This window comes from Pseudomonas abyssi, from assembly GCF_002307495.1.
Taxonomy (GTDB): Bacteria; Pseudomonadota; Gammaproteobacteria; order Pseudomonadales; family Pseudomonadaceae; genus Halopseudomonas; species Halopseudomonas abyssi.
The window spans coordinates 54,521-107,696 of record NZ_NTMR01000024.1 but is presented as its reverse complement, the minus strand read 5'-3'; the positions used below and the strand labels follow the sequence as shown (position 1 = coordinate 107,696).

General features: G+C 62.9%; 44 protein-coding genes (1 of these 44 only partly in view). 24 read left to right on the top strand and 20 right to left on the bottom strand.

The window, feature by feature from the left end; genetic code table 11:
- The 16 genes from CNQ84_RS16625 to CNQ84_RS16545 form a co-directional block, all read left to right on the top strand.
- On the top strand, nt 1–3,747 hold a 3,747-nt coding region (locus CNQ84_RS16625), incomplete at its 5' end, for a YDG domain-containing protein (RefSeq protein ID WP_245841448.1).
- A 172-nt stretch (nt 3,748–3,919) separates the two neighbouring features.
- Nucleotides 3,920–5,455: a ShlB/FhaC/HecB family hemolysin secretion/activation protein gene (locus tag CNQ84_RS16620; protein WP_165771314.1), complete on the top strand. Its 1,536-nt coding sequence runs from the start codon at nt 3,920–3,922 to the stop codon at nt 5,453–5,455.
- A 330-nt stretch (nt 5,456–5,785) separates the two neighbouring features.
- Nucleotides 5,786–6,328 carry a DMT family transporter gene (locus CNQ84_RS16615; RefSeq protein ID WP_245841447.1) on the top strand — a complete coding sequence of 181 codons (543 nt, stop codon included), beginning with the start codon at nt 5,786–5,788 and terminating at the stop codon, nt 6,326–6,328.
- A gap of 729 nt (nt 6,329–7,057) precedes the next feature.
- Nucleotides 7,058–7,576 carry an SMI1/KNR4 family protein gene (locus CNQ84_RS16610; RefSeq protein ID WP_096005957.1) on the top strand — a complete coding sequence of 173 codons (519 nt, stop codon included), beginning with the start codon at nt 7,058–7,060 and terminating at the stop codon, nt 7,574–7,576.
- Between the two features lie 110 nt (nt 7,577–7,686).
- Nucleotides 7,687–8,034 (top strand): DUF3024 domain-containing protein, encoded by a 348-nt coding sequence (locus CNQ84_RS16605; protein WP_096005956.1) that lies wholly within the window; start codon nt 7,687–7,689, stop codon nt 8,032–8,034.
- Between the two features lie 97 nt (nt 8,035–8,131).
- Entirely contained in the window at nt 8,132–8,659 is a 528-nt protein-coding gene (locus CNQ84_RS20420; RefSeq protein WP_133065913.1) for a hypothetical protein, read from the top strand.
- Nucleotides 8,660–9,265: 606 nt separating this feature from the next.
- Complete coding sequence (locus CNQ84_RS16595; RefSeq protein ID WP_096005954.1) at nt 9,266–9,601, top strand: hypothetical protein; 336 nt, start codon at nt 9,266–9,268, stop codon at nt 9,599–9,601.
- Nucleotides 9,602–9,614: 13 nt separating this feature from the next.
- Nucleotides 9,615–10,274: a uracil-DNA glycosylase family protein gene (locus CNQ84_RS16590; RefSeq protein WP_096005953.1), complete on the top strand. Its 660-nt coding sequence runs from the start codon at nt 9,615–9,617 to the stop codon at nt 10,272–10,274.
- Between the two features lie 402 nt (nt 10,275–10,676).
- Nucleotides 10,677–11,054, top strand: a complete 378-nt coding sequence (locus CNQ84_RS16585; RefSeq protein ID WP_096005952.1) for a MerR family transcriptional regulator — start codon at nt 10,677–10,679, stop codon at nt 11,052–11,054.
- 34 nt (nt 11,055–11,088) lie between these two features.
- Entirely contained in the window at nt 11,089–11,529 is a 441-nt protein-coding gene (locus CNQ84_RS16580) for an acetyltransferase (protein ID WP_096005951.1), read from the top strand.
- A 69-nt stretch (nt 11,530–11,598) separates the two neighbouring features.
- Nucleotides 11,599–12,762 (top strand): isovaleryl-CoA dehydrogenase, encoded by a 1,164-nt coding sequence (locus tag CNQ84_RS16575; protein WP_096005950.1) that lies wholly within the window; start codon nt 11,599–11,601, stop codon nt 12,760–12,762.
- 171 nt (nt 12,763–12,933) lie between these two features.
- On the top strand, nt 12,934–14,541 hold the full coding sequence (locus CNQ84_RS16565) for a carboxyl transferase domain-containing protein (RefSeq protein ID WP_096005948.1): 1,608 nt from the start codon (nt 12,934–12,936) through the stop codon (nt 14,539–14,541).
- A 201-nt stretch (nt 14,542–14,742) separates the two neighbouring features.
- Nucleotides 14,743–15,543, top strand: a complete 801-nt coding sequence (locus CNQ84_RS16560; RefSeq protein ID WP_096005947.1) for a gamma-carboxygeranoyl-CoA hydratase — start codon at nt 14,743–14,745, stop codon at nt 15,541–15,543.
- Nucleotides 15,536–17,473, top strand: coding sequence for an acetyl/propionyl/methylcrotonyl-CoA carboxylase subunit alpha (locus tag CNQ84_RS16555; RefSeq protein ID WP_096005946.1), 1,938 nt, complete (start codon nt 15,536–15,538; stop codon nt 17,471–17,473). Before CNQ84_RS16560 ends, CNQ84_RS16555 begins: the two co-directional genes overlap by 8 nt.
- Nucleotides 17,470–18,378 (top strand): hydroxymethylglutaryl-CoA lyase, encoded by a 909-nt coding sequence (locus CNQ84_RS16550; protein ID WP_096005945.1) that lies wholly within the window; start codon nt 17,470–17,472, stop codon nt 18,376–18,378. Before CNQ84_RS16555 ends, CNQ84_RS16550 begins: the two co-directional genes overlap by 4 nt.
- Complete coding sequence (locus tag CNQ84_RS16545) at nt 18,375–20,327, top strand: acetoacetate--CoA ligase (RefSeq protein WP_096005944.1); 1,953 nt, start codon at nt 18,375–18,377, stop codon at nt 20,325–20,327. The genes CNQ84_RS16550 and CNQ84_RS16545 overlap by 4 nt, the downstream gene beginning before the upstream one ends.
- 41 nt (nt 20,328–20,368) lie before the next feature.
- On the opposite strand, the gene CNQ84_RS16540 is transcribed toward CNQ84_RS16545, so the two are convergent.
- From CNQ84_RS16540 to CNQ84_RS16510, 7 genes are all read right to left on the bottom strand, one after another.
- A complete protein-coding gene (locus tag CNQ84_RS16540) occupies nt 20,369–21,319 on the bottom strand; it encodes an isopenicillin N synthase family dioxygenase (RefSeq protein ID WP_096005943.1) in 951 nt (316 codons plus the stop codon).
- Nucleotides 21,320–21,351: 32 nt separating this feature from the next.
- Nucleotides 21,352–22,698 (bottom strand): amidohydrolase family protein, encoded by a 1,347-nt coding sequence (locus tag CNQ84_RS16535; RefSeq protein ID WP_096005942.1) that lies wholly within the window; start codon nt 22,696–22,698, stop codon nt 21,352–21,354.
- A 216-nt stretch (nt 22,699–22,914) separates the two neighbouring features.
- A complete protein-coding gene (locus CNQ84_RS16530) occupies nt 22,915–23,589 on the bottom strand; it encodes a TetR/AcrR family transcriptional regulator (protein ID WP_096005962.1) in 675 nt (224 codons plus the stop codon).
- Between the two features lie 57 nt (nt 23,590–23,646).
- The gene (locus tag CNQ84_RS16525; protein WP_096005941.1) at nt 23,647–24,402 is read right to left on the bottom strand and encodes a hypothetical protein; all 756 of its coding nucleotides are present in this window, start codon (nt 24,400–24,402) and stop codon (nt 23,647–23,649) included.
- Nucleotides 24,403–24,459: 57 nt separating this feature from the next.
- Nucleotides 24,460–25,386 (bottom strand): ABC transporter permease, encoded by a 927-nt coding sequence (locus CNQ84_RS16520; RefSeq protein WP_096005940.1) that lies wholly within the window; start codon nt 25,384–25,386, stop codon nt 24,460–24,462.
- Nucleotide 25,387: 1 nt separating this feature from the next.
- On the bottom strand, nt 25,388–26,470 hold the full coding sequence (locus tag CNQ84_RS16515) for an ABC transporter permease (protein WP_096005939.1): 1,083 nt from the start codon (nt 26,468–26,470) through the stop codon (nt 25,388–25,390).
- Nucleotides 26,457–28,001: an ABC transporter ATP-binding protein gene (locus CNQ84_RS16510; protein WP_096005938.1), complete on the bottom strand. Its 1,545-nt coding sequence runs from the start codon at nt 27,999–28,001 to the stop codon at nt 26,457–26,459. The genes CNQ84_RS16515 and CNQ84_RS16510 overlap by 14 nt, the downstream gene beginning before the upstream one ends.
- Before the next feature lie 262 nt (nt 28,002–28,263).
- On the opposite strand from CNQ84_RS16510, the gene xdhA reads away from it, so the two are divergent.
- From xdhA to CNQ84_RS16470, 8 genes are all read left to right on the top strand, one after another.
- The gene (gene xdhA, locus CNQ84_RS16505; protein ID WP_281254837.1) at nt 28,264–29,730 is read left to right on the top strand and encodes a xanthine dehydrogenase small subunit; all 1,467 of its coding nucleotides are present in this window, start codon (nt 28,264–28,266) and stop codon (nt 29,728–29,730) included.
- Nucleotides 29,723–32,080 carry a xanthine dehydrogenase molybdopterin binding subunit gene (gene xdhB / locus CNQ84_RS16500; RefSeq protein WP_096005936.1) on the top strand — a complete coding sequence of 786 codons (2,358 nt, stop codon included), beginning with the start codon at nt 29,723–29,725 and terminating at the stop codon, nt 32,078–32,080. The genes xdhA and xdhB overlap by 8 nt, the downstream gene beginning before the upstream one ends.
- On the top strand, nt 32,077–32,955 hold the full coding sequence (gene xdhC / locus CNQ84_RS16495; RefSeq protein ID WP_096005935.1) for a xanthine dehydrogenase accessory protein XdhC: 879 nt from the start codon (nt 32,077–32,079) through the stop codon (nt 32,953–32,955). Before xdhB ends, xdhC begins: the two co-directional genes overlap by 4 nt.
- Complete coding sequence (gene uraD, locus CNQ84_RS16490; protein WP_096005934.1) at nt 32,952–33,452, top strand: 2-oxo-4-hydroxy-4-carboxy-5-ureidoimidazoline decarboxylase; 501 nt, start codon at nt 32,952–32,954, stop codon at nt 33,450–33,452. The genes xdhC and uraD overlap by 4 nt, the downstream gene beginning before the upstream one ends.
- The gene (gene uraH, locus CNQ84_RS16485; RefSeq protein ID WP_096005933.1) at nt 33,449–33,790 is read left to right on the top strand and encodes a hydroxyisourate hydrolase; all 342 of its coding nucleotides are present in this window, start codon (nt 33,449–33,451) and stop codon (nt 33,788–33,790) included. Before uraD ends, uraH begins: the two co-directional genes overlap by 4 nt.
- A gap of 1 nt (nt 33,791) precedes the next feature.
- Nucleotides 33,792–35,153 carry a guanine deaminase gene (gene guaD, locus CNQ84_RS16480; protein ID WP_174704270.1) on the top strand — a complete coding sequence of 454 codons (1,362 nt, stop codon included), beginning with the start codon at nt 33,792–33,794 and terminating at the stop codon, nt 35,151–35,153.
- On the top strand, nt 35,134–36,375 hold the full coding sequence (locus tag CNQ84_RS16475; protein ID WP_096005932.1) for a urate hydroxylase PuuD: 1,242 nt from the start codon (nt 35,134–35,136) through the stop codon (nt 36,373–36,375). Before guaD ends, CNQ84_RS16475 begins: the two co-directional genes overlap by 20 nt.
- A 124-nt stretch (nt 36,376–36,499) precedes the next feature.
- Nucleotides 36,500–37,147: a glycine-rich domain-containing protein gene (locus tag CNQ84_RS16470; protein WP_096005931.1), complete on the top strand. Its 648-nt coding sequence runs from the start codon at nt 36,500–36,502 to the stop codon at nt 37,145–37,147.
- Nucleotides 37,148–37,188: 41 nt separating this feature from the next.
- Here the strand turns inward: CNQ84_RS16470 and dkgB are convergent, their stop codons facing one another.
- The 13 genes from dkgB to CNQ84_RS16405 all read right to left on the bottom strand — a co-directional run.
- Nucleotides 37,189–38,007 carry a 2,5-didehydrogluconate reductase DkgB gene (gene dkgB / locus CNQ84_RS16465; RefSeq protein WP_096005930.1) on the bottom strand — a complete coding sequence of 273 codons (819 nt, stop codon included), beginning with the start codon at nt 38,005–38,007 and terminating at the stop codon, nt 37,189–37,191.
- Between the two features lie 165 nt (nt 38,008–38,172).
- Nucleotides 38,173–39,336, bottom strand: a complete 1,164-nt coding sequence (locus CNQ84_RS16460) for a response regulator (protein ID WP_096005929.1) — start codon at nt 39,334–39,336, stop codon at nt 38,173–38,175.
- Nucleotides 39,333–40,958 (bottom strand): diguanylate cyclase, encoded by a 1,626-nt coding sequence (locus CNQ84_RS16455; protein WP_096005928.1) that lies wholly within the window; start codon nt 40,956–40,958, stop codon nt 39,333–39,335. Before CNQ84_RS16455 ends, CNQ84_RS16460 begins: the two co-directional genes overlap by 4 nt.
- Complete coding sequence (locus tag CNQ84_RS16450; RefSeq protein ID WP_096005927.1) at nt 40,951–41,337, bottom strand: response regulator; 387 nt, start codon at nt 41,335–41,337, stop codon at nt 40,951–40,953. Before CNQ84_RS16450 ends, CNQ84_RS16455 begins: the two co-directional genes overlap by 8 nt.
- Before the next feature lie 52 nt (nt 41,338–41,389).
- Nucleotides 41,390–43,000 carry a GAF domain-containing sensor histidine kinase gene (locus CNQ84_RS16445; protein WP_096005926.1) on the bottom strand — a complete coding sequence of 537 codons (1,611 nt, stop codon included), beginning with the start codon at nt 42,998–43,000 and terminating at the stop codon, nt 41,390–41,392.
- 21 nt (nt 43,001–43,021) lie between these two features.
- Nucleotides 43,022–47,401, bottom strand: coding sequence for a PAS domain-containing protein (locus tag CNQ84_RS16440; protein WP_096005925.1), 4,380 nt, complete (start codon nt 47,399–47,401; stop codon nt 43,022–43,024).
- Between the two features lie 76 nt (nt 47,402–47,477).
- Nucleotides 47,478–48,251 carry an SDR family NAD(P)-dependent oxidoreductase gene (locus CNQ84_RS16435; protein ID WP_096005924.1) on the bottom strand — a complete coding sequence of 258 codons (774 nt, stop codon included), beginning with the start codon at nt 48,249–48,251 and terminating at the stop codon, nt 47,478–47,480.
- A 104-nt stretch (nt 48,252–48,355) separates the two neighbouring features.
- Nucleotides 48,356–49,729 carry an ATP-binding protein gene (locus CNQ84_RS16430; RefSeq protein WP_096005923.1) on the bottom strand — a complete coding sequence of 458 codons (1,374 nt, stop codon included), beginning with the start codon at nt 49,727–49,729 and terminating at the stop codon, nt 48,356–48,358.
- Entirely contained in the window at nt 49,726–50,388 is a 663-nt protein-coding gene (locus CNQ84_RS16425; RefSeq protein ID WP_096005922.1) for a response regulator, read from the bottom strand. The genes CNQ84_RS16430 and CNQ84_RS16425 overlap by 4 nt, the downstream gene beginning before the upstream one ends.
- Nucleotides 50,389–50,391: 3 nt before the next feature.
- The gene (locus CNQ84_RS16420) at nt 50,392–51,021 is read right to left on the bottom strand and encodes a tetratricopeptide repeat protein (RefSeq protein ID WP_096005921.1); all 630 of its coding nucleotides are present in this window, start codon (nt 51,019–51,021) and stop codon (nt 50,392–50,394) included.
- Between the two features lie 2 nt (nt 51,022–51,023).
- The gene (locus CNQ84_RS16415; protein ID WP_096005920.1) at nt 51,024–51,830 is read right to left on the bottom strand and encodes an SDR family oxidoreductase; all 807 of its coding nucleotides are present in this window, start codon (nt 51,828–51,830) and stop codon (nt 51,024–51,026) included.
- Nucleotides 51,814–52,497 carry an iron-containing redox enzyme family protein gene (locus CNQ84_RS16410; protein WP_096005919.1) on the bottom strand — a complete coding sequence of 228 codons (684 nt, stop codon included), beginning with the start codon at nt 52,495–52,497 and terminating at the stop codon, nt 51,814–51,816. The genes CNQ84_RS16415 and CNQ84_RS16410 overlap by 17 nt, the downstream gene beginning before the upstream one ends.
- On the bottom strand, nt 52,494–53,176 hold the 3' portion of the coding sequence (locus CNQ84_RS16405; protein ID WP_096005918.1) for an AMP-binding protein. The gene runs 778 nt beyond the window's last position; only the last 683 of its 1,461 coding nucleotides appear in the window; its start codon lies off the right edge, out of view; its stop codon occupies nt 52,494–52,496. Before CNQ84_RS16405 ends, CNQ84_RS16410 begins: the two co-directional genes overlap by 4 nt.

The following is a 53,176-nucleotide window of genomic DNA, read 5'->3' as shown; positions in this document are numbered from 1 at the left end:
GAGGTTGGCGGTCTGGTCGGGCATCAGTTTGATGGCAGCATCAGCCAGTCCTATGCCACAGGTGCGGTAACGGGGAGTGGTGAGGTTGGCGGTCTGGTCGGGCGTCAGAACGGTGGCAACATCAGCCAGTCCTATGCCACCGGTGCGGTAATGGGGAGTGGTCTGGTTGGCGGTCTGGTCGCGTATCAGGCCCCTAGTTACACCTCCATCACCAACAGCTACTGGAACACCGAAACAACCGGCCAGGCAACGAGCGCTGGCGGTGGCACGGGCCTGACCACCGCCCAAATGTTCTCCGCCGACAGCTTCACCGGTTTCGAGTTTGGCGAGGTGTGGGGCAATGCCGGTGACCAGATTACGCCTTATCTGCTGGGGCTGTCGGGCAATCAGGTCTTTAACCGCCATGATTTGCCCAGCGGCACCATCACTGCAACCAACCGCCCTGATGCCTATAACGTCATCCTCACTCTGCAACAGCTGCAAGCCATCAACAGCGGACTTACCGGCAACTACGTGCTGGGGGCGGATATTGATGCCAGTGCCACAGCAGGCTGGAACAGCGGTGCGGGGTTTGATCCGATTGGTAGCAGTTACAGCAATAGCTTCCGTGGCGTATTTGATGGCTTGGGGCATGTGATCAGTGATCTGTTTATTGATCGGGGAGCCACAGAGAGTGTCGGCCTGTTTGGCTTCGCCGATGGCGCAACGCTGCGTCAGGTGGGGCTGGAAAACGTCGATATTACGGGCCAGAATCTCGTCGGCGGTCTGGTGGGTGGGCAGTGGTATAGCAGTATCAGCCACTCCTATGCCACCGGTGCGGTGACGGGGAGTAATAATGTTGGCGGTCTGGTGGGTGCGCAGACTGGTAGCAGCATCAGCCAGTCTTATGCCACCGGTGCGGTGACGGGGAGTAATGATGTTGGCGGTCTGGTGGGTGCGCAGACTGGTAGCAGCATCAGCCAGTCCTATGCCATCGGTGAAGTGCAAGGGGGCGTCGATGTCGGAGGTCTGGTCGGCTATCTTGACAATGGTTCTATCAGCCAGTCCTACGCCTCCGCAAGCGTTGACGGGAACAATAGAGTTGGCGGCCTGGTTGGTACTCAAGCTTCGGGTGATATCAGCGAATCCTATGCCACGGGTGAGGTGCGAGGGAATAACATTGTTGGAACTCTGATCGGAAACTCATCGGGCACCATTTCTAATAGCTATTACCTGCTGACCGATAATCGAACCATCGAGTCCACAGACTTTGGCGTAAACACGCGTGGTGGCGTCAGGGTGGCAAGCGGTCTGACAGGTAAAACCCTGACGCTTAAAGGCGGTTTGGGTATTAGTTTGCTGGACAGCGTTGAACTGGGCGATAACGCACTGCTGGTGCAGACGGACGGAAGAATCTTCCTGCGCAGCGGCAGTACAGTGACCTCCAGCGCGGCTGGCGATGCGCTGGTTCTGGCGGGTGTAACCTTTATTAATCAGGCGGACAGATCTGCGTTGTCCGCCACAAATGCCGATGGCCGCTGGCTGATCTACAGCGATAACCCGGATGACAACACCTTTGGTGGTCTGGCCAGCGGCAATCAGGCGCTGTGGAATACCAGTTGGACTGGTTCGCCAAGTGTGACAGCCGCGGGCAACCGCTATGTGTTTGCCATGCAACCCACGCTGACGGTCACCGGCACGGTTGATGGCAGCAAGACCTACGGTGATCTGTACGCCATTACCACGCCGGTTGCCGGCACCGATTACACGCTGAGCGGGTTTGTGGACGCAGCAGCTTACGGCGATGTGTTCACCCAGGACGACGCCAGCAACATCGGTGCGCCCACGCTTGCATCGGCAGGCGCGGCCGCAAGCGCGAATGCGGGTAGCTACGGGCTGACCTGGCAGGTCGGCGATCTGGACGCCACGGGTTACAACGTCGACCTGACCGCTACCGGTGGTACGCTCACGGTGACACCGAAAATCATTGACCTGATTAACGCCATTGCGCAGAACAAGGTCTACGACGGCACCACCGATGCGGATGTGACGGCTGACCTGGATGGTGTGATCAGCGGCGATGATCTGGCTGTTGCGCTGAATGGCGCGTTCGACAACAAGCACGCTGGCACCGGCAAAGACGTCACCGTTACGGGTTCACTGAGCGGTTTGGATGCAGGCAACTACACCCTGAACGGCCCCCTTACCACCACCGCCGATATTAGCGCCAAAGTGATTGACCTGATCAACGCGGTAGCCGCCAGCAAAACCTACGACGGCACGAGCGATGCGGATGTGGCGGCAGATCTGAGTGGTGTACTCAGCGGCGACGATCTGCAATTGGCGGTTAGCGGCGAGTTTGACGACAAGAACGCGGGCACTGGCAAAACCGTCACCGTCAACGGCGCACTGTCGGGTGCCGATGCGGGTAACTACGCCCTGTCCTCAAGCAGCATCACCACCACCGCCGACATCACCGCCAAGGTGATCGATCTGATCAACGCGGCAGCCGCGAGCAAAACCTACGACGGCACGACCGATGCGGATGTGACGGCTGATCTGGCTGGCGTGATCAGCGGTGATGACCTGGCTGCTGCCTTGAATGGCGCGTTTGATAACAAGCACGCTGGCACCGGTAAAGAGGTCACCGTTACGGGTTCACTGAGCGGTTTGGATGCAGGCAACTACACCCTGAACGGCACGGTTACCACCACCGCCAACATCAGCGCCAAGGTGATCGATCTGATCAACGCAGTAGCCGCCAGCAAAACCTACGACGGCACGAGCGATGCGGATGTGGCGGCAGATCTGAGTGGTGTACTCAGCGGCGACGACCTGCAACTGGCAGTAAGCGGCGCGTTTGACGACAAGAACGCGGGCACTGGCAAAACCGTCACTGTCAGCGGTGCGCTGTCCGGCGCGGATGCCGGCAACTATGCCCTGTCGGCGAGCAGCATCACCACCACCGCCGATATCAGCGCCAAGATGATTGATCTGATCAATGTGCTGGTGCAACACAAAGTCTATGACGGTACTGCCGATGCGCAGGTGACGGCGGCGCTGGGCGGGGTACTCAGTGGTGACGATCTGCGGGTGAATCTGGACGCCTGGTTTGCTGATGCCGAGATTGGCGAGGCCAAGACCGTGACCGTCAGCGGGGTGCTTGATGGTGCGGATAGCCAAAACTACCAGCTCAATAGTCCGATTCAGGTTTTGGCCAGCATATTGGCTTATCTGCCGCCTCAGGGATATCAGGAAGCGATCAACTATCGCCCTCCACAACAGCCCTTAGAGCAGTCGCTGCCGACGCCGGAGCAACAGGCGCTGCAGCTTGAGGTTCTGGGCGACGGTCTCAATCTGTCGGGGTTGGGCGGAGCGGTAACGCTGACGGTTCCCACCGCTCCGGAGCGCCCGCTCGCGTTGCGGCTGAACTCGTCGCAGCTGCAAACGGTGGGCCTGTCAGGTAGTGAAATCGGCAGGACGGATGCTGCCACACCGAGCTTGTTCGTGGCGCTGGCGGCCTTCCTGAAAGCCAATCCCGAGGCGCGGGTTCAGCTGATGGTACAGACAGGCGACGCTGGCGCGAACCTGATCGATCCGCAACGTTTTATCGCTCACGCGCAGTCTGTTGCCGAGCTGCTGCAACGTCTTGGGGTGCCAGACGGGCAGCTACAGACCGTCGCAACGCGTAACCCGCGACCGTTCAGTGCGGGCTCTCTGCCCTTGGCGATGATGGTCAATAGCCGCGCTGACGTTCAAGCCGAATAGATAAGACCGACCAGAGGAGTGACGCCAGGTCCCGCGTGACCTGGCGGTTGTTGTCATGGAACAAATCGAGGGATTCGCAGTGAGTACAAAAGGGTTGGGGTTGTTGGCCATCTGTTGTTGGCTGCCGTCCACTGCCGCGATGGCGCAACAGCCGCCACAGGCTGGTGACAGTTTGCGCATACTTGAAGATCATGCACCGGCGTTGCCAGCCCCTGCAGACCCTGTGTTGCAGGCGCCCACAGAGGTGCCTGTAACGGCGCCGCAATCCGATGTGCGCATTCCGGTGCAGCAGTTCCGGATTCAAGGCAATCGCGCGTTGCCAACGGATGTGCTGCTGGAGCAGTTGGCTGACCTGGAGGGGCGGACGCTGACGTTGGCCGAGCTGTATCAGGCCGCCGAACGCCTTACGCTCTACTACCGTCAGCAAGGCTACCTGGTGAGTCGCGCCTATGTGCCTGCACAGGAAATTGGCGAAGACGGTGTGATTACCCTGGCGATAGCTGAAGGGGAGTATGGCCGGGTAACGCTGGATAACGGGAGTCGCCTGCGCGACGCGCTGCCTGCCGCGACGCTGAGCGGGCTGGAGGCTGGCGATGCGGTAAAGCTCAAACCGTTGGAGCGGCGTCTGCTGTTGCTCAATGATGTGCCGGGTGTACGGGCGAGATCATCGCTGGCGGCAGGGGCCGAGTCCGGCCAGTCTGATCTGACGGTCGTGTTGGAAGATGAACCGCTTGTCAGCGGTGCGCTGACGCTCGACAACTACGGTAATCGTCACACGGGGGCGTATCGCCTGGGCGGGGAGCTGTACCTGGCCAATCCCCTAGGCGTTGGTGATGCCCTGGCGCTGTCTTTGTTGGGCTCTGATGAACGGCAACTCTACTACCACGCACGCTACGATGTGCCGGTCAGCCCCTGGGGGACGCGGGCGGGTATTGTGGCCTCAAGAATGGATTATGAGCTGGGCGGCGACTTTGACGATCTGGACGCGACCGGAACCGCGGATACCGTGGGCGTATTCGTCAGCCACCCCTGGGTTCGCAGCCGCACGATGAACCTGCGCAGCACGGTGCAGGTGGATCGCAAGGACCTGACTGACGAACTGCTGGATGGCTTGATTGTTACCGACAAGACGTCTGAAAGCGTCTCGCTGGGACTCTCAGGTGATTGGCGCGACAGTCTCGGTGGCGGCGGGGTAAACGCCTTCAGTCTGAACTGGGTGCATGGGCATCTGCGTGGCGACAGTGCTGACCTTGGCAGCTATGACAAGCTGCAGTACTCGCTGCTGCGTCTGCAGCAGTTGGCGGGGCCATTCAGTCTGTACACGGCGGTGCAGGGGCAGGTGACCGATGGCAACCTTGATAGCTCAGAGCATATGTCGCTTGGCGGGCCCTATGCCGTTCGCGGTTATCCCGCGGGTGAGGCCAGCGCGGACGAGGGGGTTATCGGAACTGTTGAGCTGCGTTATCGGTGGCGGCCGCAGTGGCAGTTCACGGCGTTTGTGGATGGCGGCTATGCTCGCCTGGAACGTCACCCTCAGCAAGACGGCGACTACCATCGTAATCTGAGCAGTGCTGGGGTGGGGGCGCAGTGGCAACCCCACCCGCAACTGACGCTCAGTGCTACCAGCGCATGGCGCAGCGGCGAGCATCCCACCAGTGACACCGAGCGTACTCCGCAGGTGTGGGGGCGCATGCAGTGGTCGTTCTGACCTGATGTGTGGCCGGTTGATGCGCATGGGCAACCTGGCCATCGCTACCTGTCTGTTCTGCGGGATGCTGTGCCGGGAAGCTCTGTGTCCCGCTGGTCAATTCAGCGCTGTCTGATACTCCGCCTTTCGTCTTTCTGCTGCTGCGCTCCGTGCCGGCCTGCGCTGCCCTCGGGCTGCTGGCGCTCACCCGGCGGCGCTGGCTGCCGGCGCGCGGTACCCGCAAGCAGGTAGCGCTGGTCGGGGGTACTGCTGACCGGCGGCTACACCATCTTCTACCTGCTCTCGCTGGACGCCGGGCTCACGCCGGGGGTGCTGGCAACGGTGCTGGGCGTGCAGCCGATCCTCACCCTGATGCTGGTCGAACGCCGCGCCAACCTGCTGCGGGTATTGGGCTTGCTGTTGGCGCTCGGTGGCCTGACGCTGGTCGTGCTCGACAGCCTGCTGGCGGCGCGCTTCTCGTTGCTGGGCATCGGCCTGTCGCTGGCAGCACTGCTGTGCATCACCCTGGGTTCGATCTTCCAGAAGGGGATTCAGCAATCACCCATGGACGTGCTGCCGCTGCAATACGCCATCGGCCTGCTGATGTGCGCGGTGGTCGTACCCTTTCAGCCGTTTGACGTGGAATGGAGCGTCGGCTTTATCGTGCCGCTGCTTTACATGGGCGTGCTGATTTCGGTCGGCGCGACCCTGTTGCTGTATCGGCTGATTCGGATGGGCAATCTGGTCAACGTCACCAGTCTGTTTTATCTGATGCCCGGTTGTACCGCGCTGTTGGATTATCTGTTTTTGGGTAATCGGATGGCGGCGTTGAGTTTGGTGGGGATGGGGGCGATTGTGCTGGGGTTGGTGTTGGTGTTTAGGCCGCGTGGTTAATCCAGCGCCCGCGCTTGGATAGCCCCGGCTCGCTGCCCCTATCACCGCGTCATCCTCGCGAAGGCGAGGATCCATGGGGTTGGCGGTCATGCCGGTCACTTCGGCGCTGTCTGATAACCCGCCTTTCGCCTTCACGGCGAGCCAAAGGGGGCCGCTTGCCCGGCCCCCCTTGGCGATCCCCCCGGGCACCCGACTACGCGGCCCTTCGGGTTCGCTGCGTTGCTCGATTTATCGGGGAAGCCTCGCCGGCCACGCGAAAACTCGTCGCTTCGCTCCTCAGACACCCTACGCTTCTTTTTCCCGATAAATCTGCGCTACTCGCCCGCGTAAACGGGACTTGGGTCCGTGCATTCGCCACGTCCGTATTTGCGCGCCAAGGCCTCGCTATTTCACCTAATCTTTAGCCTAATTCAGGGTTGGCAAACGACGCGTGTAGTAGCACTATCAAATCACCGCACTTCTCGCGGCCCCGTCAGGAGGCATGGATGCTACATAGACCCGACTCATTTCACCTCGAATACCCGACAGCACCCTCACCTGCGTGCAAGCCACTGCCGTCGATCAGTGGAGCGTTAAGCCTCGTTCGGTTTAACGTTCAGCACTCGTGCGCGATGGCCGCTAATCCATTGAAATATAAGAAAATATTAGATCGCCTCGTCCGGCGTTATGCCGCGTATTAAAGTTAGTGCGATCTAATCACTGTTATGCGCTCACTTAACCAGAGGCCATATGCAAGTTACCGGACAAGCATTCCCCGATGTATTAAAAAAGCTCCATGAATTGGAGTTCAATTATCTTGATGGCGAAGGCATTGATTTTGAGCCCTACACCGAGTTTCTTTCCGAAGAAGAAACCAATGAGTGGCTCAGTGCCTGGACGGGAAACCCTCAGGCAAATACAGACGCCTATCTTGTGTTCGGGCAAGACGGAACTGGAGGTTATGCAGCTATTTGGTGCATCCGCAATAACGCGGATCTTCTCTCTCAGCCAATCGTATTCTTCGGATCGGAGGGCGAACTTGGCATAATAGCCTCAAATTTCTCTGACTATCTGTGGGTTCTTGCTAGCGGCTATGGCCCATACGAGGCAGTTAGCTATCTCAATGACGGAAGGCCGAAAAACCCAGAGTTTGCATATTTTGCTGAGCAGAACTCTACAACACCCTCCAGGAGCGCAAGCGCAATCGTTGCATCTGCAAAGGCTGAGTTCCCTGGCTTTGAGAGCAGCATTAATGCCATGTGTCAGTAACTACCAGCGCATAACAAGTCGCTCTTGTCGGACAATTTCTCCACCGCTTCGCGGCTACAAAATTGCCGCAAAGCTCTGCGTTATGTGAGGGCAATCATCGAGTTTAAATCATGGCCATAAGTGAATTTGAAATAAAGCGCTGCGAGAGGGAGCTTGAGAAATTTCTGGAGAAAAATCGACCTCCGGCTCATGTTCGGGCGCAAGTTGACCTGGGATATCGCATCACGGGCCAAAGCGTGGAGATATTCGAAGTCAGGCCAGGCTTTCGAGACCCTAGCAAAAAGACAGAAATATCCATTGCTAAGACCACCTACGTTAAATCCAAGAAAGTCTGGAAGGTGTACTGGATGCGACAAGACCTGAAGTGGCATAGCTATCCTCCAGTACCACAGGTGAGGCATCTTGAAGAATTTCTAGCATTGGTGAAGGAGGATGAAAACGCATGCTTTTTCGGCTAGTAAAGTCACATAACAATCACATTAAGTCCGCTCACTTCGTTCGCCCGACACTCGTACCTCGCGCGGCTTATGTGTGGCGTTATCTATGGGGAGTAGCATGAGAATACTTCGATTTTTTCCTTTTCTGGCGCTGATTTTTCTCCAGGCTTGTGCGAATCCATCTATCGTGAATGTGCGAGAGGGATTGGCCTCTGAGATTCCGTCAAATGCTGTAATCTTCGTTCCTAGATTTGAAGGCAATCCAGATTTTGTTGAAGAGAGCACTGATTATTTTGTGTCCATTCTTGAGGGCTCCGTGGATAACCGAATTGTGCAAGGTAGTGTGCTGAGACAAGAGTCCACTGACATCGCATCTGGCGGAAATTTGGCTCCTGTGGAAATGGCACTGAACCTTTCCCGCGAGCGTGGATATGACGTTTTAGTGATGGGGAAGGTTACAAGTCATAAAACGGCAGGAAGTCTAAACGGATTTTCCACAGTCAGAGTTTACAATGTTGAGACTGGTACCCGTATAGCGAACTTTCATCGTCCAAGCGGTTTGTTAATCGCCCATAGTGAACATCAATGTGTCATGGCGGCCGTTGAGAGAACTGCGGGTGACGCCGCAAAAGTCTTCGTCCAGTAGTCAAAGATAACAAGGCCAGGCACGGCGACGCCTTTTCCGTTGCGGCTTCGCCTTCACTACAAAGCCGCGCATGCTGGCAGCGTTATGTGGGCAGTTCATGAAGGGATTAGAATGCCGAAAAATTTGACCGAAGCGAAGGACAAGCTTTTAAGCACAGAGTACCCGCGTTGGCGCAATTTTTTATCGTGCGCGATTCTCGTGCTTGTCGTCACGGGCGCAGTATCAGCTTGGTGGTATGTCTATTACACGACCCCCGACACTGAGTGCCACAAAGGCTTTTTGTATTTCTCTGTCATATGGTTGGCTGTGCAGTGGGTAGTCATTGGTTATCTATATCGCTACCAAAACATTCCGGCATTTGCTCGGGATGCGATCAAGCTGCAGATATTGTTAGGTAATATTTGGTTTGGGCTATTTCTTTTTTCGCTGCAGCCTTGTGCTCAGTAGTCCACCCACATAACCAGTAGTTGTAGTTTGTTCCGGCCTACGGCCTCCACCGGACGCCCCCGTCGGGGCGCCGCTAAACAAAAGCGTTATGCGGCCCTACGACGCAACCTGTCACCCATATGGCGCAAGCTGAAAGAATAACGAGCCAAAGGAAAAAACATGCCAAATTTTGATCAAGACTTCGAAGCTACTCGCCTTGCCATGCTTGCCAAGCAATACCCTGAGGTTGTAAAAGAAAATGGCAAAGTGGTTTTCTGTGCGGAAGATAATGAGGCTCGCTTGAGCGGCACTCGTTGGACGGTTGAAGACGAAATTTTTGAGAAGGCTACTGAGTCAGGGTTCAAAGTGCACCTAATTGAATTGCTTGATAATTTTATTCAATATCGGAATCAATGCAGTGAACTACCGAAAAAGGAAGGTGTAGTTGGTTTTAGTGATGGTGGCTTAAATATCGAATGGCTGCCTGACGGGTCTACTGACTTATCCAATAGTTAATTTGAGTTTACTCATGGATAATAAAGAAATTTCCGAAATAATTTGTATTGATGAGTTGATGGCTGCTTGGAAAGAGGCATTCCCGGAGGGCTGGCACTTCAACCACGACGGAGTGATCTCAAAAGAGAATTGGGATAGTAGTGGAAAAAGAGTTTTGTTTGTTTTAAAGGAAACAAATAAAGCCAAGCAGAATGTTGTTACTGCAATCAATAGAGCTATTGACGTTAAGAAAAGCGGATGGTGGCGAGGAAAGGTTCTTCGGCGTGTGGGACGATGGGCTTACGGGATTCAAAATTATGATGGGGTTGTGCCGCCATTCAAAGATGCAAAGCTAAATGAAAAAAACGCAATTAAGAACATTGCATACATAAATATAAGGAAGACTTCTGGGAGTGCTACAACCAATAAAAAGGCGTTTGATACACATGCTAGTGAATTTGCCACTTTTGTTAGAAGGCAAGTTGAGTTGATAAAGCCTGATGTTGTTGTGCTTTGCGGTACATATAGTCAAGTTAAACGCTATATATTCCCCGAGATTAAAAAAGTGAGTGAGCGGGTTCATGTGCATGAGGGGATTGTCTTTATTAACGCTTTCCACCCTGCCGCAAGGAAAAAATCGGCAATTCTTTACCATCATGTGCTCGACAATTATCACGCTTACAAAAATCTTTAAAATTTGAGAGCTGCGCATAACAAGTTGCTGCACTCGGAAAAATCACTCGCTACGCTCCTGATTTTCCGGTGAGCAAGGCGTTACGCAGTTTCCAAACTTACTTGATGTCGGCCCCGTTCGCTGGTCACCAAAAACCGCATACTCGGTGATTGGCACTGAGCCTTTTGTCACTTTTCCCTTGAGCGCCGCGTCCGACATCGCGGCTGTCTCGTCCTCCTCTATTTGTAGATGTGAGTGGGGCAGTATTCGTTGCAATCCAGATATTGACTCTCTCGCCCGCAGATAAAGCTGATCACTTGCAGCTTGCAGCTTGCAGCTTGCAGCTTGCAGCTTGCAGCTTGACGCACCAGCGTCCAGCAGCTTACCTTTACGTTAACGTAAAGCAACCCAAGCTGCCGCTCCATGACCCAGACCTACAGCATTTCCGACCTCGCCCGTGAGCTGGATATCACCACGCGGGCGATTCGTTTTTATGAGGAGCAGAACATGCTCAGCCCCGAGCGGCGTGGGCAGGAGCGGGTTTATAGTCCTAAGGACAAGGTGATTCTCAAGCTGATTCTGCGCGGCAAGCGCATCGGGTTTTCGCTGGCGGAGTGTCGGGAGCTGATTGAGCTGTACGACCCGGGCCACGGCAATCGCAAGCAGCTGGAGACCTTTCTGGACAAGATCACCCAGCGCCGTGCGCAGCTGGCGCAGCAGTTGCTGGATATCGAGCAGATGCAGATCGAGCTGGATACCGCAGAAGAACGTTGTCGAACGGCGCTGGAGCAAACGAATTAACGCCAACCGCACCCCCCCCTTTTTTGAGTGAATCATGCATATAGAAACCGTCGATCAATCGCAGTATCCGCAGCTCCTGACCATCTGGGAGGCGTCGGTGCGCGCTACCCATGACTTTTTGGCCGAGGCTGATCTGCTGGAGCTGAAGCCGCTGATTCTGGAGCAGTATTTTGCTGCGGTGGATCTGCGTGTCGCCAAGGGCAGCGATGGCGAGGTGCTGGGCTTTTGCGGCGTCAGCGATGGCAATATCGAGATGCTGTTTATCGCCCCCGAAGCCCGTGGGCAGGGCGTGGGCGCGCGTTTGAGCACGTACGCGATTGAACATCAGGGCGCCACTAAGGTGGATGTGAACGAACAGAACGTGCAGGCGTTGGGCTTCTATGAGCACGTTGGCTTTGCGGTGGTCAGCCGCTCGCCGGTCGATGGGCAGGGCAAGCCCTATCCGCTACTGCATATGGAGCTGGCTGGGCGCTGACCATCACGGGCGTGGCCTGCCCTGAAAAACAACACTGATGCACCAACAACAATAAACACAGGTGACTCCATGCATTACCCATCGCTGAACTTCGGTCTTGGCGAGACCATCGACATGCTGCGCGAGCAGACCCGCAATCTGGTTGATGCCGAGCTGGCGCCGCGGGCAGCGGAGATCGACCGGGAGAATCAGTTTCCGGAGGACATGTGGCGGCGCTTTGGTGACATGGGGCTGCTGGGCATTACCGTGCCTGAGGAGTACGGCGGCTCTGGGCTGGGGTATCTGGCGCATGTGGTGGCGATGGAGGAGATCAGTCGTGGGTCGGCGTCGGTGGGTTTGTCCTACGGGGCGCATTCCAACCTGTGCGTGAACCAGATCAACCGCAACGGCACGCCGGAGCAGAAGGCAAAATACCTGCCCAAGCTGATCAGTGGCGAGCATATCGGGGCGCTGGCGATGAGTGAGCCGAACGCCGGTTCCGATGTAGTCAGTATGAAGCTGCGGGCTGAGCGAAAGGGTGACCACTTCGTGCTCAATGGCAGCAAGATGTGGATCACTAACGGCCCGGACGCGCACGTTTACGTCATTTACGCCAAGACCGAGCCGGAAAAAGGGCCGTACGGCATCACCGCCTTTATCGTCGAGCGCGATTGGGCCGGCTTCTCGCGCAGTCCCAAACTGGACAAGCTGGGCATGCGCGGCTCGAACACCTGCGAGCTGGTGTTCGACAACGTCGAGGTGCCGGTGGAGAACATCCTTGGTCAGGTCAACGGCGGCGTGAAGGTGCTGATGAGCGGGCTGGATTATGAGCGCGTTGTGCTTTCCGGTGGCCCGACCGGGATCATGCAGAGCTGCATGGACGTGGTGGTGCCCTATATCCACGACCGTCAGCAGTTCGGCCAGAGCATCGGTGAGTTCCAGCTGATCCAGGGCAAGGTCGCCGACATGTATACCCAGCTCAACGCCAGCCGCGCCTATCTGTATGCCGTGGCACAGGCCTGCGACCGTGGCGAGACCACCCGCAAGGACGCCGCCGGGGTGATTCTCTACACCGCCGAGCGCGCGACCCAGATGGCGCTGGACGCGATCCAGATTCTCGGCGGCAACGGTTACATCAACGATTACCCCACCGGCCGCCTGCTGCGCGACGCCAAGCTGTACGAGATTGGTGCGGGCACCAGTGAGATTCGGCGGATGTTGATTGGACGGGAGTTGTTTAATGAGACGCGGTGAGGCAGCCGCAAGTTATAAGCTGCAAGCGGCAAGCAGCACGGAGATGCCTCGGGGTTGGGAGCACCTAGTCGACGAGGGTGCCGAAGTTCCGTCTGGCAAAAATAGTGGAGTGACCGCGATCAGCTTGCAGCTTGTAGCTTGTGGCTTGCAGCTGGCCAGGGAGCGCGTGCAATGAGCATTCTACCAACCCAAATCACCCCCACCTCACCGGAATACGCGGCCAACGCGAAGGCCATGCGCTCCCTGGTCAGCGACCTGCAAGCCCTGCTTGCCGCCATTGCCCAGGGCGGTGGCGAGGCGGCGAATGCGCGGCATTTGGCGCGCGGCAAGCTGCTGCCGCGTCAGCGGGTGGATGCGCTGCTCGATCCGGGTTCGGCTTTTCTGGAGATCGGCCAGCTGGCCGCCCATGAGGTCTATGGTGAGTCGGTTCCGGCGGCCGGGGTGATTGCCGGTATTGGCCGGATCGAGGGCGTTGAGTGCATGATCATCGCCAATGACGCCACGGTGAAGGGTGGCTCCTATTATCCGCTGAGCGTGAAGAAGCACCTGCGGGCGCAAACCATCGCCCGCGAGAACCGCCTGCCCTGCGTCTATCTGGTTGATTCGGGCGGCGCTAACTTGCCACGGCAGGACGAGGTGTTCCCGGACCGTGAGCACTTCGGGCGCATCTTCTTCAACCAAGCCAATATGAGCGCAGCGGGCATTCCGCAGATTGCTGTGGTGATGGGCTCGTGCACCGCGGGTGGCGCCTATGTGCCGGCGATGGCCGACGAGACCATCATGGTGCGCGAACAGGCGACTATCTTCCTCGCCGGGCCGCCGCTGGTGAAGGCGGCGACGGGTGAAGTGGTCAGCGCCGAGGCGCTGGGCGGTGCGGATGTGCATTGCCGCACCTCGGGCGTGGCCGACCATTACGCCGAGAACGACGAACACGCGCTGGCTCTGGCCCGCCGCTGCATCGCCAATCTGAACTGGCACAAGCAGGGTGAGCTGAACTGCCGCCCGGTGCTGCCGCCGCGCTATCCGGTGGAGGAGCTGTACGGGGTGATTCCGGCCGACAGCAAGCAGCCGTTCGACGTGCGCGAGGTGATTGCGCGGCTGGTCGACGACAGCGCGTTCGATGAGTTCAAGGCGCTGTTCGGCACCACGCTGGTCTGCGGTTTTGCGCATCTGCACGGCTATCCGGTGGCGATTCTCGCCAACAACGGCATCCTGTTTTCCGAGGCCGCGCAGAAGGGCGCGCACTTTATCGAACTGGCCTGCCAGCGCGGCATTCCGCTGCTGTTCCTGCAGAACATTACCGGCTTTATGGTCGGCAAGAAGTACGAGGAAGGCGGCATCGCCAAGCACGGCGCCAAGCTGGTGACCGCGGTGGCCTGCGCGAGGGTGCCCAAGTTCACGGTGATCATCGGCGGCAGCTTTGGCGCCGGTAACTACGGCATGTGCGGCCGCGCCTACGATCCGCGTTTTTTGTGGATGTGGCCGAATGCGCGCATCTCGGTGATGGGCGCCGAACAGGCCGCGGGCGTGCTGGTGCAGGTCAAGCAGGAGCAGGCCGAGCGCAGTGGCGAGCAGTTCAGCGCCGAGCAGGCCGAAGCCCTGCGCCGGCCGATCCTCGATCAATACGAACGCCAGGGTCACCCCTACTACGCCAGCGCCCGCCTGTGGGACGACGGCGTGATCGACCCGGCGCAGACGCGGGATGTGCTGGGGTTGGCGATTTCGGCGGCGTTGGGAGCGCCTATACCGGCTAGCACGTTCGGTGTGTTTCGGATGTAGCGGCGCACATCAGCCGCAAGCCGCAAGCCGCAAGCTTCAAGCTGACCGAGCCGGCGGAGCGTTTTTTGCGAGGCAGGTAACCCTGCGTTGGCTTGGGTTAGCAAACGAGCTTGTGGGCTGCACGGACAGCTTGCCGCTTGTAGCTTGCGGCTTGCAGCTGCGCGAGCAAGAGCGCGCCAGTCACTAATCGAGAAGAATCGAATGAGCCAGTACCAGACTATAGAAATTGAATTCCGCGAAAACGGTGTGGCGACGCTCTGGCTTGCTCGCGCAAGCAAGAACAACGCCTTCAACGCGCAGATGATCCGCGAGCTGCTGGACGCCCTGGATGCGGTAGCGGCCAACCCGGCGGTGCGCTTTATGCTGCTGCGGGGGCGTGGCAAGCACTTCTCTGCCGGTGCTGATCTGGCCTGGATGCGCGACTGCGCGGCGCTGGATTACAACGCCAACCTGGACGACGCCCGCGAGCTGGCGCAGCTGATGGCCTCATTGGCACAGCTCAAGGTGCCGACGCTGGCGGTGGTGCAGGGCGCGGCCTTTGGTGGGGCGCTCGGGCTGATCAGCTGCTGCGACATGGCGATTGGCGCGGAGGACGCGCTGTTCAGTCTGTCGGAGGTGCGCATTGGTCTGCTGCCGGCGGTGATCAGCCCGTACGTCACCCAGGCCATCGGTGCCCGTGCCACCCGCCGCTACGCGCTGACCGCCGAGCGCTTTGACGGGCTGCGGGCCCGCGAGCTGGGGCTGCTGGCTGAGTGTTATCCGGCGGCCGGGCTGGAGGCGGCGCTCGATCAGTGGGTCGCCAACCTGCTGCAGAACGGCCCGCAGGCGATGATGGCCACCAAGGCGCTGCTGCAGGAAGTCGGGCTGGGTGAAATGAGCACCCCGCTGCGCCGCTACACCGAGGCGGCGATTGCCCGGGTGCGGATCAGCCCCGAAGGTCAGGAGGGTCTGTCGGCCTTCCTGGAAAAACGCCAACCCGACTGGTGCGCGAGCCATGATTGAATCCCTGCTGATTGCCAACCGCGGCGAAATTGCCTGCCGCATCATGCGCACCGCGCGCGAGCTGGGTATCGCTACCGTGGCGGTGCACAGCGAGACCGACCGCGATGCCCTGCACGTGCGCAGCGCCGATCAGGCGGTCAACCTCGGTGGCGCCCGCCCGAGTGACAGTTACCTCAAGGTTGAGGCGATCATCGCCGCAGCCAAAGCCGCCGGCGCCAATGCCATTCACCCCGGTTACGGCTTTCTCTCGGAGAACGCCGACTTTGCCCGCGCGGTCGCCGCCGCCGGGCTGATCTTTGTCGGCCCGCCGGCCAGCGCGATTGACGCCATGGGCAGCAAGTCGGCGGCCAAGGCGCTGATGGAAACCGCCGGGGTGCCGCTGGTGCCCGGGTATCACGGCGCCGATCAGGCGCTGGAGACCTTCCGTGCCGAGGCCGCCAAGATCGGCTACCCGGTGCTGCTCAAGGCAGCGGCTGGCGGCGGCGGCAAGGGCATGAAGGTGGTCGAATCGGAAGCGGAGCTGAGCGAGGCGCTGTCCTCCGCCCAGCGTGAAGCGCAGGCGGCCTTTGGCGATGCGCGCATGCTGGTCGAGAAATACGTGCTGCAGCCGCGCCACGTCGAGATTCAGGTGTTTGCCGATCAGCACGGCAACGCGGTGTATCTGGCCGAGCGCGACTGCTCGATCCAGCGTCGCCACCAGAAGGTGGTGGAAGAAGCGCCAGCGCCCGGATTGTCGCCCGAGCTGCGACGCGCCATGGGCGAGGCGGCGGTCACCGCGGCGCGCGCCATTGGCTACGTGGGCGCCGGGACCGTGGAGTTTCTGCTCGACGCCCGTGGTGAGTTCTTCTTTATGGAGATGAACACCCGCCTGCAGGTCGAGCACCCGGTGACCGAACTGATCACCGGGCAGGATCTGGTCGCCTGGCAGCTGCGCGTGGCTCAAGGGCAACCGCTGCCGCTGAGCCAAGAGCAGATTGTGCTGCGCGGTCACGCGATTGAAGTGCGGCTCTATGCCGAAGACCCGGAGCAGGACTTTCTGCCCGCCAGCGGCGAGCTGACGCTCTACCGCGAACCGGCTGCGGGCGTTGGGCGGCGGGTCGACAGCGGGGTGGTCGAAGGTGACCGCGTCTCGCCGTTCTATGACCCGATGCTGAGCAAGCTGATCGCCTGGGGTGAAGACCGGGAAACCGCCCGCCGCCGTCTGCTGGCGATGCTGGCCGAGCAGCAGCTGGGCGGAGTGCACAGCAACCTCGCCTTCCTGCGCCGGGTGCTGGCGCATCCGGCCTTTGCTGCCGCCGAGCTGGACACCGGTTTTATCGCCCGTCATACCGACGTCCTGTTGCCTGCACCGGCCCCGCTGCCCGACGCCTTCTGGGCGCTGGCGGCCCGCGCCTGGTTGCTGACTCAGCCCGCGGACAGGCGCGCTGATGACCCGCACAGCCCCTGGGCCAGCGCCTCCGAGTTGCGCCTCGGACTGGCCGGCGAGCAGCGCCTGCATCTGCGTTGTGGCGAGGCCGAGGCACGTGCCCTGCCCGCTGCCGGCGTCAGCCTGCAGGGCGGTCAGTTGCTGGTTGAGGGGCGTCGTCATCGCGTGCAACGCCGCGGTCAGTGGCTGTTTGTCGAGTGGAACGGGCAGTTGCAACGGGTCACCCTGGTGGACCCGGTCAGCGAGGTAGAGGCCCGGCAACACGGCCACGGCGGGCTGACAGCACCGATGAACGGCAGCGTGGTGCGGGTGCTGGTCGAGCCGGGTCAGCAGGTCGCCGCTGGCGAGTTGCTGGTGGTGGTCGAGGCAATGAAAATGGAGCACAGTATTCGCGCTGCCGAGGCCGGAGAGGTCACGGCCGTTCACTGCGCCGAGGGTGATCTGGTTGACGAAGGCCGGGTGCTGGTGGCGCTGCAACCGCTTGCTGAGGAGGCAACGGCATGAGCATGCCGCAACAGGTGCGTCTGGTCGAAGTCGGTCCGCGCGATGGCCTGCAAAACGAAAAACAACCGATCAGCGTCGCCGACAAGGTGCGTCTGGTCGATGACCTGAGCGCTGCCGGGCTGCGTTATATCGAAGTCGGCAGCTTCGTTTCGCCCAAGTGGGTGCCGCAGATGGCCGGCTCGGCCGAAGTATTTGCCGCGATTCAGCAACAGCCCGGCGTGACCTACGCGGCGCTGGCGCCGAACCTCAAGGGCTTTGAGGGCGCGCTCGCCGCCGGGGTGAAGGAAGTGGCGGTGTTTGCCGCCGCCAGCGAGGGGTTCTCGCAAAAGAACATCAATTGCTCGATTGCCGAGAGCCTGCAGCGCTTTGAGCCGATCATGGCCGCGGCCAGGGAGCACGGCGTGCGGGTGCGTGGTTATATCTCCTGTGTGCTGGGTTGCCCGATTGACGGTGACGTGGCACCGGAGCAGGTAGCAGCGATTGCCCGCGAGCTGCTCGACAGCGGCTGCTACGAGGTCTCGCTCGGCGACACCATCGGCGTCGGCACCGCAGGCGATACCCGCCGGCTGATCGAGGTGGTTGGCCGCGATATCGACCGCAGCCTGCTGGCCGGGCATTTTCACGATACCTACGGGCAGTCGCTGGCGAATATCCACGCCAGCCTGCTGGAAGGCGTGGCGGTATTCGACAGCTCGGTCGCCGGGCTCGGCGGTTGCCCCTACGCCAAGGGCGCGACCGGCAACGTCGCCAGCGAAGACGTGCTCTACCTGCTCAATGGGCTGGGCATCGAGACGGGTGTGGACATGGCGGCGCTGGTGCAGGCCGGGCAGCACATCTGCAACGTGCTGGGCAAAGCCAACGGCTCGCGCGTGGCGCGGGCCTTGCTGGCGCGGGAGCAGGCATGAGCGAACCCTTGTGGCGGCCGAGCCCGGAGCGGGTTGCGGCCAGCCGGATGGATGGCTTCCGGCGCTTTATCAATCAGCGCCATGGGCTGGCGTTGGCCGACTACCCCGCGCTGCATCAGTGGAGCGTCGGCGCGGTTGCGGACTTCTGGCAGGCAGTGGCGGACTTCTTTGCGGTGGACTTCAGCACCCCGCCGCAGCGGGTGCTGGATAACCCGGATGCCATGCCCGGCGCGCAGTGGTTTGCCGGTGCCGAGCTGAATTTTGCTGCCCACCTGCTGCGCCGGCGCGACGACCATCCGGCGCTGATTGCGATCAGCGAAGACGGTCAGCGTGAACAGCTCAGCTACGCCGAGCTGGCCGCGCGGGTGGCCGGGTTGCAGCAGCACCTGCTGGCGCTCGGTGTGCAGCCCGGTGATCGGGTCGCGGCGCTGATGCCCAATACCTGGCAGACGGTGGTCGGCATGCTGGCGGCGGCCAGTATTGGCGCGGTCTGGTCATCCTGTTCGCCGGATTTTGGTGCGCAGGGCGTGGTCGACCGCTTCGGCCAGATTGAGCCGCGGGTGCTGATCGCCTGCAGCGGTTACCGCTACGCCGGTAAGCAGCTGGATATGGGCAGCAAGCTCGCGGAAATCCTGCCGCAGCTGGGCGGCCTGCAGCAGCTGATCATGGTGCCTTACGGTGGTGTGGAGCCGTGTCTGGCGGAGTTTGCCTCGGTGGTCTCGACCGCCCACTGGGACGACGTAAGCCAGCCGGCCGGCAGCCCGGCGTTCACCGCCCTGCCCTTTGCCCAGCCGCTCTACATTCTGTATTCCAGCGGCACCACCGGGGTGCCCAAGTGCATCGTTCACGGTGCCGGTGGCACCCTGCTGCAGCACCTCAAGGAACACGGCCTGCACACCGATCTGGGCAGCGAAGACGTGCTGTTCTACTTCACCACCTGCGGCTGGATGATGTGGAACTGGCTGGTCTCCGGGCTGGCGCTGGGCGCGACGCTGGTGCTCTACGATGGCTCGCCGTTTGAGCCCTCTGCCGAGCGACTGATCGACCTGATCGACGCGGAAAACATTAGTATTTTCGGCACCAGCGCCAAGTACCTGGCCGCGCTGGAGAAGGCCGGTGTCGAGCCGAATCGCAGCCACCAGCTGAGCCGCCTGAAGGCGGTGCTGTCGACCGGTTCACCGCTGGCGCACGAGGGTTTTGACTACGTCTACCGCTGCTTCAAACCGGACCTGTGCCTGTCGTCGATCTCCGGCGGCACCGACATCGTCTCCTGCTTCGCCCTTGGCAACCCGACCGCGCCGGTCTGGCGTGGCGAACTGCAGTGCAAGGGCCTCGGCATGGCGGTCGAGGTGTGGGATGACGAGGGCCAGCGGCTGGCCGAGGGCAAGGGCGAGCTGGTCTGCAGCAAACCTTTCCCGTCGATGCCGCTGGGCTTCTGGAAGGACGAGGACGGCAGCCGCTTCCGCGCCGCCTACTTCGAGCGCTTCCCCGGCGTTTGGGCGCACGGCGATTACGCTGAAGAGACGCCGCACGGCGGGCTGATTATCCATGGCCGCTCGGATGCAGTGCTTAACCCCGGTGGCGTGCGTATTGGTACTGCGGAAATCTATCGGCAGGTGGAAAAGGTCGAGGCGGTGCTGGAATCGCTCGCCATCGGCCAGCAGTGGCAGGGCGATGTGCGGGTGGTGCTGTTCGTGCGCCTGCGCGACGGTGTGACGCTGGATTCGGCACTGGAGGCGGAGATCCGCCAGGTGATTCGCGCCAACGCCACCCCGCGTCACGTGCCGGCGAAGATCATCGCGGTCAGCGATATCCCGCGCACCCGCAGTGGCAAGATCGTCGAACTGGCGGTACGCAACGTGGTGCACGGTCTGCCGGTGAAGAACACCGACGCGCTGGCCAACCCCGAAGCGCTGGATCTGTTTCGCGACTTGCCCGGGTTGCAGTAGCCGGGCAGGCCGGGTTTCTGCTTGGCCTGCCCGGTGCTGGCTTAGCTGCGTTCTACCCGGTGCTCGTAGGTGGCATTCAGGCGGGCGGTGAGGTATTCGGCGCAGGTAATCGGCTCGTACTTCGGCGCTTCATCCGGGATCACGTCACGCGGGTCGACGATGGAGTCGGGGTTCACTTCCAGGAAGAAGGCGATGGAGTAGCGTTCCTGCTCCGGCGGGCGCACGCGGTGCGGGGTGGAGACGTAGGTGTCGTTGCTCCAGCGCATCAGGCAGTCGCCGATGTTGCAGACGAAGGCGCCCGGTACGTGCGGGGCGTCGATCCATTGACCCTGACGGGTCAGCACCTGTAGGCCGGCGACCTTGTCGGTGGCCAGCAGGGTGACGTTGCCGTAGTCGGTGTGGGCGCCGGCGCCGCCGTCTTCGCGGTCAATCTGACCGGCGCTGGCCGGATAGCGCAGCATGCGCAGGGTGGCGATCGGACTATCCAGATGCGCGGCGAAGAAATCCTCCGGCAGGCCCAGGTCGATGGCAAACCCCTTGTGGATCAGCCGGCCGAGGTTCAGGCAGCCGTCGAAGTAACCGAGCATGGCGTCGCGCCAGCCGTCGATCGGTGGCCAGAAGTTGACGCCGCGAAAAGGCTTGCCGGCCAGTACATCCGGGTGGTCGGCCGGGAAGTCGGTGCCGATGTTGAAGGCTTCCTTCATGTCCGCACCCGCTTCCGGGTTGAGTTTTTCGTCGGCCATGGCGACGTAGCCGCGGTTGTGCGGTGATTTCTTGATCGACATGGCCTGCTTGGTCTCCAGCGGTAGCTCGAACACCCGTTTGGCGTTGGCGAAGGCGCCGGCCATGACGTCTTCCGGGACGCCGTGGTCGACGGCGTAGAAGAAACCGATTTCACGGCAGGCAACGCCCAGCTGGCGAGCGGTCTCGGCGCGGACGGCGGGGTCTTCGCTGTTCAGGCCAGCGACGGAAATAAGGGGCAGTGATTGCATGGTTTGGCTCCTGACTGCGGGCGGGCAGTCGTTTAGATCATCGAGGTACGCAGGTGCGCGATATCGCGACACTGCTGAAAGAGTGCGAGGCCCTGCTGCTGGGCCTCAGCGATAACCGTCTGTTCGCTCACCCGGGTGGCGCGGCCGTTGTCGATCAACTGCCGGCCATCAACCCAGACCGCGGCGACGTTGCGGGCGTCGGCGGCGAAGACCAGATTCCACAACAGATTGCCGCCGGCGTTATTGATCTCGGTCGGTGTCAGGTTGGGTTGGGCCAGATCGAGCAGCAGCAGGTCGGCCTGCTTGCCGACTTCCAGCGAGCCGATGCGATCACCGAGGCCCAGGGCGCGAGCACCGTTGATGGTCGCCATGCGCAGGATCTGGTCGGCCGGCAGCACGGTGGCGTCCAGCCGGGTGGCCTTCTGGATCAGCGAGGCGAACTTCATTTCCTCGAACAGGCTGAGGCTGTTGTTGCACACCGGGCCGTCGGTGCCGAGGCCAACGGTGATGCCGGCGGCGAGCATTTCCGGCACGCGGGCGACGCCGCTGGCGAGCTTGGCGTTGCTGATCGGGCAGTGGGCGATGCTGGTGCCCGTGTCGGCGACGCGCTTGATCTCCTCGTCGGTCAGCCAGACGCAATGGGCCAGCAGGGTGCGCTCACCGAGGATGCCGTAGTGATCCAGCTGGGCGATGGAGCGGCGACCAAACTCGGCTTTGACGGCGTCGTCTTCTTCCTTCTGCTCGCTGGCGTGGGTGTGAATGCCGACGCCGTATTCGGCCTGGCATTCCAGCGCTTCGCGGTAGGCATCGGCGGTGCAGTAGAACAGGTGCTCCAACCCCATCCAGACCTGAATACGACCGTTCTGTGCGTCGTGGTGGCTGTGGATCAGCGCGCGGTTCTCGGCGCGGGTGGCGAAGAAGTCCTTGCCGGGTGCGTCGGCCACGTAGGGCGCCAGATTCACCCGCAATCCGACCTCACCGGCGGCATCGGCGCAGCGGTGCATAAAGCGGTACATGTCCATCACGCAGGTGGTGCCGCTCTTCAGCGCTTCCAGATAGCACAGGCGCGCCGAGTGGAAGGCGTACTCTTCGGTGAGCGCGCGGTGTTCCAGCTGATACCAGGGCAGCCAGTCCATCAGCTGCATGTTCTCGGTCACGCCGCGCATCAGGCTGGAATGGGAGTGGGCGTCGATCAGACCGGGCAGCAGCGCGTGGCCGCTGGCGTCGATCACCGGCACGCCGGGCGGGATGATCAGCTCGTCGCTGGGGCCGACGGCGCTGATGCGCCCGTCCTGCACGATGAGCGTGCCGCGGTGGATGACGCGGTTGTGCGGATCGACGGTAAAGATAGCTGCATCACGCAGCGCAAACTGGCTCACTGGCTACTCCTGGCAGGTGACTGAACTGACGCAGCGTCGGTTCAGGACACTGTGACGGCACGGCGGGCACGGAAGCGGTCAGCTTGGCTGATGTCTTCCTCGGAGGCTGTCCGAGCGGAACACATTAAAACGGGTTGGTATTATCCCCCGCAGCAGCGCTCAGCACCACCGGCGGAAGGGTTTAGGGCAGGCTGATGAATGAAGCGTCAACAGACCCTAGGCCGTGCGTGCGCTCTGCACGGCTGTTGCGGGTACGGCCAGACCACAGCCACGCAGGATCACTTCGGTGAGGAAGTTGGCGGCGTGGTCAAAGTCTTTCTGTTCGTACTCGGCCTTGTTTTCAACCATCAGCACCTGCACCTGGAAATCGGCGTAGTGCTGGGTTGAGGACCAGATCAGGAAAATCAGTTGTACCGGGTCTACCGGTGCCATGCGGCCCTGATCGATCCATTGCTGCATCACGGCGGCGCGGCCACGCACCCATTCGCGCATGTTGGTACGCAGGTGGGTCATCAAAAAGGGCGCACCCTGCATGATCTCCATGGCAAACAGCCGGGAGGCCAGCGGGTACAGACGGGACATCTCGACCTTGGCGCGGATAAAGCTGGCCAGCGCCTCGGCGGGGTCGTCGTCGACGGTCACGCTGGAGAACACGGCGTTCCAGCGCGAGAGAATATCGTCGAACATGGCTGCATAGATCTTCTTCTTGTTGCTGAAGTAATACAGCACGTTCGATTTGGGCAGTTCGGCCCGTTCGGCGATGTTCTGGATGGTGGCACCACGATAGCCGTGCAAGGCAAATTCCTGTTCCGCTGCCGCCAGAATGATCTCGTGGTTGCGTTCGCGAATGCGGCCGGGCTTGTAACTCCGGGGTTTGCTCTTGCTGGTCATGGTCATCCGTCGCCTTGTTCCAGTGCGGGGCCGGCCTGACCGGCCCCATGGGTGTTGTCAGAAGTGGAATTTCACCAGCGCGCTGACGGCGCTTTCGGTGTCCATCACATCATCATTCAGACCGTACTTGTTGTTCCAGTAGGAGTACTCGATACCTGCGTAGAGTACGCCCGGGCTGCCACGGTAGTTACCCAGGTCCAGCTTCAGCTGCGGGTTGAAGTGGAAGTCGGACTTGTGGTCGTCTTCGGCAGTGGACCAGTCAATGTAACCGTCGAACAGGATACGGGTGCTGCCAAATTCCATCGCCTTGCCCCAGACGACGGTGGTTTGATAATCGTCAGAGGTCTCGCTGTTGTCTACGTAGTAGAAACGGGTCGCGAAGTACATGAAGCCCGGCATGTTCCAGTCGATACCCGGACCGACCATGTAGTTGTTGACGTTGGTGCCGCCGCCAAACTCGTACTGACCGGACAGAGTAAAGTCCTTGATCAGGCCATCGCCGCCCAGCTTGTTGCCGGTCAGCCAGCTCAGGCTCAGGTTAGGCGCGAATTCACCATACAGATCGTCAGTGTCAGTGTCCTTGCCGTGACCCTGGTTGCGGTCAACGAAGAAGAAGGTGCTGCCCCAGTCGTGACCGGTCGCGTTCTCGAAGGTAAAGAACGTTTGCGTGGTCTTGGTCTTGCCGAAGGCCTGATAGTCGTCGCTGTACAGAATCGAAATGCTGGAGTCGGAGAAATACTTCTCAGCGTGTGCAGCCGGGACAAAGGCGCCTGCGATGCAAGCGGCGATCAGGGTTTTTTGCAGTGTGCTCATATTCGATGCTTCCTGGAATCAGTGATTTAGTTTTGATTGGCATAGTGGGTGCTCAAGTTATTTGCTCGGCCTATAGGGTTGGCCGATTGATAGGGGTGTGTTGAGGCGGGTCCGCGCGGGATTCCACGACAACAGCACCAGGACAATGATGGTGACGACATAGGGCAGCATGGCCAGCAGCTCGGTCGAGCTGTTCCAGCCGAGCCCCTGCAGCACCAGGTGCAAGATGCTGGCGGCGCCGAACAGATAGGCGCCGAGCAGCACACGCTCGGGTTTCCAGGTGGCGAATACCACCAGGGCCAGCGCGATCCAGCCGCGACCGGCAGTCATGTTCTCGGTCCACATGGGGGTGTAGGCCAGCGACAGGTAGGCGCCCGCCAGGCCGGCCATGGCGCCACCAAAGGCGACGGCCATGTAGCGCACCGGCAGCACTTTCAGGCCATTGGCGTTGGCCGCTTCCGGGGACTCGCCGACGGCGCGCAGAATCAGGCCGCCGCGGCTGTACTTGAGAAAGCAGAACACCAGTACAAAGATCAGCAGCGAGCCGTAGACCAGCAGGTCCTGGTTGAACAGCACCGGGCCGATGACCGGGATGTCCGACAGCAGCGGAATGGCAATCTTGTCGAAGCCGTCGATCGACTGACCGACAAAGCCGCTGCCGACAAAGGAGCTCAGGCCGATGCCGAAGATGGTCAGCGCCAGGCCGGCGGCATACTGGTTGGCGGCCAGGGTGATGGCCATCAGCGCGAACAGCATGGACATCAGCACGCCGCCCAGCATGGCTGCCAGAATGCCCATGCTCAGGCTGCCGGTGGAGGTGGCGGCGATAAAGCCGATCACCGCGCCCATCAGCATCATGCCTTCCTGGCCGAGGTTGAGCACGCCGGAGCGCTCGCACACCAGCTCACCCAGGGCGACCAGCAGCAGCGGGGTGCCGGCGACTACGGTCGCGGCGAGTACGTTGGTAATCAGTACGGCGTCCATCTCAGGCCTCCCCTGCTACGGCCTTGGGGGCCCGACGAATGCGAATGCGGTAGTGGATAAAGGCGTCACAGGTCAGCAGATAGAACAGCAGCAGCCCCTGGAACAGCCCGGTGATCGCCTTGGGCAGCGCCATGGCGATCTGCAGCATCTCGCCGCCCATGAAGGTCAGTGCCAGCAGCGCGGCCGCCAGCACAATGCCGACCGCCTGCATGCGCCCGAGGAATACCACGATGATCGCGGTATAGCCGTAGCCGGGTGACACCTGCGGCACCAGCTGGCCGAGCGGGCCGGTCACTTCCGACGCACCCGCCAGACCGGCCAGACCACCGGCCAGAATGAACGCCAGCAGAGTCAGACGCTTGGCCGGGAAGCCGGCGAAGGCGGCGGCGCGCTCGTCTTGGCCCAGCACCTTGAGCTGGAAGCCGACGAAGGTGCGGGCGAACAGCACGCCGACCGCGACCGCCGCCAGCAGGCCGAACAACAGGCCGATGTGCAGGCGGGTATCGGGGATCAGCTTGGGCAACAGCGCCGAGGCGGCGAACATCTCCGACTGCGGAAAGCCGAAGCCGTACGGATCCTTCAGCGGGCCGTGAACCGCGTACAGCAGCAGGTTCAGGGCGATGTAGTTGAGCATGATAGTGGTGAGGATCTCGTTGCAGTGGAACTGCGTTTTCAGCAGCCCCGCCAGCAATGCCCAGGCGGCACCGGCGACCATGCCGGCGATCAGCACCAGCGGCAGCACCCAGGGGCCGCTCTGGTCGCTGAACTGCAGAGCAGCCGCGCTGGCCCACAGTGCCCCCATCAGGAAGTGCCCTTCGGCGCCGATATTCCACAGCTTGGCGCGGTAGCAGATGGTCAGGCCGGCCGCGCAGAGCAGCAGCGGTGCCATCTTCAGGCCCAGCTCGGCCCAGCCGTGTTTATCGCTCAACGGGGTCAGGAAGAAGAAGGTCAGGCCCTCGACCGGGTCCTTGCCCAGGGCCATAAAAATGCCCATGCCGGTGATGATGGTAAGGATCAGTGCCAGCAACGGGGAGGCCCACTGCATGGCGCGGGAGTCGACGGCGCGACGCTCAAGCGACAGCATGGGAAACCTCCGAAGGTGCAGCGCTGGGGAAATCACCGGCCATCCACTGGCCGAGTCGTTCAATGGTCAGCTCACTGGTGTTGACCAGCGGCGACAGCCGACCGGCGCAGATCGCGCCCATGCGGCCACAGAGCTGGAACAGCTCGTCCAGGTCCTCGGAGATCAGCAGCACGGCGGCGCCTTCGTCACGCAGACGCACCAGCGCCTCGTGGATGGCAACCGCCGAACCGACATCAACTCCCCAGGTCGGGTGCGAGGCCACCAGCAGCTTGGGTTGCTGCATGGCTTCACGGCCGATGATGAATTTCTGCAGATTGCCGCCGGACAGGCTGGCGGCGTGGCTGTCGATGCTGGCGGTGCGCACGCCGAAGGCCTCGACAATACGACTGGCATAGTCACGCACCTTGCCCATGGCGACCCAGCCGGTGTTCACCATGCCTTCGCCATAGGCGGTCAGCAGGCTGTTGTCGACCAGCGACATGGATGGCACCGCGCCGCGGCCCAGGCGTTCTTCCGGCACCACCGCCACGCCCAGGCGGCGACGGACAGCGGGCTTGGCCTGGCCGATGGCCACACCGTTGAGGGTGATGCTGTCGTTGCTGACCAGCGCCTCGCCCGACAGGGCGCGCAGCAGCTCGTCCTGGCCATTGCCCGCGACGCCGGCAATGCCGACGATTTCGCCGGCGCGCAGGCTCATGCTCAGGGCCTGCAGGCTGGTGCCGAAGGGGTCGCTGGTGCGGTAGTTCAGTTCACGCACGTTCAACAGCACCTCGCCCGGCTCGCGCGGCTCGACCTGGGTGGACAGCGGAGTTTCGTTGCCGACCATCATGCGGGCGATGTCGTCGGTGCTGACCTCGGCCGGGTTGCACTCGCCGGTCACCCGGCCCTGGCGCAGCACGGTGGCGCGGTGGCAGAGGTCACGCACTTCCTGCAACTTGTGGCTGATAAATAGAATGCTGCAGCCCTCATGCGACAGCTGGCGCAGGGTACGGAACAGGGTTTCGACCTCCTGCGGGGTCAGCACCGAGGTCGGCTCATCGAGAATCAGCAGTGAGCTTTCCTGAATCAGGCAGCGGACGATCTCGACCCGCTGGCGCTCGCCAATCGACAGGCTGTTGACGTAACGACGCGGGTCCAGCGCCATGCCGTAGTGCTCGGAGACCTCGCTGATGCGGGCTTCCAGTTTGCGCCGGTCGCGGGCCTGATCGGCCGGCAGGCTGAGGGCGATGTTCTCGGCTACTGTCAGGGTTTCAAACAGCGAGAAGTGCTGAAACACCATGCCGATGCCCAGTTCCCGGGCGTGGGCTGGACCTTGCAGGGTCAGCGGATGGCCGTTCCAGGTGATACTGCCGGCGTCGGGCTGGATGACGCCGTAGATGACTTTCATCAAGGTGCTCTTGCCGGCGCCGTTCTCGCCGAGCAAAGCATGAATTTCGCCTGCGTTGACTGTGAGCTGGACACCGTCGTTCGCCCGGCATCCGGGGTACTCCTTGACGATGTTTTCCAGCTTCAGGCGTTGTGCGGTTGCCATTCAGTTTCCTCTATGGGCGTTGTACCGGCGCGTATAGATGACAGGCCGGGCGACGACGCCCTATTAATAACTGACCAATCAATCAACATTTTCTGTCAGAGCAATTTGCTTGCCAAAAGTCAAAAAACCGCGAAAATCAATTTTTCGGACTAGTTGGTCAAGTTTTTGCAAATCTACTCCCAGCCTCTGTGTGCGCCACTGCTGTGGCGCCACGCCTGAACCCGCCTGAATGGGCCAAACCGTGCATAGAGCGGAGACGACCGTGATTGAGTTCTATCTAAATGGCCAGCCGGAAAAACTTGACCGTGCTGACCCAAACATGAGCATCCTTGACTGGCTGCGCACCAAAAAGCGGCTTAGTGGCACCAAAGAAGGCTGCGCCTCCGGTGACTGCGGAGCTTGTACCGTGCTGCTGGGTAGCCCTGCCGACGACGCGGGCGCGCATTATACGGCAATCAACAGTTGCATCAGCCTGATCGGCTCGCTGCATGGCAAGCACCTGATTACCGTGGACGCGCTGTCGCCGCAGCAGGCGCATCCGGTGCAGCAGGCCATGGTCGAGTGCAGTGGTTCGCAGTGCGGCTTCTGTACACCGGGCTTTATCATGTCGATGGTGGGTCTGCATCAGCAGGTAGCCGGCAGCAACAGCACCGCCAGCGAACACCAGTTGATGGAGGCGCTGGCCGGCAACCTGTGCCGCTGTACCGGCTATCGGCCGATTCTCGAAGCGGGTCGCCGCACCCTGGTCGATGCGGTGCAGCACTGGGATGGTGCCGCCTTGTTCGAACCTGCACCGGCGCAGACCTTCAGCGACACCCGCGCACGCGCCGCCAGCCTGGAAGATGACGAGGGCAAGCGCTTTGACGCGCCGGTGGAGCTGAGCGAACTGCGCAGCCTGCTGGCGGCCAACCCGGATGCCCGACTGGTGGCCGGCAGCACCGACCTGGCGCTGGAAATTACCCAGCAGCTCAAGACCCTGCCGCGGCTGATCTCGGTGGAGCAGGTTGCCGCGCTGCACGCCCTGGACTGCGACGAACAAAACCTGACCATCGGGTCGGCTGCGACCTACAGCGAGTTTGCTCCTACGCTCTGTGCCGACTGGCCGGCCTTTGCCGGCATGCTGGAGCGTCTTGGCTCACTGCAGGTACGTAACCGTGGCACCCTCGGCGGGAATATCGGTAACGCCTCGCCCATCGGTGACATGCCGCCGCCGCTGATCGCCCTTGGCGCGCAGATTCAGCTCGACGGCGCCGATGGCGAGCGTTGGCTGGCGCTGGAAGACTTCTTCGTGGACTACAAGAAAACCCGGCTGGCGCCGGGCGAATTCATTCGCGCCGTGCAGGTGCCGCGCCCGCAAGATAACCAGCGGCTGTTTATCTACAAGATTTCCAAGCGGCTGGATGACGACATCTCCGCCGTGTTGGGTGCCTTCTGGCTGCAGTTTGACGGCGATACGGTCAGTGATTGCCGGCTGGCGTTTGGCGGTATGGCGGGTATTCCCAAGCGTGCAACGGCGGCGGAAGCGGCGCTGCGCGGTGCCGTCTTTGATGACACCGCCGTGGCGGCCGCGCAGGCGGCGCTAGCGAGCGACTTCTCGCCGCTGTCCGATGTGCGCGCCTCGGCCAGCTACCGCATGTCGGTGGCCGGTAACCTGCTGCTGCGCGCCCTCCTTGAAAGTCGTGCCGGCGAGACCGGTGCCCCAGCCCTGACGGTGACCGACTATGCGTAAACTGCCCCGTGACATCTCTCGCCAGAGCGGCCAGCCGGTCGGCGTGGCAGGTCAGAGCACGCTGCACGACAGCGCCTGGCTGCACGTCAGTGGTCAGGCTCGCTATATCGATGATCTGCCCGAGCCTGAAGGCATCCTGCACGCGGCGGTCGGCCATAGCGAGCAGGCGCATGCCCGGATCAAGAGCATGGACCTGTCCGCCGTCCGCGCCTATCCCGGTGTGGTGGCGGTACTGACGGTCGATGACGTGCCCGGCCACACCGATATCGGGCCGGTTTTTCCCGGCGACCCGGTACTGGCTGGCGAGCTGGTCGAGCATATTGGTCAGCCGATCTTCGCGGTGGCGGCCACCAGCCATACCGCTGCGCGCAAGGCGGCGAAGCTGGCCAAGGTCGAGTACGAGCCACTGCATGCGGTGCTGGACACCCGTGAGGCGCTGGAGAAGCAGTTCTTCGTGCGTCCCAGCCACACCCAGCAGCGCGGTGACCCGGATGCGGCATTGGCCGGCGCGCCGCATCGCCTCAAGGGCGAAATCAACGTCGGCGGGCAGGAGCACTTCTATCTGGAAGGTCAGGCCTGCGTGGCGTTGCCGCAGGAAGACGGTGGCATGTTCGTGCACACCTCCAGTCAGCATCCCTCCGAGGTACAGAAGCTGGTGGCTGAAGTGCTCGGCGTGCCGATTCATGCCGTGACCACCGAGGTCCGCCGCATGGGTGGCGGCTTTGGCGGCAAGGAAACCCAGGCCGCACCGGTGGCTTGCGTCGCGGCCCTGCTGGCCAACGCCACCGGGCGCGCGGTGAAGTATCGCCTGTCGCGCCCGGATGACATGGTGCAGACCGGCAAGCGCCATGACTTTTTCAATACCTACGACATCGGTTTTGACGAGCAGGGCGTGATTCAGGGTGCCGAGATCATGGTGGCCGGGCGCTGCGGCTACTCACCGGACCTGTCCAATGCGATTGTCGAGCGCGCGATGTTCCACTCCGACAACGCCTATTATCTGGATCAGGCGCGGGTCACCGGCCATTGCTGCAAGACCCACACCGTCTCCAACACCGCCTTCCGCGGCTTCGGCGGCCCGCAGGGCATGATGGTGATCGAGCAGGCGGTGGACGACATTGCCCGCTATCTGCAGCTCGACCCGCTGGAGGTGCGCAAGCGCAATCTGTATCGCGAAGGCCGCGATACCACCCATTACGGCCAGACTATTACCCATCACGTGCTGCCGGAGCTGATCAGCCAGCTGGAGACCAGCTCGGACTATCAGGCCCGCCGCGCCGAGATCCGCGCCTTCAACCAGCAGAGCCCGGTGCTCAAGCGCGGGCTGGCGCTGACGCCGGTCAAGTTTGGTATCTCCTTTACCGCCAAGCACCTCAACCAGGCAGGCGCGTTGGTGCTGATCTACACCGACGGCAGCCTGCAGGTGAACCACGGCGGCACCGAGATGGGTCAGGGCCTGTACATCAAGATAGCGCAGGTGGTGGCAGCGGCGTTCCAGGTCGACGTCGATAAGGTCAAGGTGACCGCCACGCGTACCGACAAGGTACCCAACACCTCGCCCACCGCCGCCTCCTCCGGCTCGGACCTGAACGGTATGGCGGCGCTGGACGCCTGCGAGAAGATCAAGGCGCGGCTGATTGCCTTTGCCGCCGCCGAATATGGCTGTGAGCAGAGCGCCGTGCGCTTCGAGAACAACCAACTGGTAGCGGGCGACATCCGTCTGGACTGGGCCGACTTTATCCAGAAGGCCTACATGAACCGCATCGCCCTGTCCTCCTCCGGCTTTTACGCCACGCCGAACATCTACTACGACCACGCCAAGGGCCAGGGCCACCCGTTCCTGTATTACGCCAACGGCGCTGCCTGCTCCGAGGTAGTGCTGGATACCCTGACCGGCGAGTACCGGGTGCTGCGCACCGACATCCTGCACGACGCCGGGCAGTCGCTGAACCCGGAAATCGACATCGGTCAGATTGAGGGCGGTTTTGTCCAGGGTATGGGCTGGCTGACCACCGAGGAGCTGGTCTACAGCGACCAGGGCCGCCTGCTGACTACTGGCCCTGCGACCTACAAAATTCCGGCGGTGTCGGATACGCCGCCGGACCTGCGCGTCAACCTGCTGGCCAACAGCCCGAACAAGGAAGCCACGGTATTCCGTTCCAAGGCCGTGGGCGAGCCGCCGTTGATGCTCGGCATTGCGGTCTGGAGCGCCCTGCGCGACGCCGTAGCCAGCCTGACCGATTACCGCTATAGCCCGCCGCTGGACACCCCGGCCACCCCCGAGCGCATGTTGGCGGCAGTGACGGCAGCGCGCCAGTGGGCGCTGGCCGAACAGGAGGCCGTGTCATGAACAAGCAACTGCGCTGGTTCGAGGCGGTCGCCGACTGCGAGCAGCGCGGCGAGCCCTATGCGCTGGTCACCGTGGTCGGTGTTGCCGGCTCGGTGCCGCGTGAGCCGTCGAGCAAGATGGTGATCAGCGGCGAACACACCTGGGACACCATCGGCGGCGGTCATCTGGAGTATCTGGTCACCGCCCGGGCCCGCGAGCAGCTGGCTGCCGGTCGTTACGAGACGCTGCTGGAGCACTTTCCGCTGGGCGCGTCGCTGGGCCAGTGCTGCGGCGGCAGCGTCTCGGTACTGCTCGAAGGCCAGCCCGGCAGCGATGCGCAGTTGGTGGTATTTGGCGCCGGCCATGTAGCGCAGGCGCTGATGACGATCATGGGCCAACTGCCCTGGCAGGTGACGCTGGTGGATTCCCGCGCCGAGGTGTTCCCGGCTGACCTGGCGCCGAATATCAGGGCGCTGCACAGCGACGATCCGGTCGGCGATGCCCCGGTGCTGTGCCGTGGCCGCCATGTGCTGATCCTGACCCACAATCACCAGCTCGACTACGACCTGTGCCGCGCCCTGCTGGACGCCGGCGATGCTGCCTCGATCGGCCTGATCGGCTCGCAGACCAAGGCCGACCGCTTCCGTCAGCGGCTGGCCCATCGCGGCTACAGCGACGAGCAGATCGCCCGCATTCGCTGCCCCGTTGGGCGCAGCGATGTGCCGGGCAAGCGGCCGATGGAAGTGGCGGTATCGATCAGTGCCGAATTGCTGGCCCTCGGCAAGCCGGCTGCCCCGCGCGAGCGCCGTCGCGGCGTGAGCTGGCCGCAACTGCGCGATCTGATGAAACAGGACCACACCCTTGAGACACCGCAACAGCCGGTGGAGACAAAATGACTTTAGAACACCTGAACACCCTGCCTGAAGACGAAGCGCTGGCGGTCTTTCGTGACTGCTGCGCCGCTGATGCCTGGGCGCGCCCGATGGTCGTCGCCCGCCCCTATCACAGTGCCGAAGCGCTGCACGGCACCGCCCGCGCGCTCTGGCCCAACCTGCACGAGGCCGACTGGCTGGTGGCCTTTGAGGCGCACCCGAAGATCGGCGACATCAAGAGCCTGAAAGCCAAGTACGCCAGCACCGAAGCGCTGGCCAGCGGCGAGCAGGCCGGCGCGCGTGTTGCGCCTGATGAGATACTGCAGCGCCTGAAAGACGGCAACGACGCCTACTTCGACAAGTTCGGCTTTATCTTCATTGTCTGCGCCACCGGCAAGAGCGCCGAACAGATGCTTGAGCTGCTGGAGCAACGCCTGCCCAACAGCCGCGAGCAGGAGCTGCGCATCGCCGCTGAAGAACAGGCCAAGATCACCCACATTCGTCTGGACAAGCTGCTATGAGCAAGAGCCCGATTACCACCCATATTCTCGACCTCGGCAGCGGCAAGCCCGCCGCCGGTGTGCGCATTACCCTTGAACAGCAGCAGGGCGACAGCTGGGTCACGCTGGCCAGCGCCGAAACCGACGCCGACGGCCGCGTGCTGAACGGTTTTGGCAGCGAAGCGGTCGCCGGTGTCTATCGCCTGACCTTCGACACCGACGGCTATTACGCAGACCAGGGCCTGCGCTGTTTTTACCCGCAGGTCACCATCGCCTTCCGCCTGGACGATGTTCAGGCCCATTACCACGTGCCGCTGCTGCTCAACCAGTGGGGCTATTCGACCTACCGGGGGAGCTAGGATGACGACCAACTCTGATGCCGTTGGCGTGTCGGCCTTCCGCGGCCCACTGCTGCACTTTTTGTCCGAACCGGGCCTCGGTGCGCCCGATCCGGCCAGCTACAGCTACTTCAGCGACGGCCTGCTGGTGGTTGCCGATGGCCGGGTGCAGGCGGTGGGTGACGCCGCCGAGCTGTTGCCGACCCTGCCGGCGGGTACCGCGGTCGAGCATTCGCCGGAGGGGCTGATTCTGCCCGGCATGATCGATACCCACGTACACATGCCGCAGCTGGCGGTGATGGCCAGTTACGGCACCCAGCTGCTGGAGTGGCTGGAAACCTATACCTTCCCGACCGAATCGCGCTTCGCCGACGCCGACTGGTCGGCCAAACAGTCCAAGGTCTTCCTCGACCTGCTGCTGGCGCACGGCACCACCTCGGCGCTGGTGTTCAGCACCTCGCACAAGGTCGCCAGTGAAGCGCTGTTCAGCGCTGCGCACGAGTACAACATGGCAATTACCACCGGCCGGGTGATGATGGACTGCAACGCCCCGGACGGCGTGCGCGACACCGCCGAGGCCAGCTATGAGGAGAGCCGCGAGCTGATCGCCCGCTGGCACGGTACCGGCCGTCAGCGCTACGCCGTGACCCCGCGTTTTGCCGCGACCTCGACCCAGGCGCAACTGACCTACGCCGGCAAGCTGATGACCGAGGCCGAGGGCCTGTTGATGCAGACCCACTGGGCCGAGAATAAGGCCGAGATTGCCTGGATTGCCGAGCTGTTCCCGGACCGCGCCAGCTATCTGGACGTTTACGACCACTTTGGCCTGCTTGGCCCGCGCAGCGTGCTGGCGCACGGCATTCATATTGACGATGCCGACCGCGCCCGGCTGGCCGAAACCGGCACCCGCATCGCCTTCTGCCCGACCTCCAACACCTTCCTCGGCAGCGGCCTGTTCGATCTGGCCAGCGCCCGCGCGGCGAATGTCGAGGTCGGCCTGGCGTCGGATGTCGGCGGCGGCACCAGCCTGTCGATGCTGGTCACCATGGCCGAGGCCTACAAGGTCTGCCAGCTGCGCGGCCAGAGCCTGAACCCGTTCCAGGCGTTCTACATGGCGACCCTCGGCAACGCCAGGGTGCTGCATCAGGAGGCCGAGACCGGCAACCTGGCACCCGGCAAGATGGCGGACTTTCTGATCATCGACCGTGCCGCCAGCCCGATTCAGCAACTCAAGCACAGCGCCGAGCGCGATCTGTCGGGCATCCTGTTCGACCTGATGATCCTCGGCGACGACCGCAGCATCCGTCGCACCTACATCGCCGGCCAGTGCCGTTACGACCGCGACGCCGTACAAGGAGCAGCCCATGCTGGTCTACCTGTCTGAATGGCTCAGCCTGATCATCCGCTGGTTCCACGTGATTGCCGGGGTCGCCTGGATCGGCGCTTCGTTCTACTTCGTCTGGCTCGACAACAACCTGCGCGAGCCGCCGGCGTGGAAGAAGCAGAAAGGCATCAAGGGTGACCTCTGGGCCATCCACGGTGGCGGCTTCTACGAGGTGGCCAAGTACGAAGTCGGCCCCGAACAGATGCCGTCCGACCTGCACTGGTTCAAGTGGGAGGCCTACAGCACCCTGCTCAGCGGTCTGGCGCTGCTGGCCGTGGTGTATTACATGGGCAACCCCGGCTACCTGATCGATCCGAGCAAGCTGGCGCTCAGCGGTGCCGGCGCTGTCGCCATCGGTGTGGGCACGCTGGTGGCGGTCGTCGCTTTGTATGAGGCGCTGATTCGCAGCCCGCTGGCGCGCAACGGCATGGCCTTCGGCGTGGTGCTGTATCTGATTCTGGTGGCGGTCGCCTTCGGCCTGTATCAGGTGTTTGCCGGTCGCGGAGCGTACATTCACGTCGGTGCGGTGATCGGCACCATCATGGTCGGCAACGTCTTCCTCGGGATCGTGCCGGCCCAGCGCGCGCTGGTGAATGCGGTGGCCCGTGGCGAGAAACCGGGTGCAGAGGTCGTCATGCTGGCCCAGCGCGCCATGCTGCGCTCGCGCCACAACAACTACCTGACCCTGCCGGTGCTGTTCATCATGATCAGCAACCACTACCCGATGTTCTATGCCCATGCCCACGGCTGGCTGGCGCTGGCGGCGATCGGTGCGATCACGGCCTACGCGCGGCACTTCTTCAACCTGCGCAATCAGGGCCAGTTCAAGCCGTCGATTCTGGTTGTCAGCGCGCTGGCCACCGTCGCCCTGATCTGGGCCATGGCGCCGAGCGCCCCTTCTACCGTGGCGACCCACAGTCACGGCTCGGCGCAGACCGACAGTGAAGGCGCTGCGGCGGCACCGACTCCGGTGACCAACGCCGAGATCAGCCAGCTGTTGGCCACCCACTGTCAGGCCTGCCACGCCGCCACGCCGACCAGCCCGGCCTTCCAGGCCCCGCCGGCCGGCATCGTCCTGGACAGCCTGGAACACCTGAAGCAGTACGGCGACAAGGTCTACCAGGCGGCGGTAGCGACGCATTACATGCCGCTGGGCAATATGAGCGGCATGAACGATGAAGAACGCAGCGTGCTGGGCCGCTGGCTGCAGGAGAATCGCTGAGGGGATGGCAAGGTGGTGGAGGCTAAAGCCTCGGCCACCTTGTACCCTTGAGTAGCCAGAGCCGCTACAGGCTGCGTGCATCGGTTATGCTGCGGTCATCCTGTGGACAAGGACGGACCATTGTATGCGCGCTGACAACCTGATTCCCCTGGCACTGGCGGCGATTGTGCTGTTTGTGCTGTATATGGCCTACCGCAAGGCACGCCAGGCCCGACGCGAGCGGTTGATCGACAGCTACCGTTTTCCCGAATCAATTGCGGCGAAAGTCGGCAAGACCTATCCGCACCTGAACGACGCCGAGGTGATGCGGGTCATGCAGGGGCTGCGTGAGTATTTCCACCTGTGCAACATGGCCGGTCGGCGCATGGTCTCGATGCCATCCCAGGCCGTGGACGTCGCCTGGCACGAGTTCATCCTGTTTACCCGCAAGTACGAGCATTTCTGCGGCAAGGCGCTTGGCCGCTTCCTGCACCATACCCCGGCTGAAGCCATGCGCTCGCCCACCAGCGCCCAGGTCGGTATCAAGACGGCCTGGCGGCTGTCGTGCCTGCGTGAGGGCATGCAGCCGCGTGCGGCGCATCGTCTGCCGCTGCTGTTTGCCATTGATGCACAGTTGAACATTGCTGATGGCTTTCGCTACGCGCTTGATTGCAAGCGCTCGCCGGGTGATGACTATTGTGCGGGGCATATTGGCTGCAGCTCGGGCTGTGGCGGTGGCTGCGGTGGTGAGTCGTCAGGCGGGGATGGCGGTTGCGGCGGGGGCGGAGACTGACCTGTCTGCCCCCACCGGCAGGTGGGGGCAGCGTGCGGGGGTCAATCCCACTCGGGGGCGAAGTCCGGGTTGGCGATGCGCCCGCCCGCGTCCAGCCGGGCGATGAAGTTTAGGTCATCGGCGCTCAGGCGCACGCGCTCGGCTTCCAGGTTGCTCTCCAGATGCAGACGCTTGGTGGAGGACGGAATCACCGCGATGCCTTGCTGCATCAGCCAGGCCATGGCCACCTGAGGGGGTGTGGCGCCGTGCTCCTCGGCGATGCGGTCGAGGGTTTCATCCTGCATCACCTTGCCGACGGCCAGTGGCATGTAGGCGGTCAGGTGCAGGTTTTCTTCGCGGGCAAACTCGACCAGTTTGCGGTTCTGCAGGAAGGGGTGAATCTCCACCTGGTTGGTGGCGATGTTATCCGGCCCGACCAGCTCGAATGCTTCGTTGAGCAGGTCGATAGTGAAGTTGGATACCCCGGTCAGTCGTGTCAGGCCTTGCTCGCGGGCTTCCATCAACTGGTTCAGGTACACCTGCATGGGTACCGCGCCGCCGGGCGATGGCCAATGGATCAGGGTCAGATCCACCTGCTCCAATTGCAGTTTGTCCAGGCTCTCGCGCAGGCTGGGGATCAGCTTGCCCTCGGCGAAGTTGTCGGTCCAGATCTTGGTGGTGACGAACACCTCTTCACGGGGCAGGCCGCTATCGGCGATGGCGCGGCCCACGTCCTGCTCGTTGTCGTAGATCTGCGCGGTGTCGATATGCCGGTAGCCCAGCTTGAGCGCGGTGCGCACAGCGTTGTAGGCATCCTCGCCCTTGAGGCGAAAGGTGCCCAGGCCAATCGAAGGGATGCTGCTGTCAACGTCTGAATTCATCGTGCGGTCCTCTCGATGGTGAGGTTTGCGGCGCGGCCGTAATGCTGCTTCAGCCAATGAGGGCCGGCGCAGAGGCCAGCCAGCGCAGCCGGCGCGCCAATCAGGATGCTATGCAAGAGACCGGTATGAGCTCCAATAATTCCGCGGGACCAGGCGCTGCGCCATTTAGGCGTCAGCGGGCGGGATGTCGACAGCGGCTGTAGCGCTCAGCTTGATCAGTCTCCGCAATTGCTCAAGCTGGGCCGGCTCCGGGCTGGCAAAGCCGGTTTCCAGTGCGGCGATGCGCAGCAGGATGCGATCCTTGCGCAGGCCTGTGGCGGGGAGATGAAAGAGTGCGCCGGTCAGTTCGCGCAGCAGGAAGGGGAGCTGCTGCTGGATCTTGATGCTGTTGCCGAAGGCCGAGGCGTGCTGGTTGATCAGCTCACGCATGCTGGCCTCGTCGGCCTGCTGACCGTAGTTGAGAAAGTGCTGGATCGCGCTGATAACCGCCAGCTCACCCAAGCGGCTGCAGGTGAGGGTGGTGCGCAGCGCGCCGGCGGGTATTGTGCGTTCTGCGCCCAGCCGGGTTAGCGCCTCGCCGAGGCGTTGCTGTTGGCCAGCCAGGTCGCTCGCCAGTTGCTGCAGCAGCGGGTGCTCCAGCGCTATACGAGCCTGTGCCAGACGTTGCACCAGCTCGCGGCAGGCGGTCTGGCCCAGGCGCTCCCAGACATCCTCTGGGCTCAGGCAGGTGTCGCGTCCGCGCTCCAGCTGGCGATTGGCCCGGTTAAGAGCCACAACGGTGAGCAGCGGCTCGGCCTCAGCCAACTGGATAAAGCCGGCGCGGTCCAGTTTAGCAGCGCTGGCGGCGGCCTGCTGCTGGCGCGCTGGTGTGCTCCAGGCCAGGCGCAGGGGGCTCTGCAGACGGACCTGAAGAAAGCTCGGCAGATCGCCAATGCTGGCCATGCCGGCGGTTGCCGTCAGCTCGGTCTCGGTGCTGAACAGGCGCGCGAGGCGGCCGCGCAGGTTATCGACTTTGAATGGCTTGGCGATGAACTCGGTTATGCCCGCAGCGCGGGCGTCCAGCACCAGCTGGCGACTGATGTTGGCGGTGGTCAGCAGCCTCAGGCTGGCGGGCGCCTTGCGCGCCAGCGTACGCACGACATCCAGCCCGCTGCCGTCTGGCAGGTTGAGGTCGGCGATCAGCAGATCCGGGGTGGTATCGCGCAGATAGTTGTGTGCTGCGACGGCGCTGGCGAACAGGGTTACATCCGTGTTGGCATCCAGGTCGCGAATCACCAGGCTGAACAGCTCGGCAATCCAGGGGTCATCCTCGACAATCAATACCTTCAATCAGGCACTCCGTCGTCACGACACAGCCGATTCCGGCCGCTCTGTTTGGCTCGGTAAAGCGCGCGGTCGGCGCGCTCAAGCAGCTCTTCGTCGGCCCAGGCGTCTGCCTCACAGGCACTGATGCCGGCGCTGAAACTGCAGTGAAATTGCTGCCCGCCCGAGGAAAACTGCAGCGCGTTGAAGGCCTCGCGAATGCTTTCGAGCAACTGGGTCGCATCTTTGCTGCTGCAGCCGGGCAGCACGGCAACAAACTCTTCGCCGCCGTAGCGGCCCAGTCGGTCGACCTTGCGCAGACGCTGGCGCAGCATGTTGGAGAGCGCGCGAATGACGTTGTCGCCGCAGGCATGCCCGTAGCTGTCGTTGACGTTCTTGAAGTGGTCGATATCGATCATCGCGACGCTGACCGGTGCCTGGGAGCGCTTGGCGCGCTCCGCCTCCAGCTCCAGTTGCTCCTTGATATCGGCGTGCTTGAGCAGGCCGGTCAGGCTGTCGCGGGCGAGCGCGTCGCTGACCATCCGTGCGCGCTGGGCGCGGGCGTAGACCGTGGTCAGCAGGGTGCTGTCGCTGATCGGCTTGGTGATAAAGTCATCGCCGGCCTTGAGCAGGGCCGACATCTGGCGCTCGGCATTGGTTTCGGCAGACAGGTAGACAATCGGCACCCGCAGCCAGTCATCGTCCAGACGGATCACCTGGGCCAGCTCCGGGCCGCTGTACTCGGGCATGTTCAGGTCCATCAGCACGACTTCAGGGATGAACTTGTGCATCTTGTCCAGTAGCAGGTTGGCGTCGGAGACGGTGTCTACCCGGATACCGGCGTTGCTGAGCACCAGCTGGTAGCGGGCGGTCAGTTCGGTATCGTCGTCGACAATGAGTACGCGGAAAGGGCCGCCCTGCTGGCTGCTGAAGTCGCGTTCCAGCCGTCGCTCCAGCAGTGGCAGGTCGACCGGCTTGGTGAAGAATCCCACTGCACCGGCGCGCACCGCCTGCAGCCGGCTGCTGAAGGTGTCGAGGGAGCTGATGATCAGCAGCGGCGGCAGTTGCCCGGGCGCCTGCTGGAATACCGGGTGTTCGAGTAGCCGGTTGCCGGGCGGGCTGGTATCGATGATCAGTGCATCCAGAGAGGGGGCGGCCTGTACGGCAGCCGGCGTGGCGAAAGGGATGACCTGGTAGCCGAAGCTGTCCAGCGTCTGCGCCATCTGGCGGGCCAGTCCGGCGTCCTCGATCAATAAGCCGATGCGCCGATGCCGATCGTCGTCGGGGCTACCGGCGTCCAGCTGCTGGGGCTGTGCCTCGCGCTGTTCGCTGCGCTGCAGCAGCGGGCGCAGCTGCGCACCCGCTTTGGTCAGCGCGATGAGGGCCTGGGGGTCGAGGCAGGTAGCCTCGAGCTGCTGCTGGGCTTGCTCTTCGAGGTCTCGGGCCAAGACGCCCAGCTCGACATAGCCGAAGGTGCCGGCCGAGCCGGCCAGCTTGTGCAGTCGGTCACGCAGGTTAGGCAGGGCATCGGGGTTTTGCTGTAGTTGGGCACTTAGTGCGTCCAGGGTATCCAGCTCGTCGTCGAGTCGCTGTCGAAAGCGCGCCTCAATGGCGTCTAGCTGCGTTTGCAGCTGAGGGGTATCAGGCATGCTGCTGCTCCCAGATTTCTCGTACCTGCTCAGACAGGGTCATCGGATCAAATGGCTTGATAATGACGCCTGCTGCGCCGAGCGCCCGATAGGCGGTGACTTCCTGGGTTTGCGCCTTGGCGGTCATGAAGATCACCGGTATGCCTTCCATGATCGGCAGTTTACGTAATTCTGTCAGGGTTTGCGGGCCGTCCATGCCAGGCATCATCACGTCCAGCAGGACCAGCTGCGGCGCGAAGCTGTCGGCGGCGGCAACACCGGCGGCGCCGGAATCGCAGCTGCGCACGGTGAAGCCGCCAACGACTTCCAGGGCGACGCGGGCGACCTCCTGGATGGATGGGTCGTCTTCGATATGCATGATGCGTTCAAGTGCGGTCATCTAATGCCTGTCTCCTGAATGTGGATTGTTGGCCATGCTGGGGTGTTGCGCCTCACAGCACGGCCCGGCTCAAGGGCAGGCGGAACCAGAAACACGACCCTGCCCCTTCACGCGAACGGACACCGACTTGTCCGTCCATGCGTTCCACCAGTTCCTTGCAGATTGCCAGCCCCAACCCGGTTCCGCCACGCTGGCGTGCATTGCTGTTGTCCAGCTGGATAAACTTGTTGAACAGCAGGGGCTGTTGTTCTTCGGCGATACCGATGCCCTGATCGACGACCTGCACCTCAACCTCGTCACCCTCGATGAGCAGCTGGACCTGAATCAGCCCGCCGGCATGGGAAAATTTGGCCGCATTGGACAGGTAGTTACTGAGCACCTGCTGCAAACGTCGTTCATCGACGCGCACTATGGGGTCGGCGGCACCCGACTCCAGTTGCCAGCTTACCTGATAGCGCCTGGCGTAGGGCTGATTGATCTCCAGCGCGTTCTGCACAATCGGGCGCAGCAGCTGCGGCTTCAGCTGCAGGTCTAACTGGCCTGCTTCGAGCTTTTCCATGTCCAGCAGGTCGTTGATCAGCTCGCCCAGGCGCTGACTGTTCTCCTGGGCGATACGCAGCAGGCGCTCACTGGTCGGAGGTAGGTTGCCGATGGCGCCACTGCGCAGCAGGCCGATGGCACCATTGATAGCGGTCAAAGGGGTGCGCAGTTCATGGCTGACGGTAGCCAGAAACTCACTTTTCAGGTTGCTGGCCCGGCGGATTTCCGTGATGTCGTGCATCACTACGATAGCGGCACCGGGGCCACCGTGCTCGGGGTACAGTTGGCCGCCGCTGCATAACACCTGGCGCAGCGGCTGACCGACGGCGGCGATGCTGATCTCGGTATTCTCGACCGCTTCGCCGCGCCAGGCGCGCAACAGCGGAATGGCCTCGATAGCCAAAGGCGTCTGGCCGTCTGGCTCATACAGGTCGTAGTAAAGGCCCCACTCGCTGGCGGGTATTTTCATCACATCGGTGCCGTGCCAGAGCCGCGCGGTGTTGTTGAACAGGGTCAGTTCTCCAGTGTCGTTGCAGGCCACGACGCCTGCGGTGATTGAGTCGAGCAGGCGCTGGTTGAGCGCCTGCTGGTGCTCCAGCTCGGTAGCGCGTTGTTCGCTTTCCAGCAGGCTGATGCGCAGCTGCAGTTGAAGCTCGGCGGTGCGTGCCAGGCGGCGCAGGGTGTCCTGCTGGACCTCGGACAGCTCACGCGGGACGCGGTCGATGACGCATAGGGTGCCGACCAGCTCGCCGTCCGGGCTGGCGATCGGCATACCGGCGTAAAAGCGGATGTTGGGCTCGCCGGTGACCAGCGGATTGTCGCAAAACCGCTCATCCCGGGCGGCGTCGGGCACCTCGAACAGCTCGTGTGCCTGAATGGCATGGGCGCAGAATGCCAGCTCGCGGGGTGTCTGTTCGGCCGCCAGACCGACGCGGCTCTTGAACCACTGGCGCTGATCATCGACCAGCGACACCAGTGCAATGGGCGTGTCGAGCCAGCGCGCGGCCAGCCCGGTCAGGTCGTCAAACGCCTGCTCGCTGGGTGTATCCAGAATCTGCAGCCGCGCCAAGGCTTCCAGCCGTCGTGCTTCCCTGTATTCTGCGGTGTTTTGGTGGTCGCTCACGTAGACTCCTTGGCTTGCCCGTCAGTGTAGCTGCCGCAGGTCGTCTGCGGCGACATCGGCCAGGGGCAGGCGGATCCAGAAACGCGAGCCGACACGGGCGGTTGATACAAAACCGACATCGCCGCCCATGCGGCGAGCCAGCTCGCGGCTGATGGCCAGCCCGAGGCCGGAGCCGGAGCGCTTGCGCGTGTTGGAGCTGTCGACCTGGAAAAACTTGTCAAAGATCCGCGGCTGCTCCTGCTCGGGTATGCCGATACCCCGGTCCTCCACGCTGATCTCTACCCAGCCGTTCTCTGCCACGGCGCTCAGGGTGATGGCGTCGCCGGCATTGGAGAACTTGGCCGCATTGGACAGGTAGTTGGCCAGCACCTGCCCCAGGCGCTGCGCATCCACGTTGACCTCGACCGCGTCCACACGTCCAAGCTCTTGCTGTACGTTGTATTGAGCAGCATAGCTTTGGTTCAGCTGCAGTGCCTGTTGCAGCAGGGGCTCGAGGGGCTGGCGGACAAGCTCAATCTGCAGCTTGCCGGCGTTCAGTTTGTCCATGTCCAGCAGGTCGTTGATCAACCGGTGCAGGTTTTCGCTGTTTTGCACGGCGATGTCCAGCAGACCCTGCATGCTCTCGGGTACCTGACCCAGTGCGCCGCCGTGGAGCAATCTGAGGGAGCCGATGATGGCGGTCAGCGGTGTGCGCAGTTCATGGCTGACGGTCGACACAAACTGGCTCTTCATTTGCTCCACCCGGGCCTGCTCGGTGGCGTCCCAGATAAAGCCGTCAAACCCTCGCAGCTGGCCGTCGGCGGCAAACTCGCCGCGCCCCTTCTCGCGCACCTGAACCTGGTGGCCGTCGGCGTGGATAAGTCGGTAACTGAGTTCAAAGTTGGGGTTGTCCGGCGTCACTGCCAGGCACTGCAGAGTGAGAGGCAGGTCCTCGGGGACAATAATGCTGGCGTAGCTGCGCCGGGCGTTGTTGATAAAGTCGCTTGCGGGGTAGCCGCTGATACGCTCGATTTCCTGGCTCATGTAGGACATGGTCCAGTTCTCGTTGGCGTGACAACGATAGACCGCGCCAGGCAGGTTGCTGACCATGCCACGATAGCGTGACTCGCTGTTTGCCAGCGCCCGGCTGGTATAGATCAGCTCGGTGATATCGCTGGCCATGCCGAGAAAGCCGATCAACTGGCCGTTGTCGTCGGCAATGCGGGTGACCGTCAGGCGCACCTGGCGTTCACGGCCGTCCTTGCGCACATAGGTCCAGGCGCGTACATCGGACTTGCCCTGGCGAGGCTCGTGCAGAAAGATTTCCAGGCCTTCGATCGGCTGTCCGCTGCTGGCGCTGAGCTGACTGCTGCGTGCGGCTAACTCGCTTGGCAGATGGAACTGCATTGGCGTGGCGCTGCCGACTACCTCCTTGCTGCTGTAGCCCAGCAGCCGCTGTGCACCACTGTTGAACAGGGTAATCAGGCCGTCCGGGTCGGTGGCGATAATGGCCACTTCGGTGGATGCGTTGATCACGGCGCTCAGATAGGTACGTGCTTCGCGCACCTCTTCGCTGGCGCGCACTTCGGCGCTGACGTCGCTGTGAATGCCGCTCATGGCCAGGGCGCGTCCTGCCGCGTCCCGTTCGGTCACCTGGCCCTGACTCTGTACCCAGATCCAGCGGCCATCGCGATGCCGTGCGCGGCACAGGTAGCTCAGGTGGTCACTGCCACCGCGCAGGTGGTCGTACAGCTGCGCGCGGATGCTTGGCACATCGTTCGGGTGCATCAGGTTGGTCCAGGTGTCGATAGACAGCGGTGCCAACTCCTCGGGCGAATAGCCGAGCATCTGGTACCAGCGCAGGCTGGCTTCTAACGTGTTGTCGTCCAGGCGCCATTCCCAAGTGCCGACATGGGTGGCATCAATGATCCGCGCCAGCCGCGCGCGCTCCTCGTTCAGCCGCTGTTCGATCTGCTTGCGCTCGCTGATGTCGGCGATAAACCCGTGCCAGACCAGGTCGCCATTCTCCAGTGGCTCCGGGCTGGCGTAGCCGGCCACCCAGATCTCGCCCAGCCTGGGGTGGCGCACACGGTACTCGGAACGCCATTCGGAACGTTCGACACTGGAGCGCTGGATATCTGCCTGCACTTGCGACTGGTCGTCGGGGTGGATCAGGTCAATCGCCGGTTGCGCGTCCAGTGCGGCCTGCTCGGGCGTCAGGTCATAGATATTGGCGATGCCCGCACTGGCGTACGGAAACCAACTGTGTCCGCTGCTATCGACCTGATACTGATAGACCATGCCGGGCAGGTGCAGGGTCAGCTTGTGGAAGCGCTGCAACAGCGCCTCGCGTTGCTGCTGGGCGGCAGCCTGCTCCAGCAGGCCGGCGCACCAGCGCCCGCACAGGCGGACAAAGTCGGTATCGGCTTCATCAAAGCGCTGGGCACGCGGGCTGGCGCTGGAAAAGTTGAGTGTGCCAAAGCGCTGGCCACCAACGATCAGGGCCACGCCGATATAGCTTTCCAGGCCGAACTGGCTATAGCAGGGGTGGCCGCTAAAACGCGACTGGCCCATACGGTCGATGGCCAGCACGTCGCTGGCTTGCCAGGTCAGGCTGCAATAGGTCTGTTCAACGTCGAACAGGGTGCCGACGGGCGGTGCGTCTTCGCTGCTGCTGGCGGCCTCGACGCGATAGCGGTCGTCATGAATGTGGCTGACCAAGCCGAGGTCCAGGCGCAGATAGTCACAGCCCAGATCCAGCAGCTGCACCAGCCGTTGCTGCAAGCTCAGACCCGGGTCGGCGGCCAGCCGGTTGAGCTGCCGCAGTGCCTGACGCTGGCGTTCGAGGCGCTGGTGCATCGCCTCGTTGTCCTGCTGCTGGCGCTGGGCGTGCAGCAGTTGGCCGAGTGCTGTCTGCAGCGGGGCAAGAAAACTGCGTAGCGCCGGGTCTCTGGGGTGCTCGCCGCCGGACAGCAGCAGCACCCCCAGCTGCCGACCGGCGAAGATCAGCGGCAGCATCAGGCTCCTGGGGGCGCCTTTGTCCGGGTTGGCGGTGGTCTGCTCGGGGTGAGCGTCGCGCAGCACCCGTTGCAGGCCGGGCTGCAGCGCTTCGGGCAGGGGCTCGCTGCTGGTGCTGCTCAGCGTGTGCAGGCGCTGGTTGCCGTCGCCGTCTGGCTGCGGTTGCAGAAAGTCGGCGCGGGTAAAGTGGGTCAGGGCGAGAATCTGTTCCAGCAGGTGCTGCAGCCCGTTGCCGAAGTCATTCTGCTGGATGTAGTCCGACTGGGAGCGGCTGATGATCTCCAGCAGGCGGCGATCGCGCTCGCGGCGCTGACTTTGCGCATCGATGGCCTCAGCGTGCTGGGCCATTTGCCGCCGGGCAGTGTTGCGACTGTAGAGCAACAGCAGGGTGAACAGGGTTATGGCGACCAGCCAGGCCAGCAGCCACTTGCCGGCCTGGCGCAGCAAGGCGTTGCGGTGGTCGGCGTAGGCGTCGCTGATGTCGCGCCACAGCAGCACAGCGGCGTCGTCGAGTCCGGCACTGGGTTCAACCCGGTACGCGGCCCGTGGCAACAGGTCGGCCAGCCAGACGCGATCATCGTGCCTGAACAGTTGTGGGCCGTTGGCGCCGTTCAGGGCCTGGGCGGCCCGGCGCAGAACATCGAGCTTGACTGGCCCGGGGCTGTCGGCCAGCAGCCAGCGGTCAGCTTGCACGCTGGGCAGCGTGCTGGCGAGCTTGTCGGCGGGTCGCACCAGCAGTGCCAGGGCCTGTTGGCCATCGTCACGGTGCTGGGCAAAGACCGAAAAGCCGACCTGCAAGGTGGCGATCACCCGGCTGTTGGGTGCCTGGCTGGCAAACACCGGGACCACTGCGCTCTCGCTGGCTCCTTCTGGATAGAGCGCCAAGCCGTCGACTGTCGCGCCCTCTTGCTGGCTGCGGCGCAGCAATGAACGCCGGGCGTCCTGCGGGTCGGCCCAACGCTCCGGGCGCTGCATGCGCAGCAGCGCCACGCCATCGGGTGCCAGGTGAATCTGCAGTTCCTTGGCACCGGCCTGCTGCAGTAGTTGCCAGAAGCCGCCCAGGTCGTCTTGCAACTGGCTGCGCAGGCGCGCAACTTCCGGATCTTGCAGGCCATGCAGTCTGACCAGATAGCTGATGCGGCGCAGCAGACGAAGGGTGTCCGGGTCCTCGCTGAGACTGAAAGCGGCGATGCGAGCCTGCAGGCGCAGGGATTGCTGTTCCTGCTGCAGGTCACGCAGTGCCGCTTCGGCCCGGCCGTATTGCTGCGCGCGCCAGGTACGGTCGCGTTCCTGCCAGGCACTGATACCCAGGTAGAGAAAACACAGCGTCAACAGCAGCATGCCCAAGGGCAGGGCAATGCGTCCGTTGCGGGTGTGCTCGGGTGTGGTCATGGGTGCTGTCATCTGGACTCGCTGGCAGAAGCTGCACCCTTGACCATAGCGGTTTGGTCGGCTGTGAGCCAGCCGCCGGCGGGGCTTTTCAGAGGCTGTTGTTTACGTGGCCGCCATCGACGTTGATGATGGTGCCGGTCATGAAGGAGCCCGCCTCGCTGGCGAGCAGCAGCAGCGGGCCATCGAGTTCGTCGAGCTGCCCCAGGCGGCCCATCGGGACCTTGCTGCGCACGTAGGTCTGGCCATGCTCGGTATCGAAGTAGTCAGAATTCATTTCGGTGCGGAAGTAGCCGGGGGCAATGGCGTTGACGCGGATACCGTTCTTCGCCAGTTCCATCGCCATGGCCTTGGTCAATTGCACCACACCGGCCTTGGCGACGGCATAGTGGGCCAGGGCCTTGCCGACGCGCAGGCCGAGAATCGAGGCAATGTTGATCACGCTGCCGCCCTGGCCGCTGCCGGCCATCGCCTTGCAGCCGCGATGGGCGACGCGCCAGGCACCGTCGAGGTTGGTGTCGAGCATGCTGCGCCAGTTGCCTTCGTCCATGTTCAGGAAGGGCACCGGATCGCCAATCCCGGCGTTGTTAACCAGAATGTCGCACACGCCGAAGGCCTGCTCGGCAGCGCTGAAGCCGGCGTCGACGCTGTCGGCGTCGGTTACGTCCATGGTGACCGCCATCGCCTCATGCCCCTGTTGCTTGAGCTCGTCCACCAGCGCGGACAGGCGATCGGCGCGGCGGGCGGCCAGCACCACGCGTGCGCCAGCGGCAGCCAGTACGCGGGCGAAGTGGGCACCGAGACCGCTGGAGGCGCCGGTAATCAGGGCGGTTTTGCCGGTCAGGTCGAAGCGCGAGGTGGTCATGGGTCGGATCTCCTGTTGTTATTGGGCTGCTGTTCAAGTGCGCAGGAGTATCGGCCAAGTGGCCGCCGCACGCCAGTGCGCAGCGCCTGGGTGATGATGCGCAATCAACCGGTCGCAGGCAGCTCGATGGGCAGGCTGATCTGCACCAGCAGGCCGCCGAGTGGACTGTCACCGAGTAACAGACTGCCCTGGTGGCGCTCGATGATGCGCTGCACGATGGACAGGCCAAGCCCGGCGCCCTGGCTGTTGCCCTGGGTGTGGAAGCGCTCCAGCAGGCGCTCGCGGTCACCCTTGGGTACGCCGTCACCGCTGTCTTCGACCCGCAAGAGCAACTGATCGGCTCGGCGTTGCAGGCTGACCAGCACCCGGCCACCGTCCGGCGCGTGCTGGATGGCATTGCCGACCAGATTTTGCAGCAGCATGCCGAGGCTGCCCGGCTCCATCTCCACCTGTGCCGGCAAGCCGCTGTCGCTGATCAGCTCCAGCTCCTGATTGCGCCGCAACGCCAGCGGCAGCAGTTCGGCGACTTCATCGCGGCAGCTTTCCAGCAAGGCGACCGGGCTGCGCTGGCGCTGCTGATCATCGGCCAGCCGGGCGAGTGTCAGCATTTGCGAGATCAGTCGGGTGGCCCGTTCGACGCCCTGGCGCAGATGCTGTAGCGCCTGCTCGCGTTCGCCCGGGTCAGTGGCCTGCATGGCGTTTTCGGCGTGTATTTTCAGTACCGCCAGCGGGGTACGCAGCTCATGGGCGGCATCGGCGATAAAGCGCTGCTCGCGGGCCAGTAACTGGTGCAGCTGCTCCAGCATGCGATTCAGCGCGGCCTGCACCGGTTCCAGCTCGCTGGGCAGATCACTGAGCACGATGGGTTGCAGGCTGTTGGGTTCGCGCAGGCGGATCAGCCGCGCCAGCTCGTCCAGCGGCTTGAGCCCGGAGCCGATGGCAAACCACACCAGCAGCACCATCAGCGGAATACCCAGCAGGTCTGGCACCAGCGTGCCGCGCACGATCTTGTCGACCAGCTCGCCGCGTACATCACTGCGCTCGCCCACCCAGACCGCCAGCCCACTCTCGTGGGAGTCGAGCACGTAGCCACGCCATTGGCGGTTGTCTTGCTGCAGATCGGCAAAGCCCGGCTGCCAGTCGGCGTCGGTCAGCGGTGGCACGTTGAACGATCGGGCGATCACGGTGCCGCTGGCGTTGCGCACCTGAAAGGCCAGTTTGCTCTCATAGCGGTGGCCGAGCTTGGGGTGCTCGCCGGTGGTTTCCAGCAGTGCCTGGGCCAGTTGTTCAGTCGACATCTGCCCTTGCGATGCGCCAAGCAGGCCGATCAGTACCCGCGCGCTTTGCCCCAGCTGAGCGTCAAACAGCTCTTCGACCTCGTGGGTAGAGTCGTGGTGGCTGGCCCAGCCCATGATCAGGGTGCCGATGACCAGCAGGCCGAGCACGCGGATCAGAATGCGTTTGCGGATGGATTTCATGCGTCGCGCTCTATCATGTAGCCGACCCCGCGCAGGGTGCGGATCAGGCCGCTGAACAGCTTGCGCCGCAGGTGGTGGATATGGACTTCCAGGGTGTTGCTGTCGACTTCCTCATTCCAGCCGTAGAGCGCCTGCTCCAGCCGATCACGGGTCAGCACCCGGTCCGGCTGGGCCATGAGTTCATGCAGCAGGATGAACTCCTTGCGCGACAGATTGACGTTGCGGCCTTCGAAGCTGACCTGCTGGCGTTGCGGGTCGAGGGTGACGCCGCGCAGCTGGATCAGCGGCTCGGCGCGCCCGGCGCTGCGCCGCAGCAGGGCACGGATGCGGGCCTTCAGTTCGGCGCTGTCGAACGGCTTGATCAGGTAATCGTCGGCGCCGGCATCCAGGCCGGCAATGCGGTCCTGCACGCCATCGCGGGCGGTCAGCACCAGTACCGGCACGGCCTGATGACGGTCGCGCAGCTCGCGCAGCACCTGCAGGCCGTCCATCCGCGGCAGGCCCAGATCCAGAATGGCCAGATCAAAGGGCTCGCTGCTCAGGGCATGCAGTGCGCTGGCGCCGTCCTGCAGCCAGTCGAGGGTATAGCCCTCGCCCTTGAGCGAGGTAAGAATGCCCTCGGCGAGGGAGCTATCGTCTTCAACCAGCAGCAGTCGCATGGGTTACCTGTTGGCGATCTTGTCCAATCGTGCGCGGATCTCGGCCTGACGGCCCTGATCGGCCAGCGGACGGTCCGGGCGCGGGGCAGCGGCTTGGGCCTTGAGCAGCGCGGCGCGGGCTTCAGCATAGCGCTTCTGATCGATCAGGTAATCGCCCCAGAAGTAATTGCTGTCGATGCCGTCCGGATTCAGTGCCAGCGCCTGCTTCAGCAGCGCCTCGGCCTGCTCGTCGTCGCCAAAGCCGATCGGCCAGCCCGGCACCTGATAGTAGAGCGCACCCAGACTGGTGTAGGCCGACCCCTGCAGGGCCTGCGGGTCAACTCGCAGGGCGTGTTCGAGCAGGCTCTTGGCCTCCTTGACCTTGCCCAGCGCACCCAGGCCGCCGTCGGCGCCGGCCCAACTGCTGAGAATGATGCCGCGCCAGATCAGCAGCGGGGCGTCATCGGGCTCCTGTGCCAGCGCCTGCTCGGCTTCGGCGGCCAGGGCTTCGAAGGCGTCCGCCTTCTGGTCTTCCGGCAGCTGGTACTGAATTTCCGCCCAGCGTTGCTGCAGCGGAGCGATATCGGCGGCAAGGATGTTCAGGCTGAAGCCGGCCAGCAGGCCGGCAACGAGATAACGAATCCAGATGGACATGATCAGTGCTCCTTGGTGTGGGCAGCGGGGGTGGCGTAGTGCTGGATGGTTGGCAGTTGGCGACGCAGGGCCTTGTCGACCAGCCGCGGCAGAATCCCGTTCAGGCGCACGAACAGGCGCTCGGGAAAGCCCAGATGCACCTCGCGCAGATCGGCATCCAGCGCCTGAACCAATCGCTCGGCGACCAGCTCGGGGCTGTCCATGTTGACCTGCAGTTCGGCGTTCATCGCCTCGACCGCCGCGTTATTCATCTCGGTGCGGGTCGCCCGCGGCGCTAGGTAAAGAACGCCGACATTGGTATCGGCCAGCTCGCGGCGCAGTGCTTCGGAGAAGCCGCGCAGGGCGAACTTGGTCGCGCAGTAGACGCTGAAGCCGGGGTAGCCGATCGAGCCGAAGGTCGAGCCGATATTGACCACGCAGCTCTGCGGCTGGCTGCGCAGCAGCGGCAGCAGGCCGTGGGTGAGCTGCAGGGTGGCGGTCAGGTTGGTCTCGATCAGATCATTGATGGCCTGCTCCTGCATGTTCTCGAACAGGCCGAAGTGGTTGATGCCGGCGGCGTTGATCAGCAGGTTGATGTCTCCCATCTGCTGCGCCCGGCGCAGCACGCTGGCGCGGTCGGCCGGCTGACGCAGATCGGCCTGCAGACAGCTGACCTGGGACGGATTGCGCTCCACCAGGGCCTGCAGGGCCTTATCTTGTCGGCCGACCACCAGCACCTGCGCCCCGCGCGCGCAGAGCGCGGCTACGATGGCGCGGCCCATGCCGCCGGTGGCGCCGGTCAGCAGTACACGACTAGCCGACAGCTGCATGGCGCACCTCCTCCTCGACCGAGCCCGGCAGGCTGCGGAACATGTCGGCATAGAGCCGGTAGATCACCTTGGCGGTGTGCAGCACGGCGGTGCGGTCGGCGTCGTTGTCGATGCGGTTGACCAGTTGCTCGAAGAACTTCATGTGCTCCAGATCCAGCGAGCCGTGCGAGGTCAGGTAGCTGAATGCCAGCGGCGGTAGGCCGAGGCCTTCCTTGAGGCTGCCGGCGGCCTGGGTGGCCAGCGCGATGCTGGTGCCTTCGAGCACGAACACCATGCCCAGCATGGACATGGGATTCAGCCGGTTGATGCGGTCGTACATGGTGCTGACCATCAGTTCGGTGGCCAGCGCCGGCGTGCTGTGGCGGACCGCCTCGGCGTCGCCACCGCAGGCGCGGATGTCGTTGAGAATCCACTCCTGATGGCCGATTTCCTCCTCGATGTACTCGGCCATGGCCTCGCGCACCCATTCGTGGTCGCTGTCCAGCCTGGCGCCGCAGGCCATCAGCAGCGGCACGGTGTGACGCACGTGATGGAAGGCCTGGGCCAGAAACGCGATGTAGCTGTGGCGTTGTACCTCGCCGCGCAGGGCGGCCTGGATCAGCGGTGAGCTGAACAGGTATTCGCGTTCGTTTACGGTTTCGCTTTGCAGTTGTTCAAAGAAAGTCATAGTGCAATGTCCTCGGTCAGCAGGCCCAGCAGGGCCGCACGGTAGTGTTCAATGATCTGCTCACGACGCAGGCGACCATTGCTGGTCAGCAGGCCGTTGTCGGGGGTAAAGGGTTCGCGGGCGGTCAGCCAGGGGCCGATGCGGGCGTAGTCGGGCAGGCGACTGTTGGCCTGGGCGATCGCCTCTTCGATATCGGTTACGCGGAAGGCCGGGCTGCGTGGCACGATCAGTGCCACGTTGACCGGCAGCGCCTCGCCGTACACCAGCACCTGGGCAATCGCCGGATGGGCGGCGACCTCGGCCTCGACCCATTCGGGATTGACGTTGCGGCCATAGGCGGTGATGAACTGGTTCTTCTTGCGGCCGAGAATGCTCAGGTAGCCATCCTCCAGCTTGCCGATATCACCGGTCGGCCACTCGTCGGCGGTCAGCGGCGGCTCGCCGAGATAGCCCAGCGCGCGGGCGCCGCGGACCAAGATCTCGCCGTCATCGGCAAGGCGAATCTGTACATGCGGCAGCGGCTGGCCGACGGTGCCCGGGCGGTTGTAGCCCGGACGATTGAGGCAGACCACCGACGCGCATTCGGACAGGCCATAGCCCTCGAACACCGGCAAGCCGTGTCTGGCTGCCCGCTCCAGCAATGATGGTGCAACCCGGCCACCGCCGACAGCAACAAAGC

Coding starts and splice junctions, on each gene's coding strand:
- CNQ84_RS16610 (WP_096005957.1), top strand. CDS start 7,058: ATGCAAGTTACCGGACAAGCATTCCCCGATGTATTAAAAAAGCTCCAT.
- CNQ84_RS16605 (WP_096005956.1), top strand. CDS start 7,687: ATGGCCATAAGTGAATTTGAAATAAAGCGCTGCGAGAGGGAGCTTGAG.
- CNQ84_RS20420 (WP_133065913.1), top strand. CDS start 8,132: ATGAGAATACTTCGATTTTTTCCTTTTCTGGCGCTGATTTTTCTCCAG.
- CNQ84_RS16595 (WP_096005954.1), top strand. CDS start 9,266: ATGCCAAATTTTGATCAAGACTTCGAAGCTACTCGCCTTGCCATGCTT.
- CNQ84_RS16590 (WP_096005953.1), top strand. CDS start 9,615: ATGGATAATAAAGAAATTTCCGAAATAATTTGTATTGATGAGTTGATG.
- CNQ84_RS16585 (WP_096005952.1), top strand. CDS start 10,677: ATGACCCAGACCTACAGCATTTCCGACCTCGCCCGTGAGCTGGATATC.
- CNQ84_RS16580 (WP_096005951.1), top strand. CDS start 11,089: ATGCATATAGAAACCGTCGATCAATCGCAGTATCCGCAGCTCCTGACC.
- CNQ84_RS16575 (WP_096005950.1), top strand. CDS start 11,599: ATGCATTACCCATCGCTGAACTTCGGTCTTGGCGAGACCATCGACATG.
- CNQ84_RS16565 (WP_096005948.1), top strand. CDS start 12,934: ATGAGCATTCTACCAACCCAAATCACCCCCACCTCACCGGAATACGCG.
- CNQ84_RS16560 (WP_096005947.1), top strand. CDS start 14,743: ATGAGCCAGTACCAGACTATAGAAATTGAATTCCGCGAAAACGGTGTG.
- CNQ84_RS16555 (WP_096005946.1), top strand. CDS start 15,536: ATGATTGAATCCCTGCTGATTGCCAACCGCGGCGAAATTGCCTGCCGC.
- CNQ84_RS16550 (WP_096005945.1), top strand. CDS start 17,470: ATGAGCATGCCGCAACAGGTGCGTCTGGTCGAAGTCGGTCCGCGCGAT.
- CNQ84_RS16545 (WP_096005944.1), top strand. CDS start 18,375: ATGAGCGAACCCTTGTGGCGGCCGAGCCCGGAGCGGGTTGCGGCCAGC.
- CNQ84_RS16540 (WP_096005943.1), bottom strand. CDS start 21,319: ATGCAATCACTGCCCCTTATTTCCGTCGCTGGCCTGAACAGCGAAGAC.
- CNQ84_RS16530 (WP_096005962.1), bottom strand. CDS start 23,589: ATGACCAGCAAGAGCAAACCCCGGAGTTACAAGCCCGGCCGCATTCGC.
- CNQ84_RS16525 (WP_096005941.1), bottom strand. CDS start 24,402: ATGAGCACACTGCAAAAAACCCTGATCGCCGCTTGCATCGCAGGCGCC.
- CNQ84_RS16520 (WP_096005940.1), bottom strand. CDS start 25,386: ATGGACGCCGTACTGATTACCAACGTACTCGCCGCGACCGTAGTCGCC.
- CNQ84_RS16515 (WP_096005939.1), bottom strand. CDS start 26,470: ATGCTGTCGCTTGAGCGTCGCGCCGTCGACTCCCGCGCCATGCAGTGG.
- CNQ84_RS16510 (WP_096005938.1), bottom strand. CDS start 28,001: ATGGCAACCGCACAACGCCTGAAGCTGGAAAACATCGTCAAGGAGTAC.
- xdhB (WP_096005936.1), top strand. CDS start 29,723: ATGCGTAAACTGCCCCGTGACATCTCTCGCCAGAGCGGCCAGCCGGTC.
- xdhC (WP_096005935.1), top strand. CDS start 32,077: ATGAACAAGCAACTGCGCTGGTTCGAGGCGGTCGCCGACTGCGAGCAG.
- uraD (WP_096005934.1), top strand. CDS start 32,952: ATGACTTTAGAACACCTGAACACCCTGCCTGAAGACGAAGCGCTGGCG.
- uraH (WP_096005933.1), top strand. CDS start 33,449: ATGAGCAAGAGCCCGATTACCACCCATATTCTCGACCTCGGCAGCGGC.
- guaD (WP_174704270.1), top strand. CDS start 33,792: ATGACGACCAACTCTGATGCCGTTGGCGTGTCGGCCTTCCGCGGCCCA.
- CNQ84_RS16475 (WP_096005932.1), top strand. CDS start 35,134: ATGCTGGTCTACCTGTCTGAATGGCTCAGCCTGATCATCCGCTGGTTC.
- CNQ84_RS16470 (WP_096005931.1), top strand. CDS start 36,500: ATGCGCGCTGACAACCTGATTCCCCTGGCACTGGCGGCGATTGTGCTG.
- dkgB (WP_096005930.1), bottom strand. CDS start 38,007: ATGAATTCAGACGTTGACAGCAGCATCCCTTCGATTGGCCTGGGCACC.
- CNQ84_RS16455 (WP_096005928.1), bottom strand. CDS start 40,958: ATGCCTGATACCCCTCAGCTGCAAACGCAGCTAGACGCCATTGAGGCG.
- CNQ84_RS16450 (WP_096005927.1), bottom strand. CDS start 41,337: ATGACCGCACTTGAACGCATCATGCATATCGAAGACGACCCATCCATC.
- CNQ84_RS16440 (WP_096005925.1), bottom strand. CDS start 47,401: ATGACAGCACCCATGACCACACCCGAGCACACCCGCAACGGACGCATT.
- CNQ84_RS16435 (WP_096005924.1), bottom strand. CDS start 48,251: ATGACCACCTCGCGCTTCGACCTGACCGGCAAAACCGCCCTGATTACC.
- CNQ84_RS16430 (WP_096005923.1), bottom strand. CDS start 49,729: ATGAAATCCATCCGCAAACGCATTCTGATCCGCGTGCTCGGCCTGCTG.
- CNQ84_RS16425 (WP_096005922.1), bottom strand. CDS start 50,388: ATGCGACTGCTGCTGGTTGAAGACGATAGCTCCCTCGCCGAGGGCATT.
- CNQ84_RS16420 (WP_096005921.1), bottom strand. CDS start 51,021: ATGTCCATCTGGATTCGTTATCTCGTTGCCGGCCTGCTGGCCGGCTTC.
- CNQ84_RS16415 (WP_096005920.1), bottom strand. CDS start 51,830: ATGCAGCTGTCGGCTAGTCGTGTACTGCTGACCGGCGCCACCGGCGGC.
- CNQ84_RS16410 (WP_096005919.1), bottom strand. CDS start 52,497: ATGACTTTCTTTGAACAACTGCAAAGCGAAACCGTAAACGAACGCGAA.